Source organism: Streptomyces sp. NPDC091281, assembly GCF_044757425.1.
GTDB lineage: Bacteria > Actinomycetota > Actinomycetes > Streptomycetales > Streptomycetaceae > Streptomyces.
The window spans coordinates 170,146-226,643 of sequence record NZ_JBIVUY010000008.1 but is presented as its reverse complement, the minus strand read 5'-3'; the positions used below and the strand labels follow the sequence as shown (position 1 = coordinate 226,643).

The 56,498-nt window shown below is 70.8% G+C and carries 51 protein-coding genes and 1 riboswitch (2 of these 52 only partly in view); of the genes, 24 read left to right on the top strand and 27 right to left on the bottom strand.

All coding sequences use genetic code 11. The features are described 5' to 3' along the window. The 5 genes from ACIQPQ_RS22220 to ACIQPQ_RS22200 form a co-directional block, all read left to right on the top strand. Positions 1 to 373, top strand: partial view of a protein jag gene (locus ACIQPQ_RS22220; RefSeq protein ID WP_383770099.1) — the 3' portion only. 140 nt of this gene lie to the left of the window's left edge; only the last 373 of its 513 coding nucleotides appear in the window; the start codon falls outside the window, past its left edge; the stop codon is at positions 371 to 373. 117 nt (positions 374 to 490) lie between these two features. Further along, a complete protein-coding gene (gene rsmG, locus ACIQPQ_RS22215) occupies positions 491 to 1,207 on the top strand; it encodes a 16S rRNA (guanine(527)-N(7))-methyltransferase RsmG (protein WP_401306176.1) in 717 nt (238 codons plus the stop codon). 317 nt (positions 1,208 to 1,524) lie between these two features. Beyond that, entirely contained in the window at positions 1,525 to 2,595 is a 1,071-nt protein-coding gene (locus ACIQPQ_RS22210) for an AAA family ATPase (protein ID WP_383770166.1), read from the top strand. After that, positions 2,592 to 3,683, top strand: coding sequence for a ParB/RepB/Spo0J family partition protein (locus ACIQPQ_RS22205; RefSeq protein WP_401306174.1), 1,092 nt, complete (start codon positions 2,592 to 2,594; stop codon positions 3,681 to 3,683). Before ACIQPQ_RS22210 ends, ACIQPQ_RS22205 begins: the two co-directional genes overlap by 4 nt. A 324-nt stretch (positions 3,684 to 4,007) precedes the next feature. Next, the gene (locus ACIQPQ_RS22200) at positions 4,008 to 4,625 is read left to right on the top strand and encodes a GNAT family N-acetyltransferase (protein WP_401306172.1); all 618 of its coding nucleotides are present in this window, start codon (positions 4,008 to 4,010) and stop codon (positions 4,623 to 4,625) included. 100 nt (positions 4,626 to 4,725) lie between these two features. On the opposite strand, the gene trxA is transcribed toward ACIQPQ_RS22200, so the two are convergent. The 7 genes from trxA to ACIQPQ_RS22165 form a co-directional block, all read right to left on the bottom strand. Next, the gene (gene trxA / locus ACIQPQ_RS22195) at positions 4,726 to 5,055 is read right to left on the bottom strand and encodes a thioredoxin (protein ID WP_401306170.1); all 330 of its coding nucleotides are present in this window, start codon (positions 5,053 to 5,055) and stop codon (positions 4,726 to 4,728) included. A 61-nt stretch (positions 5,056 to 5,116) separates the two neighbouring features. Then, positions 5,117 to 6,085: a thioredoxin-disulfide reductase gene (gene trxB, locus ACIQPQ_RS22190; RefSeq protein WP_401306168.1), complete on the bottom strand. Its 969-nt coding sequence runs from the start codon at positions 6,083 to 6,085 to the stop codon at positions 5,117 to 5,119. Between the two features lie 181 nt (positions 6,086 to 6,266). Beyond that, positions 6,267 to 7,232, bottom strand: a complete 966-nt coding sequence (locus ACIQPQ_RS22185) for an anti-sigma factor family protein (protein ID WP_401306166.1) — start codon at positions 7,230 to 7,232, stop codon at positions 6,267 to 6,269. Beyond that, entirely contained in the window at positions 7,229 to 8,011 is a 783-nt protein-coding gene (gene sigM / locus ACIQPQ_RS22180) for an RNA polymerase sigma factor SigM (RefSeq protein WP_401306164.1), read from the bottom strand. Before sigM ends, ACIQPQ_RS22185 begins: the two co-directional genes overlap by 4 nt. 24 nt (positions 8,012 to 8,035) lie before the next feature. Next, entirely contained in the window at positions 8,036 to 9,751 is a 1,716-nt protein-coding gene (locus ACIQPQ_RS22175) for a serine/threonine protein kinase (protein ID WP_401306162.1), read from the bottom strand. 140 nt (positions 9,752 to 9,891) lie between these two features. Further along, entirely contained in the window at positions 9,892 to 12,192 is a 2,301-nt protein-coding gene (murJ, locus tag ACIQPQ_RS22170) for a murein biosynthesis integral membrane protein MurJ (RefSeq protein ID WP_401306161.1), read from the bottom strand. Between the two features lie 44 nt (positions 12,193 to 12,236). After that, complete coding sequence (locus tag ACIQPQ_RS22165; RefSeq protein WP_401306160.1) at positions 12,237 to 14,627, bottom strand: DUF6049 family protein; 2,391 nt, start codon at positions 14,625 to 14,627, stop codon at positions 12,237 to 12,239. Between the two features lie 266 nt (positions 14,628 to 14,893). Here ACIQPQ_RS22165 and ACIQPQ_RS22160 point away from each other — a divergent pair, with 266 nt between their 5' ends. Next, positions 14,894 to 16,360 carry a CCA tRNA nucleotidyltransferase gene (locus tag ACIQPQ_RS22160; protein WP_401306158.1) on the top strand — a complete coding sequence of 489 codons (1,467 nt, stop codon included), beginning with the start codon at positions 14,894 to 14,896 and terminating at the stop codon, positions 16,358 to 16,360. 162 nt (positions 16,361 to 16,522) lie between these two features. On the opposite strand, the gene ACIQPQ_RS22155 is transcribed toward ACIQPQ_RS22160, so the two are convergent. From ACIQPQ_RS22155 to ACIQPQ_RS22140, 4 genes are all read right to left on the bottom strand, one after another. After that, positions 16,523 to 17,032 carry a hypothetical protein gene (locus tag ACIQPQ_RS22155; protein WP_383768149.1) on the bottom strand — a complete coding sequence of 170 codons (510 nt, stop codon included), beginning with the start codon at positions 17,030 to 17,032 and terminating at the stop codon, positions 16,523 to 16,525. A gap of 131 nt (positions 17,033 to 17,163) precedes the next feature. Continuing rightward, complete coding sequence (locus ACIQPQ_RS22150; RefSeq protein WP_401306157.1) at positions 17,164 to 18,426, bottom strand: MFS transporter; 1,263 nt, start codon at positions 18,424 to 18,426, stop codon at positions 17,164 to 17,166. 98 nt (positions 18,427 to 18,524) lie between these two features. Beyond that, the gene (locus ACIQPQ_RS22145; protein ID WP_401306155.1) at positions 18,525 to 19,607 is read right to left on the bottom strand and encodes an inositol-3-phosphate synthase; all 1,083 of its coding nucleotides are present in this window, start codon (positions 19,605 to 19,607) and stop codon (positions 18,525 to 18,527) included. A 44-nt stretch (positions 19,608 to 19,651) separates the two neighbouring features. Then, complete coding sequence (locus ACIQPQ_RS22140; protein ID WP_401306153.1) at positions 19,652 to 20,332, bottom strand: helix-turn-helix transcriptional regulator; 681 nt, start codon at positions 20,330 to 20,332, stop codon at positions 19,652 to 19,654. 384 nt (positions 20,333 to 20,716) lie between these two features. Between ACIQPQ_RS22140 and ACIQPQ_RS22135 the strand changes: the two genes are divergently transcribed. Continuing rightward, positions 20,717 to 23,398 (top strand): transglycosylase domain-containing protein, encoded by a 2,682-nt coding sequence (locus ACIQPQ_RS22135; RefSeq protein WP_401306152.1) that lies wholly within the window; start codon positions 20,717 to 20,719, stop codon positions 23,396 to 23,398. 138 nt (positions 23,399 to 23,536) lie between these two features. Next, positions 23,537 to 25,045: a glycosyltransferase family 87 protein gene (locus tag ACIQPQ_RS22130; protein WP_401306151.1), complete on the top strand. Its 1,509-nt coding sequence runs from the start codon at positions 23,537 to 23,539 to the stop codon at positions 25,043 to 25,045. A gap of 143 nt (positions 25,046 to 25,188) precedes the next feature. Here the strand turns inward: ACIQPQ_RS22130 and ACIQPQ_RS22125 are convergent, their stop codons facing one another. The 3 genes from ACIQPQ_RS22125 to ACIQPQ_RS22115 all read right to left on the bottom strand — a co-directional run bounded on the left by ACIQPQ_RS22125 (position 25,189) and on the right by ACIQPQ_RS22115 (position 28,033). After that, positions 25,189 to 26,220 carry an alanine racemase gene (locus ACIQPQ_RS22125; protein WP_383768165.1) on the bottom strand — a complete coding sequence of 344 codons (1,032 nt, stop codon included), beginning with the start codon at positions 26,218 to 26,220 and terminating at the stop codon, positions 25,189 to 25,191. 103 nt (positions 26,221 to 26,323) lie between these two features. After that, a complete protein-coding gene (locus ACIQPQ_RS22120) occupies positions 26,324 to 27,445 on the bottom strand; it encodes a lipid II:glycine glycyltransferase FemX (protein ID WP_401306149.1) in 1,122 nt (373 codons plus the stop codon). 276 nt (positions 27,446 to 27,721) lie between these two features. Further along, a complete protein-coding gene (locus ACIQPQ_RS22115; RefSeq protein ID WP_383768171.1) occupies positions 27,722 to 28,033 on the bottom strand; it encodes a hypothetical protein in 312 nt (103 codons plus the stop codon). A gap of 263 nt (positions 28,034 to 28,296) precedes the next feature. Between ACIQPQ_RS22115 and rpsF the strand changes: the two genes are divergently transcribed. The 4 genes from rpsF (at position 28,297) to rplI (ending at position 30,055) form a co-directional block, all read left to right on the top strand. Then, positions 28,297 to 28,587 (top strand): 30S ribosomal protein S6, encoded by a 291-nt coding sequence (rpsF, locus tag ACIQPQ_RS22110; protein WP_187621978.1) that lies wholly within the window; start codon positions 28,297 to 28,299, stop codon positions 28,585 to 28,587. Between the two features lie 79 nt (positions 28,588 to 28,666). Then, on the top strand, positions 28,667 to 29,275 hold the full coding sequence (locus ACIQPQ_RS22105; RefSeq protein WP_401306147.1) for a single-stranded DNA-binding protein: 609 nt from the start codon (positions 28,667 to 28,669) through the stop codon (positions 29,273 to 29,275). 79 nt (positions 29,276 to 29,354) lie between these two features. Further along, complete coding sequence (rpsR, locus tag ACIQPQ_RS22100) at positions 29,355 to 29,591, top strand: 30S ribosomal protein S18 (RefSeq protein ID WP_130439187.1); 237 nt, start codon at positions 29,355 to 29,357, stop codon at positions 29,589 to 29,591. Between the two features lie 17 nt (positions 29,592 to 29,608). After that, positions 29,609 to 30,055 (top strand): 50S ribosomal protein L9, encoded by a 447-nt coding sequence (gene rplI, locus ACIQPQ_RS22095; protein ID WP_383768177.1) that lies wholly within the window; start codon positions 29,609 to 29,611, stop codon positions 30,053 to 30,055. 240 nt (positions 30,056 to 30,295) lie between these two features. Here rplI and ACIQPQ_RS22090 read toward each other — a convergent pair whose 3' ends face one another. After that, a complete protein-coding gene (locus ACIQPQ_RS22090; protein WP_401306146.1) occupies positions 30,296 to 31,630 on the bottom strand; it encodes an MATE family efflux transporter in 1,335 nt (444 codons plus the stop codon). 483 nt (positions 31,631 to 32,113) lie between these two features. Between ACIQPQ_RS22090 and dnaB the strand changes: the two genes are divergently transcribed. Continuing rightward, positions 32,114 to 33,586: a replicative DNA helicase gene (dnaB, locus tag ACIQPQ_RS22085; RefSeq protein WP_383768182.1), complete on the top strand. Its 1,473-nt coding sequence runs from the start codon at positions 32,114 to 32,116 to the stop codon at positions 33,584 to 33,586. Positions 33,587 to 33,649: 63 nt separating this feature from the next. Here the strand turns inward: dnaB and ACIQPQ_RS22080 are convergent, their stop codons facing one another. Next, positions 33,650 to 34,216 (bottom strand): dihydrofolate reductase family protein, encoded by a 567-nt coding sequence (locus ACIQPQ_RS22080; RefSeq protein ID WP_401306144.1) that lies wholly within the window; start codon positions 34,214 to 34,216, stop codon positions 33,650 to 33,652. A 148-nt stretch (positions 34,217 to 34,364) separates the two neighbouring features. Here ACIQPQ_RS22080 and ACIQPQ_RS22075 point away from each other — a divergent pair, with 148 nt between their 5' ends. Next, positions 34,365 to 35,753 (top strand): serine hydrolase domain-containing protein, encoded by a 1,389-nt coding sequence (locus tag ACIQPQ_RS22075; RefSeq protein ID WP_401306143.1) that lies wholly within the window; start codon positions 34,365 to 34,367, stop codon positions 35,751 to 35,753. Positions 35,754 to 35,901: 148 nt separating this feature from the next. Here the strand turns inward: ACIQPQ_RS22075 and ACIQPQ_RS22070 are convergent, their stop codons facing one another. Both ACIQPQ_RS22070 and ACIQPQ_RS22065 read right to left on the bottom strand, forming a co-directional pair. Next, the gene (locus ACIQPQ_RS22070) at positions 35,902 to 36,354 is read right to left on the bottom strand and encodes a GNAT family N-acetyltransferase (RefSeq protein WP_401306142.1); all 453 of its coding nucleotides are present in this window, start codon (positions 36,352 to 36,354) and stop codon (positions 35,902 to 35,904) included. A 33-nt stretch (positions 36,355 to 36,387) separates the two neighbouring features. Then, positions 36,388 to 36,852, bottom strand: coding sequence for a MarR family winged helix-turn-helix transcriptional regulator (locus tag ACIQPQ_RS22065; RefSeq protein WP_401306140.1), 465 nt, complete (start codon positions 36,850 to 36,852; stop codon positions 36,388 to 36,390). A 144-nt stretch (positions 36,853 to 36,996) separates the two neighbouring features. Between ACIQPQ_RS22065 and ACIQPQ_RS22060 the strand changes: the two genes are divergently transcribed. After that, complete coding sequence (locus ACIQPQ_RS22060) at positions 36,997 to 38,205, top strand: MFS transporter (protein WP_401306139.1); 1,209 nt, start codon at positions 36,997 to 36,999, stop codon at positions 38,203 to 38,205. Positions 38,206 to 38,321: 116 nt separating this feature from the next. Beyond that, a complete protein-coding gene (locus tag ACIQPQ_RS22055; RefSeq protein ID WP_401306137.1) occupies positions 38,322 to 38,747 on the top strand; it encodes a heme-binding protein in 426 nt (141 codons plus the stop codon). A gap of 138 nt (positions 38,748 to 38,885) precedes the next feature. Here ACIQPQ_RS22055 and ACIQPQ_RS22050 read toward each other — a convergent pair whose 3' ends face one another. Beyond that, positions 38,886 to 39,752, bottom strand: coding sequence for a GNAT family N-acetyltransferase (locus tag ACIQPQ_RS22050; RefSeq protein ID WP_401306136.1), 867 nt, complete (start codon positions 39,750 to 39,752; stop codon positions 38,886 to 38,888). Positions 39,753 to 39,970: 218 nt separating this feature from the next. Between ACIQPQ_RS22050 and ACIQPQ_RS22045 the strand changes: the two genes are divergently transcribed. Both ACIQPQ_RS22045 and ACIQPQ_RS22040 read left to right on the top strand, forming a co-directional pair. Then, positions 39,971 to 40,603 (top strand): HAD family hydrolase, encoded by a 633-nt coding sequence (locus ACIQPQ_RS22045; protein WP_401306135.1) that lies wholly within the window; start codon positions 39,971 to 39,973, stop codon positions 40,601 to 40,603. A gap of 409 nt (positions 40,604 to 41,012) precedes the next feature. After that, complete coding sequence (locus tag ACIQPQ_RS22040; protein ID WP_401306133.1) at positions 41,013 to 42,743, top strand: globin domain-containing protein; 1,731 nt, start codon at positions 41,013 to 41,015, stop codon at positions 42,741 to 42,743. Between the two features lie 35 nt (positions 42,744 to 42,778). Here the strand turns inward: ACIQPQ_RS22040 and ACIQPQ_RS22035 are convergent, their stop codons facing one another. The 5 genes from ACIQPQ_RS22035 to ACIQPQ_RS22015 form a co-directional block, all read right to left on the bottom strand. Then, positions 42,779 to 43,261, bottom strand: a complete 483-nt coding sequence (locus ACIQPQ_RS22035) for an NUDIX domain-containing protein (protein WP_401306132.1) — start codon at positions 43,259 to 43,261, stop codon at positions 42,779 to 42,781. A gap of 103 nt (positions 43,262 to 43,364) precedes the next feature. Then, positions 43,365 to 44,270 (bottom strand): LysR family transcriptional regulator, encoded by a 906-nt coding sequence (locus tag ACIQPQ_RS22030; protein WP_401306131.1) that lies wholly within the window; start codon positions 44,268 to 44,270, stop codon positions 43,365 to 43,367. Between the two features lie 324 nt (positions 44,271 to 44,594). Further along, positions 44,595 to 45,749 (bottom strand): cystathionine gamma-lyase, encoded by a 1,155-nt coding sequence (locus tag ACIQPQ_RS22025; RefSeq protein ID WP_401306129.1) that lies wholly within the window; start codon positions 45,747 to 45,749, stop codon positions 44,595 to 44,597. Then, on the bottom strand, positions 45,746 to 46,282 hold the full coding sequence (locus ACIQPQ_RS22020; RefSeq protein WP_401306128.1) for a low molecular weight protein-tyrosine-phosphatase: 537 nt from the start codon (positions 46,280 to 46,282) through the stop codon (positions 45,746 to 45,748). The genes ACIQPQ_RS22025 and ACIQPQ_RS22020 overlap by 4 nt, the downstream gene beginning before the upstream one ends. Positions 46,283 to 46,289: 7 nt before the next feature. Beyond that, positions 46,290 to 46,667: a phage holin family protein gene (locus tag ACIQPQ_RS22015; RefSeq protein WP_401306126.1), complete on the bottom strand. Its 378-nt coding sequence runs from the start codon at positions 46,665 to 46,667 to the stop codon at positions 46,290 to 46,292. A gap of 48 nt (positions 46,668 to 46,715) precedes the next feature. Between ACIQPQ_RS22015 and ACIQPQ_RS22010 the strand changes: the two genes are divergently transcribed. The 4 genes from ACIQPQ_RS22010 (at position 46,716) to ACIQPQ_RS21995 (ending at position 49,115) form a co-directional block, all read left to right on the top strand. After that, complete coding sequence (locus ACIQPQ_RS22010; protein WP_383768225.1) at positions 46,716 to 47,033, top strand: cupin domain-containing protein; 318 nt, start codon at positions 46,716 to 46,718, stop codon at positions 47,031 to 47,033. A gap of 271 nt (positions 47,034 to 47,304) precedes the next feature. Beyond that, positions 47,305 to 47,517, top strand: a complete 213-nt coding sequence (locus tag ACIQPQ_RS22005; RefSeq protein WP_383768228.1) for a DUF5326 family protein — start codon at positions 47,305 to 47,307, stop codon at positions 47,515 to 47,517. Between the two features lie 186 nt (positions 47,518 to 47,703). Beyond that, positions 47,704 to 48,570 carry an IclR family transcriptional regulator gene (locus ACIQPQ_RS22000; RefSeq protein ID WP_401306125.1) on the top strand — a complete coding sequence of 289 codons (867 nt, stop codon included), beginning with the start codon at positions 47,704 to 47,706 and terminating at the stop codon, positions 48,568 to 48,570. Positions 48,571 to 48,668: 98 nt separating this feature from the next. After that, entirely contained in the window at positions 48,669 to 49,115 is a 447-nt protein-coding gene (locus ACIQPQ_RS21995) for an SsgA family sporulation/cell division regulator (RefSeq protein ID WP_383768230.1), read from the top strand. A gap of 238 nt (positions 49,116 to 49,353) precedes the next feature. On the opposite strand, the gene ACIQPQ_RS21990 is transcribed toward ACIQPQ_RS21995, so the two are convergent. After that, entirely contained in the window at positions 49,354 to 51,168 is a 1,815-nt protein-coding gene (locus ACIQPQ_RS21990; RefSeq protein WP_401306123.1) for a YibE/F family protein, read from the bottom strand. A 71-nt stretch (positions 51,169 to 51,239) separates the two neighbouring features. Beyond that, positions 51,240 to 51,429, top strand: a riboswitch (TPP riboswitch). Between ACIQPQ_RS21990 and thiC the strand changes: the two genes are divergently transcribed. After that, complete coding sequence (thiC, locus tag ACIQPQ_RS21985; RefSeq protein ID WP_401306122.1) at positions 51,422 to 53,224, top strand: phosphomethylpyrimidine synthase ThiC; 1,803 nt, start codon at positions 51,422 to 51,424, stop codon at positions 53,222 to 53,224. (Overlaps the previous riboswitch by 8 nt.) Positions 53,225 to 53,426: 202 nt before the next feature. Further along, positions 53,427 to 54,938: a VWA domain-containing protein gene (locus ACIQPQ_RS21980; RefSeq protein WP_401306120.1), complete on the top strand. Its 1,512-nt coding sequence runs from the start codon at positions 53,427 to 53,429 to the stop codon at positions 54,936 to 54,938. Between the two features lie 275 nt (positions 54,939 to 55,213). Here the strand turns inward: ACIQPQ_RS21980 and ACIQPQ_RS21975 are convergent, their stop codons facing one another. Then, positions 55,214 to 56,098, bottom strand: a complete 885-nt coding sequence (locus tag ACIQPQ_RS21975) for a hypothetical protein (RefSeq protein WP_401306118.1) — start codon at positions 56,096 to 56,098, stop codon at positions 55,214 to 55,216. 204 nt (positions 56,099 to 56,302) lie between these two features. After that, positions 56,303 to 56,498 carry the 3' portion of a metallophosphoesterase gene (locus ACIQPQ_RS21970; RefSeq protein WP_383768242.1) on the bottom strand. The gene runs 884 nt beyond the window's last position, so 196 of the gene's 1,080 nt are visible here — the last part of the coding sequence; its start codon lies off the right edge, out of view — the gene reads right to left on this strand; it ends in the stop codon at positions 56,303 to 56,305.

Below are 56,498 nucleotides of genomic sequence, written 5' to 3'. Positions count from 1 at the left end.
CGAGGCCGACCGTGCCTCCGTGTCGATCATCAGTGACTCCGGCGGCCGCGACCTGAACAAGCTCGTCGGCCGGGACGGTGAGGTGCTGGAGGCGCTCCAGGAGCTGACGCGTCTGGCCGTGCACCGCGAGACCGGTGACCGCAGCCGTCTCATGCTGGACATCGCGGGCTACCGCGCCCAGAAGCGCACCGAGCTGTCCGAGCTGGGTGCCAAGGCCGCCGCCGACGCGAAGAACAGCGGCGAGCCCGTGAAGCTGCCGCCGATGACGCCCTTCGAGCGCAAGGTCGTCCACGACGCGGTCAAGACGGCCGGACTGCGCAGCGAGTCCGAGGGCGAGGAGCCGCAGCGCTTCGTCGTCGTGCTGCCCCACTGATCCGGTCCGCACGTCTCCCCGGCCCCGTCTGTAGCGCAGACGGGGCCGGTCTTTGTCAGCCTGTAGTTCTGGTGGTCGGCGCCTGACGCGTCGATGCGGTACGGAAGGACGGTCCCCGTGACGGAGTCAGCGGAACTCCCCCCTGCGCCCCAGCAAGCCCGCGAGGTGTTCGGCGATCGCTTCGGCGACGCGGTGCGGTACGCCGAGCTTCTGGCGGACGCCGGAGTCAACCGCGGGCTCATCGGTCCGCGGGAGGTCCCCCGGCTCTGGGAGCGGCATCTGCTGAACTGCGCGGTGCTCTCCGAGGCCGTGCCCGCCGACGTGACGGTGTGCGACGTCGGCTCCGGCGCCGGCCTGCCCGGTATCCCCCTGGCCCTGGTCCGCCCCGACCTCAAGATCACCCTGCTGGAACCGCTGCTGCGGCGCACCAACTTCCTCACCGAGGTCGTCGAGCTGCTGGGCCTGGACCATGTCACGGTCGTCCGCGGACGCGCCGAGGAGGTCATGGGCAAGATGCCGCCCGTCCATGTAGTGACCGCCCGCGCGGTCGCGCCGCTGGACCGGCTGGCCACCTGGGGCATCCCCCTGCTGCGGCCCTACGGCGAGATGCTCGCGCTCAAGGGCGACACCGCCGAGGAGGAGCTGAAGAGCTCCGCCACCGCGCTGAGCAAGCTCGGCGCGGTCGAGACGTCGATCCTGCACGTCGGTGAGGGATTCGTCGATCCGCTCTCCACGGTGGTCCGGGTCGAGGTCGGGGAGAGCCCCGGCGGTGTCCGGTTCGCCGCCAAGCGGGCGAAGGCGGCCCGCACGGGACGGACGCGCCGCCGACGCTGAACGGGCGACAGCCCGGCGGCGGTCGGGCGACGGGAGTGCGCCAGTCGGCCGGTGGATTCCACCCGGCAGGCGTACTCCACACCAGCTTCCCGTCCCCCGCGTGACGGAGTGTCGCGACGGATCGACCGCGGGTGCTGTGCATCGTGTTTCACGTGAAACGTCGCTCACTTCTGCACGGCATCATCAGTCGCGGCCGCGCAGCGGCCCAACCCCGGGAACGAAAGCCCCTCGGCTCACTCGGCAAGGTCACGGAGTTGTCCACAGTGGTGGATTTCTCCACAGAAGACCAGGCCTCACTGGTTCGCGACCCCGAAGGCATGGGAGGCTCTGTTCATAGCGAGCCTGAAGTCGAGGAGAGTGAATCCTTGCGGTCCGACGCCAACATCGCGGGACCGATGACCGATCCGGTCCCCGGTCCCCGTACCGAGTCGTTGGGGGACGATGTTTCACGTGAAACACCGCCCCCGATGGACGACACTCCGATCGGTCGTGCTGCCCAACTGGCGGTGGAGGCACTCGGTCGTGCGGGTGAGGGCCTGCCCCGGCCCGAGCAGACCCGGGTGATCGTGGTGGCCAACCAGAAGGGCGGAGTGGGCAAGACGACGACCACCGTCAACCTTGCCGCGTCCCTCGCCCTGCACGGTGGCCGGGTCCTCGTGATCGACCTCGACCCCCAGGGCAACGCGTCCACGGCGCTCGGGATCGACCATCACGCCGAAGTGCCGTCGATCTACGACGTGTTGGTGGAGAGCCGCCCGCTGTCCGAGGTGGTCCAGCCGGTCCCCGACGTCGAGGGCCTTTTCTGCGCCCCCGCCACGATCGATCTCGCCGGAGCGGAGATCGAGCTGGTGTCGCTGGTGGCCCGGGAGAGCCGTCTCGAACGGGCGATCCGCGCCTACGAGCAGCCGCTGGACTACGTTCTCATCGACTGCCCGCCCTCCCTCGGCCTGCTGACGGTCAACGCGCTCGTCGCGGGCCAAGAGGTGCTCATCCCGATCCAGTGCGAGTACTACGCGCTGGAGGGGCTCGGGCAGTTGCTGCGCAACGTCGACCTGGTGCGGGGGCACCTCAACCCCGCCCTCCATGTGTCGACGATCCTGCTCACCATGTACGACGGCCGGACGCGTCTCGCCTCCCAGGTCGCCGAAGAGGTGCGCACCCACTTCGGTGAGGAGGTGCTGCGGACGAGCATTCCCCGCTCGGTCCGCATCTCCGAAGCACCGAGCTACGGGCAGACGGTGCTGACCTACGATCCCGGATCGAGCGGTGCCCTCTCCTACCTTGAGGCAGCCCGAGAGATCGCACTGAGAGGCGTCGGAGTCAGCTACGACCCGACCCACGCCCACATCGGTGCCCAGAACAACCCGACCATGGAGGGGATTCAGTGAGTGAGCGACGGAGGGGGCTCGGCCGAGGACTCGGTGCACTGATCCCCGCTGCCCCGACCGAGAAGACCCCGGCGCAGACCGCCGTGGGAGGCGGGTCCGCCCCGGCTTCCGGTGTCCTGACGACGGACCGTGGAGTCGCCGCGGCCAAGGTGGCCACGCTGCCCCCTGTTTCACGTGAAACAGAGGAGGTGTCGCTGTTCGGCGTCGTCGAGGCGCCCGCTTCGCCGATGGGCGCCCACTTCGCCGAGCTGCCCCTCGACTCCATCACCCCCAACCCCCGCCAGCCGCGCGAGGTGTTCGACGACGACGCGCTCCAGGAACTGATCACCTCCATCAAGGAGGTCGGCCTCCTCCAGCCGGTCGTCGTACGCCAGACGGGACCCGCCCGCTACGAGCTGATCATGGGCGAGCGGCGCTGGCGGGCCTGCCGCCAGGCGGGCCTGGAGGCGATCCCCGCGATCGTCCGGGCGACGGACGACGAGAAGCTCCTCCTGGACGCGCTGCTGGAGAACCTGCACCGCGCCCAGCTCAACCCGCTGGAAGAGGCCGCCGCCTACGACCAGTTGCTCAAGGACTTCAACTGCACGCACGACCAGCTGGCGGACCGCATCGGCCGGTCCCGCCCGCAGGTCTCCAACACGCTGCGGCTGCTGAAGCTCTCACCGGCCGTCCAGCGCCGGGTCGCGGCCGGGGTCCTCTCTGCCGGACACGCGCGGGCGCTGCTCTCCGTGGACGACTCCGAGGAGCAGGACCGCCTCGCCCACCGGATCGTGGCCGAGGGCCTCTCCGTGCGTGCCGTCGAGGAGATCGTGACCCTCATGGGGTCCCGCCCGCAGACCGCGCAGCGGGCCAAGGGCCCCCGTGCCGGTGGCCGGGTCTCGCCCGCCCTCACCGACCTCGCCACCCGGCTCTCGGACCGCTTCGAGACGCGGGTCAAGGTCGACCTGGGGCAGAAGAAGGGCAAGATCACCGTCGAGTTCGCCTCGATGGAAGACCTGGAGCGCATCCTCGACTCCCTGGCACCCGGCGAGGGGCCCGTTCTCCAGAAGGGTCTGGTCGAGGGCGACACCGAGCCGACGGACGGCTGAGCCGTCCGTCGGCGGGGCGGCACGACGCCTGTCGAGCACCTGAGCGAGCTGTGTCCGGTCTGTACCGGAACACGGCTCGCTCTTTGCTTTCAGTCGGTATCGAGGCAATCGCATCATCGATACGATGCGAGGGGATTTGGCGCATTCACCTGGCAGCACCTCCGAGGGGGAGACCGCCATGCGAGCGATGAGCCGGACCGGACTGGTGAGCGCCGCACTGAGCCTGGGCGTGGTCGGCGGCTTCGTCGGCAGTCTGCTCAGGGAACGCAGCGCTCTGACAGCCGCTCGCGTCGCTGCGGGCGAGGGAAGCGAGGAACAGCCTTCATGGGGCGCCGGCTCGTACCGCTCACCCTGGACAACCTCCAGGACCTCCCCCAGCGCTGCCGCTCCTGTGTCTTCTGGGAACTGGACCCCGTCAGCGGCGAAGCCTCGGTGAGCAAGGGCACGGCCGCCACCGAGAAGGAGGCCTGGATCTCCGGAGTCCTCCTCGACTGGGGTTCCTGCGGCCGTGTCGTCTACGTCGACGACGTCCCCGTGGGGTTCGTCCTCTACGCCCCTCCCGCCTACGTTCCCCGGTCGACCGCGTTCCCCACCAGCCCCGTGTCACCCGACGCCGTGCAGCTGATGACCGCGTACGTCGTGCCGGAGTACCAGGGACAGGGGATCGGCCGGGTCATGGTCCAGACGGTCGCCAAAGATCTGCTGCGCCGTGGGTTCCGGGCGATCGAGGCCATCGGTGACGCCCGCTGGAAGGAGCCCGCGTGCCTGCTGCCCGCCGACCACCTCCTGGCGGTGGGCTTCAAGACGGTCCGGCCGCATCCTTGCCACCCTCGGCTGCGGCTGGAGCTGCGCACGACGCTCTCCTGGAGGGAGGACGTCGAGATGGCCCTCGACCGGCTGCTCGGCGCCGTACAGAAGGAACCAGCCCTCCGGCCACTGTGACAGGGGACTGCGGGGCCCGCACGGGGACAACATGAAGGGGGCCGCCCCAGGGACGGCCCCCTTCATGTTTCACGTGAAACATCGTCGCCTGCGCGGCGGCTCAGCCGCTGATGAAGTCCTCCAGGTCGCGGACGATCGCGGCCTTGGGCTTGGCGCCGACGATGGTCTTGGCGACCTCGCCGTTCTGGTAGACGTTCAGCGTCGGGATGGACATGACGCCGTACTTGGCGGCCGTGCCCGGGTTTTCGTCGATGTTGAGCTTGACGATCTCGATCTTGTCGCCGTACTCGCTCGCGATCGCTTCGAGGGACGGAGCGATCTGGCGGCACGGGCCGCACCAGGAAGCCCAGAAGTCCACCAGGACGGGCTTGTCGCTCTTGAGGACGTCCTCTTCGAAGGAGTCGTCGGTCACGTGCTTGAGGTCGGCCACGGCGGGCTCCTTTTTTGACGGGTGTGCGGTGGGGCGGGAGGGAGTCGGACGGCGACGAGGCTCAGACAGCGGTCTTCTCGGGCTCCGCCTGCTCCTCGTCGGCGAGGGCGGCGAGGAAGCGCTCGGCGTCGAGCGCGGCGGCACAACCGGTACCGGCCGCCGTGATCGCCTGGCGGTAGGTGTGGTCGACCACGTCACCGGCGGCGAAGACACCGGTCACGTTCGTCCGCGTGGAGGGCGCGGCCACCTTCAGGTAGCCCTCGCCGTCCAGGTCGAGCTGGCCCTTGAAGAGTTCGGTGCGCGGGTCGTGGCCGATCGCGATGAAGAGGCCCGTCACCGGCAGGTCGGAGATCTCACCGGTCTTGAGGTTGCGCAGCTTCAGCCCGGCGAGCTTCGGGTCGCCCTGGATCTCCGCGACCTCGCTGTCCCAGACGAACTTGATCTTCGGGTCGGCGAAGGCGCGCTCCTGCATCGCCTTGGAGGCGCGCAGGGTGTCCCGGCGGTGGACGATCGTCACAGACTTGGCGAAGCGCGACAGGAAGGTGGCCTCCTCCATCGCCGTGTCACCGCCACCGATCACCGCGATGTCGTGGTCCTTGAAGAAGAAGCCGTCACAGGTGGCGCACCAGGACACACCGCGGCCGGACAACGCGTCCTCATTGGGCAGGCCGAGCTTGCGGTGCTGGGAACCGGTGGTGACGATGACCGCCTTGGCCCGGTGCACGGTGCCCGCGGTGTCGGTGACGGTCTTGATCTCACCGGTGAGGTCGACGGAGACGACGTCGTCCGGCACCAGCTCGGCGCCGAAGCGCTCGGCCTGGGCGCGCATGTTGTCCATGAGCTCGGGGCCCATGATGCCGTCCTGGAAGCCGGGGAAGTTCTCCACCTCGGTGGTGTTCATCAGCGCACCGCCCGCGGTGACGGCTCCCTCGAACACCAGCGGCTTGAGCGACGCTCGCGCGGTGTACAGCGCCGCCGTGTAGCCGGCGGGCCCGGAGCCGATGATGATCACGTTTCGGACGTCGCTCACGGCTTGATTCCTCGTCTCTGGTCTGCATCGTTCGACCGGTGGGAGCCACTGGGAACTCTCACCCCACCCAACGGATACTAAGGGGCGTGCATTCCCGCTGTGTCCGGGCACACGGGGGTCCTGTGACGGTGAGCCGACGGCAGACATGCCCCACCGTCGTCGAGCGACGGACCGCTGTCGTTCAGGAGCGGGGGTAGGAGTCCTTGAGCAGGACCTTCGCCGGGCCGGTGGACGGGCGGTCGACGCAGGTCGCGTCCATGAGGTACGCGGTGACCCGGGTGCTGTCGGAGGTGTCGGGCAGGACGACGAGCAGAGCGGGCCCGCCCCGGAAGGTCCCCGGTTCGACGCCGAGCGCCGCGTCGTTCCTGTCGAGCCCCTGCTGGACGCAGGACGGCACGGTCGGCTGCCGCTCGGTCTTCGGGCTCGCCAGCCCGGCATCGCCCTCCTCCCCCTCCACTCCGAGGGTATGGAGGGTCCGAGGCTGTGGCGCCTGCGCGAGGAGCGCGGAGACCTTCTGCTCCAGCCCGTTCGCGGAGAAGGTGTCCGCGACGGTGGATTGAGGACGCGCCGTTTCGCCGGGGGAGTCGTCGTCCGTGAGTGTCGAGACCAGCACCGAGCCCAGGCCGAGAGCGGCCACGGCGAACACCGCGCCGAGCGCCGCCACCCGGCGGCGCCCCGGTCGCCTGCGCTCCTTGCGGCCCGGACCGGTCGCGGCCGTACCGCGGCGGGGGCCCGTGGACCGCGCGGCAGAGGCCGATGTTTCACGTGAAACATGGTCGACGGCTCGGCCCGTCGGCATGGGGTTCTCCGTAGGGGGCGCGGCCGGGTCTTCGTCCGCTGCCACCGCGGTGTCGTCCGTCGTGGCCTGTCGGGCGTGCTGCTCCGGAGCCGTGGCGGCGATCAGGGACTCCGCGGCGAGCGCGGCGTCGATCCGCCGGGCGACGTCGTCCGGCATCCGGGCCGGGCCGGGCAGTGTGCCCAGCAGGCCGCGGATCTCCTCCAGCGACGTGTGGACATCCGCGCAGAGCGGGCAGTCGTCGAGATGCCGCCGTACCTCCGCGCTCCGGGAGGAAGGCAGCAGGCCCTCGGTGAGATCGGAGATCTCCGTGACGTCCGGGTGCCCGTCCGCCTCTGTCATCGGTGTCACCCTCGTCCACCTCCGCCCTTCACAGCCGCTGAATCACCGGTGCCGGCACCGTCCGGACCCGTGTCACGCGGTGCCGCCGAGGGTGGGACGGATGTCCCCTCCGCCCGGTTCCGTCGGAGTCCCCGGTTCTGTTCCGGCGGCCCGTCGCCCGGCTGTTCACCCGGCCTTTGCTCCGCTCCGCTCCCCTTCGCTCCGGTGTGGCCCTCCGGCCGCAGATGCGTGAGCAGGGGCAGGAGTCTGGCTCTGCCCCGTGCACAGCGGCTCTTCACCGTCCCGGTGGGCACGTCGAGCACCCGGGCCGCCTCGGCGACCGGGTAGCCCTGCATGTCGACCAGGACGAGCGCGGCACGCTGGTCGGGCGGCAGGGTGCCGAGCGCTTCGACGAGCTGCCGGTGCACGTCGTGGCGCTCGGCGGGTGCCGAGGCGGACTCGTGCGGCTCCAGCAGCTGCTCCAGGCGCTCGGTGTCGTCGACCGGGGACGTCTTGCGGGAGGCGGCCTTGCGGGCCCGGTCCAGACAGGCGTTGACCGTGATCCGGTGCAGCCAGGTCGTCACCGCGGACTGGCCCCGGAAGGTGTGCGCGGCCCGGTAGGCGGAGACCAGGGCGTCCTGGACGGCGTCGGCGGCCTCCTCGCGGTCCCGCAGGGTCCGCAGGGCCACGGCCCACAGCCGGTCCCGGTGGCGCCGTACCAGCTCACCGAAGGCCTCGGGATCACCCTCGACGTGGCGGGCGAGGAGATCCTGATCGCTCGTCCCGTCGTATCCGGCGCCGTCGGCCATCGGACCCCCTTCCGCCGCGAGCCGTCAGCCCGTGAACCCGAGGTCGGTGATGGCCTGCTTGTAACCGGCGTCGCTGTACTGGTCGCCGGAAGCGTACGGCAGCGCCGTCAGCCAGACCAGGACGTACCGCGTCTTGACCGGCTTGGTCACCTTCACCGTGGCCGAGGCGGACGTCGTGGTGGCCCCGCCGATCTTCTTCATCGCGTCGAGCGACGCCGGGGTCAGCGAGTCGGCCGCGTACAGGTCGACGGTGGTGTGCTCACCGCTGTAGTGCAGCCCTATGGTCGCGGCCGAGACGTCCCGTTCGGAGCCCAGGTCGTACACGATCCCCACGCCCGGCTTGTAAGGCGCCAGGCTGGGCCCGGCGTGGAAGCTCGCCGTGCGCCAGTACGTCGAGCTCTTGCCGTCGTAGGTCAGACCGACGTCGTTGGGGTGCTGGGCGCTGCCCGACGCCACGAACTCCCGGGCGTCCTCGATCTTGATGGGCTGGACGGGCTTCGGCGCGGTGCTGGCCTTGTCGCCGTCGTCCGTGGTCTGCGTCTGGTTCGTCCCGTCGGAACTGTCGCCCTGCTCCATGAGGGCGTCCGCGAGCTGCCAGCTGCCGAGTCCGAGCGCCGCGATGAGGAGGGCCGACACCGCCCACTTCAGGGCCTTGCCGGTCCGGCTCTGGAGCGGCGGCGGCGGAGTCGGCACCACCTGGGTGTCGCGCGGCCGCGCCGAGGAGCGGCCGTAGCTGCCCTGCTGATAGGTCGTGCGCTGGTACTCGGGGGGCGCGGTGAACGCGGGCTCCGGGGGCCGGATGCGGGGCAGGTCCCCGATCGCCTTGACCAGTTCCTCCGGAGTGGTGCACGCGGCCTCGTGCCGGGACGCGGTCGCGCCGTCGTTGACGAGCGCCCGCATGGTCAGCTCGGACAGGCCCCGGTGGATACCGGCGCGCACCTGGTCCGGTGCGATCAGGCCGATGTCCTTGGGCAGCCCGGAGAGACCGTAGGCGTCGTTCTCGTACGGCCAGCGCTGGGTGAGCGACGCGTACAGCAGGGCGCCGATCGCCTCGGTGTCGGTGCGCTGGGGGGTCGAGGACACCACGCCGCGCAGGGCGGCGTTCACGGCGAGGCCGCGGATGCGCCACTGGCCCGAGGAGGTGCGCAGCACCGCGTTCGGATTGAGCCGGAGGTGCGCGAGGCCCTCGCGGTGTGCGGCCGCCATCGCGGAGGCGACCTGGCTGACCATCTGGTAGGCGTCGTGCGGCTCCAGCGGCCCGGAAGCGAGAAGCGTGGTCAACTCGGTGGCGTCGGGCAGCCATTCGTGGACGACGTAGACGACGTCGTTCTCCTCGACGGCGTCCAGCACCTGGACGAAGCGGGGGTCGCCGAGCAGCGCCGAGGAGCGGGCGGCGGCGAGAACGGAACGGGCCCGTGCGTGGTCCGCGGGCAGGACGTGGACGCCGACGGCGCGCCGGAGCTTCTCGTCGACGGCGCGCCAACTGCTGAAACCGTCCAGGCGGGTGACGCAGTCCTCGAGCCGGTAGCGTCTGGCGAGTTTGTGCCCGCTGTGCAGTTCCGGCGCCGAGGACTTGCCGGGACGCCCGGTCCCGCCACTCCCCTGTGCCTCGTCGCTGTCCGTGTCCCGCTCCCGGTTCTTGGCCACACCGTCGGCCGTGGACTGGTCCGCCTGTGCGGTCAGCGGTTCGTCACCGCTGTTGTCTGCCACGTCGACGGCAGCCGTACTCGGTTCCGCCACCGTCGTTCCTGCCTCCCCACTCCATGCGCGCGCCGCCGGACCTCGTGCGTGCCGTCCGACGCCGAAACCAATTGTGCCCACAGTCCGGCGCTATGCACGACACACGGCGGCGGACGATGGTTGTGCGCCTACCCTCCGCGTCAACGACCCAGACGCCCGCGGACCATGCCGACGAGCGAGTTGAGCTCCTCGATGCGCATGCGGCGGGCGGCCACGAAGAAGACTCCGAGCAGGACAGCCCCGCCGACCACGAGGGCGACGAGCGAGCCGAACACGCCCTGCCCGAGGTACTTGCTGACGCCGTAGCAGACCGCTCCGCTCAGCAGCGCGGCCGGGACGGAGGCGATGCTCAGCCGGGTGTAGGTGCGCAGCACCCGGTTGCCGTCCAGGTCGCCGCCGAGCCGCTTGCGCAGGCGCCGCCAGGCGATGCCGACGCCGATGACGTACGCGAGGCCGTAGGAGGCGGCCATGCCGACGACGGCCCAGCGGGCGGGCAGCAGCAGGAAGCAGACCGCCGAGGCGCTCGCGTTGACCGCGGCGACGATGACGGTGTTGTAGAAGGGGGTGCGGGTGTCCTCGTAGGCGTAGAAGGCGCGCAGGACGACGTACTGCACGGAGTAGGGGATCAGGCCGATGCCGAAGGCCATCAGCATGTAGCCCATGTTGGTGGCCGCGCTGGTCCCGGAGGAGCCGAAGATCAGGGTGCACATCGGGACGCCGAGGGCGACGAAGCCGAAGGCGATCGGCACGATGGCGACGGCGGTGGTGCGCAGGCCCTGGGAGATGTCGTCCCGGACGGCCCCGGCGTCGTCCTCGGCGGCCGAGCGGGAGATACGGGGTAGCAGGGCCGCCATCAGGGAGACGGTGATGATGGCCTGCGGCAGGCCCCAGATCAGCTGGGCGTTGGCGTAGGCGCTGAAACCGGTGCCCTCGATGCCGGTGTCGCTGACGGATGCGGTGGCGAGCTGGGTGACGACGAGCGCGCCCGCCTGGTTGGCGAGGACGAAGAGGATCGTCCACTTGGCGAGCATCGCGGCCTTGCCGAGGCCGTGGCCCTTCCAGTCGAACCGCAGGCGGAGCCGGAAACCGGTCTCGCGCAGGTACGGGATCATCGCGAGCGCCTGGACGACCAGTCCCAGCAGGACACCGACGCCGAGCAGGCGTACGCCCTCGGCGGGGATGGTGTCGACGGTCAGCTTCGAGTCGGCCGCGGTGCCGTAGACCCAGAGGAACGAGCCGAGCGTCACGATGATGACGATGTTGTTCAGGACCGGCGTCCACATCATGGCGCCGAACCGGCCGCGCGCGTTGAGGACCTGGCCCATCACCACGTGGACGCCCATGAAGAAGATGGACGGCAGGAAGTAGCGGGTGAAGGTGACCGCGGTCTCGTTGGCCTCGGGGTTCGAGGACAGCGAGTTCGACATCGCGCCGACCAGGAGCGGAGCCCCGAGCATGGCGAGCGCCGTGAGGGCGGCGAGCGCCACCATCACCAGCGTCAGCAGACGGTTGGCGTACGCCTCGCCGCCGTCCTCGTCGTCCTTCATGGCGCGGACGAGCTGCGGCACGAAGACCGAGTTGAGGCCGCCGCCGACGGTCAGGATGTAGATCATCGTCGGCAGCTGGTAGGCCACCTGGAAGGACTCGCCCAGCAGGCCGAGACCGAGCGCGGAGACGATCATCGCGGACCGGACGAAGCCGGTGAGGCGGGACACCATCGTGCCCGCCGCCATGAGTGCGCTGGACTTCAGCAGGCCGGAGGCCCGGCCGCCCTTCTTCGCGGCGGGGGCGGGCGCCGGAGCCGCCGCCGGTGCGTCTCCTTCGGCGGGGCCGCCGAAGAGGTTCATGGTCTGGTCGGCGCCGGGTCCGCCCGGAGCGGGCGGCGCCGCGGGGGCGGTGGGCGACTGGTACTGGGGGGCGTGGGCCGGGCCGGGCACGGCGACCGGGTCGGCCGGTGCGCGGGTGCCGGTCCCGCCCTGCTGCTGGTCGCGGAAGAGGTGGGCGAACGCGTCGGGCTCGTGCCGCTCACCGGAGGAGTGCGACACGAGGTCGTCCACCCCCACGAACTGCGTCGTCCGCGGGTCGTCGCCGTACGGCAGGTACTGCGTGGGCCCCTCCGGCTCCGGCGCCGGGGTCTGCGCCCACACTCGCGGGTCGGGCGCGTACGGGGACTGCTGCGGGCGGCCGTACAGCGGCTGCTGGGGTTGCTGGACGGCCGGCGGGGGCGGCGGGTGCGCGGCACGGTCGTACAGCGCCTCCGCGACCGGGTCCTGCGCGGTGAGGTCCTGGGCCCGGTACGGGTCCTGGTCGTAGGCGTCCTGGAGGTACATGTCCGCGGGGTGCTGCGGCGGCACCTGGCCCTGCTCGGGCGGCGGACCCTCGGGGGATGATCCCGAACCGCCCGCGCCCTGGCCGCGATCACCGTCGTACGGCGCGTTCATGGCTACCCCACCTCATCGTCCCGGGCCGACCGGCCACGACATCCTCAACGGTCCACTCTCTCACCCGTCGCGGACGGGTCGCCGCTTTCCACCGCGGTGTCCGGCGCCCCGTCACTCGGCTGCACGGGGGCGTCCGGCTCCGGCCGGGCGGCCGCTTCCCCGCCGGGGCGGTCCTGCGCGGCCGGGGCGGCGGGGGACGCGTCGGTGGTGTCCGACGGGCCGGGGCCGTCGTCGTCGGACGGGTCGGAGGCCCGCGCCGCCGCCCGCTTGCGCTGCGTGTACATCCGGAACCCGGCCAGCACCAGCAGTAGGACGCCGCCGCCGATGACGAGCATCACGGTCGCCGTGATCTCGGTGACCCGCACGTCGAAGGTGACCGGCGCGCCGTAGGGGCGGCCGTCGGCGGTGTACAGCTGGGCGACGACCGCGGTCTGGCCGTTGGCGTTGGCGGACGTGTCGAACTTCACCGACGTGCTGTGGCCGCCGGAGACGGAGATGCGCTGCTCGGCGTAGGCCTTCCCGCCGATCTCCAGCCGGGTCGGGTTGGTGGAGGTGAGCCGCAGGACGAGCCCCTTGACGCCCTGCACCAGGTCGTTCTGCGCGGTGACCGGGATGGTGGCGCTGCGGCCGGAGAGCTTGGTCTCCGACTTCTCGATCAGCTTGACCTGGTCGGTGAGGGTCGTCAGGTACGTCTGGACGCCCTGGCGGAAGCTGCTCGCCTCGGCGCCGCGGCCCCGCCAGGAGGTGGACATCTCCCGGTTGATCGCCCGGCCGAAGGGGGTCACCACGCGGGACTGGTCGGTGAGGATCAGCTTGAAGTTGTCCAGCCGTTCCTGCGTGGTCGCGATCTCCACGAACGCGGACCGGGACAGCTCCCGCTTGGCGAGCGCGGACGGGTAGGACGACCGGGAGGGCACCTTCGTGGTGGCATCCGGGTCCGGCTTGGCCGCCGCGGCGGCGGTGAGCTGCTGGGGCTCCGACCAGGTGCCGCCCTGGAGCGCGGTGACCGCCGCCGCCAGCGCCTGTGCCTGGGCCGCGCTCGGCATCCGCTGCGGGGCGACGACGACGCTGCGCTGCTTGTCCGTCTGGAGGTTCAGCGCCAGGCTCTGCGCCAGGAACTCCTGAACGGCCAGCGTCGACGTGGAGGCCTTCGTGAGGTCGCCCTCAAAGGCCCGCGACAGCCGGGAGTCCGCGACCACCGCCGTGGTGCCGCCACCGATGGGCCGGGCCGCGGACGGGGTGTACGACAGGCCGCCGCTCTCACTGAGGCTGTCGCTGCGGGCGATCACCTTGTCGGCGCCCGCCGAGGTGGCCACCTTGACGATCGACCGGTCGACGGCGCCGTCCACCGGCCAGGCGAACTCGGTGCTCGGCGTCACGTGGAGCACTCCCTCCACCGTGGTCGCGGCCACGTCGGTGGCGGTCCTGAGCTGGCTCAGCGTGCCCGTGACCGTCGTGCCGTTGTGGGCGACCGACGCCAGGTCGGGGTCACCGAAGGGCAGCGCGACGACCTCCTTGCCCTGCACCGCCTTCTGCAGATCCGCCAGCCACCGCTCGGCGACCTCCCGGTGCCCGCCCGGCCTTCTGCCGTCACCGTCCTGCACGTCGTAGGCGTTGGCCATGGCGGCGACGGACGCCAGCAGGTCCGGATCGATCACCCACGTGACGTCGAGGTTCCTGCCGAGACTGAGCAGCTGCTCGAGGCGGCCGCCCGGCGCGATCTCCGCGGCCAGTTCGTCGTCGAGGAAGACCGGTGTCTGCTGTTCGTTGGACGCCGTCTCGGCCGTCATGTGGGCGGTGGAGATCAGCGGCCACAGCACGGTCGTCCGGGTCCGGGTGTCCGCCGCGTCGGGCTGCCAGGGCAGGAACGTGCGCTGGACCCCCAGGACCTGCTCCCAGGGCTTGGCCGCCGTCTCCCCGGAGAGCGCGACGCCCAGCGGGTAGACGCCGTCGTCCCCGAGATCCAGGTCATCGACGGGTACGGAGAAACTGAACGGAACGGCGACGCCGGGGGTGAGCTTGGCGAACTCGGCGCCGTACTTGTCGTCCAGCGGCGTGCCGGAGGGGGCCGTGGTGTCGTCGGACTCCCGGACGGCGGCGTCGATCGCCGACCGGGTCGTGAGCGCGGAGCCGATCCGCAGCTCCACCCGGGCGTCGGTGACGTTCCGCTTGCCCTTGTTGGTCACCGTGCCGGAGACGGTCAGCGTGTCGCCCTCGCGCGGCGCGGAGGGGGTCAGCGTGTCCACGGCGACGGCCACACCGCCCTTGTCGGCCGCCGCGGAGGGCGCCGCGGGGGTCGCGGCGTGCGCCGGGGACGCGGGCAGCTGGAGCAGACCGGCCAGCAGGGGCGCACTCGCGAGCAGTGCTCCGGTGCGCCGCAGCCACTGGCGGGCAGGTGAGGGAGTCATCCCCGGGAAGTCTGCCGCCTCGGCCACGCGCTCGTCCGTCCCTCGTCGTCGTCAGTGGTCGTCGGAATGTGCGTCCACGCATGGTAACGATGCCCGCTGAGGGGAAGTGCCGCGGTCCGCTCCACAAGATCCAGTGACGCAGACCGCCTGTCCCCTATATACGCCTATGCGGAGGAGACACGGCATACGTTGCCCAGATCACGAAAGATGCGCTTGTGCGGTGGTTGCGGGAGGCGCCGCCCCACCGTAATCGGGGCGCCCCGGGAGTGCGGGGCCACGTACCCTCTTCTGTTGTGCCGAACGCCAACGAAGACAGTCCCAGTGTCCTGAACCAGGTGCAGCACCGCGCGGTGAGCGAGCTGCTGCGGGTCGCGCCGGTCGCCGACGACCTCGCCCGCCGCTTCCGGGAGGCCGGGTTCTCCCTCGCCCTGGTCGGCGGGTCGGTGCGGGACGCGCTGCTCGGCCGGCTCGGCAACGACCTCGACTTCACCACGGACGCCCGGCCCGAGGACGTCCTGCGGATCGTCCGGCCCTGGGCGGACTCCGTGTGGGAGGTCGGCATCGCGTTCGGCACCGTCGGCGTGCAGAAGAAGGCCCGCACCGGGGACGTCGACCGCGTCTTCCAGATCGAGGTGACCACCTACCGCTCCGAGGCCTACGACCGCACCTCGCGCAAGCCCGAGGTGTCCTACGGCGACTCGATCGAACAGGACCTCGTCCGTCGGGACTTCACGGTGAACGCCATGGCCGTGGCGCTGCCGGAGAAGGAGTTCATCGATCCGCACGGCGGTCTGGGGGACCTCGCGGCCAAGGTGCTGCGGACGCCGGGAACGCCCGAGGAGTCCTTCTCCGACGATCCGCTGCGGATGATGCGGGCCGCCCGGTTCGCCGCCCAGCTCGACTTCGATGTCGCCCCCGAGGTCGTCGCGGCGATGACCGGGATGGCCGGGCGGCTGGAGATCGTCTCCGCCGAGCGGGTCCGGGACGAGCTGAACAAGCTGATCCTCTCCGCCCACCCACGGAAGGGCCTTGCCCTGCTGGTCGACACCGGGCTCGCCGCGCACGTGCTGCCCGAGCTGCCCGCCCTCCAGTTGGAGAGCGACGAGCACCACCGGCACAAGGACGTCTACGACCACACGCTGATCGTGCTGGAGCAGGCGATCGCGCTGGAGGAGGAAGGCCCCGACCTGATCCTCCGGCTGGCCGCGCTGCTGCACGACATCGGCAAGCCGCGCACCCGCCGGTTCGAGCAGGACGGACGGGTCTCCTTCCACCACCACGAGGTGGTCGGCGCGAAGATGACCAAGAAGCGCATGACCGCGTTGAAGTACTCCAACGAGCTGGTGAAGGACGTCTCCCGGCTGGTCGAACTGCATCTGCGCTTCCACGGCTACGGCACCGGCGAGTGGACCGACTCCGCCGTCCGCCGGTACGTCCGAGACGCGGGGCCTCTCCTCGACCGGCTGCACAAGCTGACCCGCTCGGACTGCACGACGCGCAACAAGCGCAAGGCGGCTTCGCTCTCGCGCGCCTACGACGGGCTGGAGGCGCGTATCGCCGAGCTCCAGGAGCAGGAGGAGCTGGACGCGATCCGTCCGGACCTCGACGGCAACCAGATCATGGAGATCCTGGGCGTCGGTCCGGGCCCGGCCGTGGGGCAGGCCTACAAGCACCTGCTGGAGCTGCGGCTGGAACACGGGCCGATGGGTCATGACGCGGCGGTGACGGCGCTCAAGGAGTGGTGGTCCGAGCAGGCCTGAGGACTGGATGCGGGAGGGGGGGCATGTTTCACGTGAAACATGCCCCCCCTCCCGCATCCAGTCGGCAGTTACGGAGAGGGGCGGTGTTTCACGTGAAACACCGCCCCTCTCCGTAACTGCCTCGTGCGTTCCGCAGAGTGCTTTCTGCGTTCCGCGCGGTGCCTACTTCTTGTAGTCCTTGAGGCAGAGCAGGAAGTTACTGCCGTCGCCCGTCTCGGTGTACGAGTACTGGAAGTCCTTGGCCTCGCTGGAGCACTTGCTGTCTGCGGTCACCTGGGTGTAGGTGCCCTTGACCTTCGCCAGCACGATGTACTGGGCCTTGGAGTCCTTGCAGTCGACGACCTCGAGGTCGGGATTGGTGTCGCTGCTGCTGCCGCGGTGCATGCAGTCGCCCACGGCCGCGGTGTTGGCGTCGTCGCGGCTCGATATGTACGCGCCGATGCCCACGCCGACCACCGCGAGGACGATGACGACGTTCTTGATCAGCTTGAAGCTGACCTTGCGCCGGGGCGGGGCGGGCGGGACCGCGCCGTAGGGAGCCGCGGGCTGCTGCGGGAAGCCGGGCTGACCGGGCTGGGGCGGGTACGGGGCCTGGCCCTGGGGCGGGCCGTAGGGCTGCTGCTGGCCCGGCTGGGCGAACGGATTCTGGCCCTGAGGCGGCGGAGTCGTCACGAGAGGGTCCCCCCTGGAGAACGCGAAGGTGCGCGCGCACGAACAATGGCGCGATGTAAGACGCACGTAAGCTACCGGGCTCCACTGACAATGGTGCAGCCCAGAGGGGCTCTGTGGCATTGATGTGACACTTACTGGCGTTCAAACCGGACCATAGCGCTGGAAATGGCTCCGTAGATCACGGCGACCGTGACGACCAGCCCGACCGAGCGCCCGTCCGGGGGCAGCATCAGGGCCGCCACCCCCGCGGCGGCGACGAAGGCGACGTTGAAGAGCACGTCGTACAGGGAGAAGATCCGGCCGCGGAAGCCGTCCGCCACGGACGACTGGACGACCGTGTCGGTGGCGATCTTCGCCCCCTGGGTGACCAGCCCGAGCACGAAGGCCGCGACCAGCGCGGTGACCTCCTGGAACGGCAGCATCAGGGCGGGTTCCACCACGGCCGCCGTGCCCGAGCACACGACGATCCATCGCATCGGCCCGAGCCGGCCCGCCGCGGCGGGCGTGACCACGGCGGCGACGAAGAAGCCGAGGCCCGAGATGCCCACCGCGAGCCCGAGCAGGGCCAGCCCGTCGTCGGGGTCGTCGGACCAGGCGTACCGGCAGAGCATCAGCACCAGGACGGTGAGGGCGCCGTAGCAGAAACGCATCAGGGTGATCGCGCCGAGCGCCCGCGCGGCCCGCCGGCGTTCGGGCGCGGTGAGGTGGCGCACCCCGGCCGTGAGGCCCCGCGCGGTGCCCCGCAGGGCGGCGGACAGCCGCGGTGGCACGAGATCCCGCTCGGGTCCGAGGAGGTCCACCGCCAGTCGCAGCGAGGCGAGCGCGGCGCAGAGGTAGAGCGCGGCGCCCAGCAGGACGACGGCGGCGTCGGAGTCCGCCACCAGCAGGCGGACTCCGAAGGCGAGTCCGCCGCCCGCGGTGGCGGCGAGGGTGCCCGCGGTCGGGGAGAGCGCGTTCGCGATCACCAGGCGTTCGCCGTCGACGACCCGGGGCAGAGCCGCGGACAGGCCCGCGAGGACGAAGCGGTTGACCGCGGTGACGCAGAGCGCGGAGGCGTAGAACAGCCAGTCCGGCACCCCGCCGACCATCAGCACCGCGGTGGCGCAGGCCAGGAGGGCGCGCAGGACGTTGCCGTAGAGGAAGACCTGGCGGCGGCGCCAGCGGTCGAGGAGGACGCCGGCGAACGGGCCGACGAGGGAGTACGGCAGCAGCAGGACCGCCATCGCGGAGGCGATCGCGGTGGCGGAGGTCTGTTTCTCCGGGGAGAAGACGACATAGGTGGCGAGGGCCACCTGGTAGACGCCGTCGGCGCACTGGGACAGCAGCCGGACGGCGAGCAGGCGCCGGAAGTCGCGGAAGCGCAGCAGAACGCGGAGATCGCGGACGACGGCCATGGGGGACAGCCTCACACACGGCGAGACCCCCGGGTCACACGACCCGGGGGCCTTCGTCAGCCCTGGCAGGAGTGACTGGCGTGCGGCGCGCGTGCTGTCTAGCGCTCGACGTCGCCGCGGATGAACTTCTCGACGTTCTCGCGGGCCACGTCGTCGAAGTACTGGACCGGCGGGGACTTCATGAAGTAGCTCGACGCCGACAGGATCGGGCCGCCGATGCCGCGGTCCTTGGCGATCTTCGCGGCGCGCAGCGCGTCGATGATGACGCCCGCGGAGTTCGGGGAGTCCCAGACCTCGAGCTTGTACTCCAGGTTCAGCGGGACGTCACCGAAGGCGCGGCCCTCGAGGCGGACGTACGCCCACTTGCGGTCGTCGAGCCACGCGACGTAGTCGGACGGGCCGATGTGGACGTTCTTCTCGCCGAGGTCCCGGTCGGGGATCTGGGAGGTGACGGCCTGCGTCTTGGAGATCTTCTTGGACTCCAGGCGCTCGCGCTCGAGCATGTTCTTGAAGTCCATGTTGCCGCCGACGTTCAGCTGCATCGTGCGGTCGAGGATGACGCCGCGGTCCTCGAACAGCTTCGCCATGACGCGGTGCGTGATGGTGGCGCCGACCTGGGACTTGATGTCGTCACCGACGATCGGGACGCCCGCCTCGGTGAACTTGTCCGCCCACTCCTTGGTGCCGGCGATGAAGACCGGGAGGGCGTTGACGAAGGCGACCTTGGCGTCGATGGCGGCCTGGGCGTAGAACTTCGCCGCGCTCTCGGAACCGACGGGCAGGTAGCAGACGAGGACGTCGACCTGCTTGTCCTTGAGGACCTGGACGACGTCGACCGGGGCCTCGGCGGACTCCTCGATCGTCTCGCGGTAGTACTTGCCGAGACCGTCGAGGGTGTGGCCGCGCTGGACGGTGACACCGGTGCTGGGCACGTCGCAGATCTTGATGGTGTTGTTCTCGGACGCGCCGATGGCGTCCGCGAGGTCGAGACCGACCTTCTTGGCGTCCACGTCGAACGCGGCGACGAACTCGACGTCACGGACGTGGTAGTCGCCGAACTGGACGTGCATCAGGCCCGGGACCCGGGACGCCGGGTCGGCGTCCTTGTAGTACTCCACGCCCTGCACCAGCGATGCGGCGCAGTTGCCCACGCCGACGACGGCTACGCGAACCGAACCCATTCCGGTTGCTCCCTGTGTGTACGAGTGAGGCCCTGAGTGGGCGCTCACGTGGCGGTGTCGCCGGGCGAATCCGTCCCGGGGGTGTCCCCGGGGCGGGGCAGGCCGCCCGTCGTTCCAGATGTGATGTTCCGCTGAGCGGACTCGCCGGTGGGACCCCTCAGGTCCCGTCCGGCCCGCTCGCTCTCGATGAGCTCGTTCAGCCAGCGCACTTCGCGCTCCACGGACTCCATTCCGTGGCGCTGGAGCTCGAGCGTGTAGTCGTCGAGTCGTTCCCTGGTGCGCGTCAGCGAGGCGCGCATCTTCTCCAGGCGCTCCTCCAGACGGCTGCGGCGGCCCTCCAGCACGCGCATGCGCACGTCGCGGGAGGTCTGGCCGAAGAAGGCGAACCGCGCGGCGAACGTCTCGTCCTCGTACGCGTCCGGTCCGGTCTGCGAGAGCAGTTCCTCGAAGTGTTCCTTGCCGTCCGCGGTGAGCCGGTAGACGATCTTGGCGCGTCGGCCGGTGAGCGGAGCGGCCAGAGCGTCCTCGGGTCCGTTCGCCGCTTCCTCGATCAACCAGCCGTTGGCGACCAGCGTCTTGAGGCAGGGATAGAGCGTCCCGTAGCTGAACGCGCGGAACACGCCCAGTGAGGTGTTGAGCCGTTTGCGCAGCTCATAGCCGTGCATCGGTGACTCGCGGAGCAGGCCGAGGACGGCGAACTCAAGAATCCCGGAACGCCGGCTCAAGGTCGCCTCCTCTCTGCCGCGCCCCGTGTGACGAGGTCTCCCGACGGCCTTATGTCGCTCTGATGTATCGACTCGATACATCAAGACGATAGAACGGCCTTCCGCATGCGACAAGAGGGAAGAGGGTGAACGGGATCACATCACCGATTCGTTGCAGGCAAGTTGCCTGATTTGGGGTGAACTTCGGGCCTCGGCAGGTTTAGACGGTGCGTAGTCTGTGCGCCATGCAGACCACCGGGACCCGCGAGACGCCGGGGGGCGTCGAGGCCTCCGGTGCCGTACGGATGAATGCGCCAGCTACCGCATCCGTACTTCGGGGGGACAGGAAACCAGCCGCCGTTTCCAGGCGCGTACGGATGCGCCTGCCCGAGGAGTAGTCGTTCGATGAGCGAGCACCGTCGCAAACCGCCACAGCCGCAGGATGGCGGACGTGCCGCGGCCCGACGCGGCCAGTCCGGCTCGTCCTCCGGCCGCCGCGCGGCTCCGCGAGGCGCCACCGAGTCGTCCTCCGGCTCGTACGGGTCGGGTTCCTACGGAGCGGGAGACGCCCCCCTGCCCACGGGGGGCCGCGCCGAGGCCCGGCGCGCGGCACAGAGAGGCGCGGGGGGCCGTCGCAGAGGCGCCGAGCCCGGCCGGGGCCGCGCCACGCCCGAGAAGAAGCGCCTGATCGACTATCCGCGCGCCGCGAAGGACGGCTGGAAGCGCTGGGTGCCGTCCTGGCGGCTGGTGACCGGTCTCTTCGTCGGCTTCGTGGGCAGCCTGGTCGCCGTGGCGGGTGTCGGGTACGCGATGGTCACCGTCCCCAAGGTGGACGAGACGGCGACCGCGCAGAACAACGTCTACTACTGGAAGGACGGCAGCCAGATGGTTGCCACCGGTGGTGAGCGCAACCGTCAGCGGATCGGTCTCGACCAGATCCCCGAGGCGATGCGCTGGGCGGTGATCTCGCAGGAGAACAAGACCTTCTACGACGACAGCGGCATCGACCCCAAGGGCATCGCACGCGCCGTCCTCAACATGGCCAAGGGCGGACAGACGCAGGGTGGCTCCACCATCACCCAGCAGTACGTGAAGAACGCCATGCTCAACGACCAGTCGCAGACCCTCTCCCGGAAGTTCAAGGAGATCTTCGTCTCGATCAAGGTCGGCGCGGAGCAGGACAAAAGCCAGATCATCGAGGGCTACCTCAACTCCGCCTACTACGGCCGCAACGCCTACGGCCTCCAGGCGGCAGCCCGCGCGTACTTCAACAAGGACGCCATCAAACTCGACCCCGGTGAGTGCGCGCTCCTCGCCGCCACCCTGAAGGGCGCCACGCTCTACGACCCGGCCGGCGCCGAGTCGGTGAACTCCGCCGCCACCCCGCAGGCCAACACCCAGCGGGCGCTGAACCAGATGCAGGACACGCTCGACAAGATGGTCGAGTACAAGCACCTCGACGCCGCCGAGCGGGCCAAGTACACCAAGCTGCCCAAGCTGGAGAACCCGCGCTCCAACACCCAGCTGAGCGGCCAGATCGGCTACCTGGTCGACCTCGCCAACAGCTACGTGATCACCCACACCAAAGAGACGGGGATCACGCAGGACAAGCTCCAGCAGGGCGGCTACTCCATCTACACGACCTTCGACAGGAAGAAGGTCGCCGAGTTGGAGAAGGCGGTCACCAAGGTCTACAAGGCCAACATCAAGCCGGAGAAGCGCCCCGACAAGGACACTCACGTCCAGTTCGGCGGCGCGTCGGTGAGCCCGGAGACCGGTGCCATTGAGGCGATCTACGGCGGCCAGGACGCGACCAAGCACTTCACCAACAACTCCGACCAGACCGGTGCCCAGGTCGGGTCGACGTTCAAGCCGTTCGTGCTGGCGGCGGCCATGACCTGGGGCGTGCGCGATCCGGAGCTGGGTACCTCGCAGGCCCAGGACGAACGCACCATCGTCTCCCCCAAGAGCCTCTTCAGCGGTAAGAACAAGCTCAAGATCAAGAACTACGACGGCACGGTCTGGAAGAACGAGAAGGGCCAGGAGTGGCTCCAGACCAATGACGGTCAGGCCTCCTACGGCACCGCGCCGAAGTACAACATCGACCTGCGCGAAGCGATGCGCGAGTCGGTGAACTCGGCCTTCGTGCAGCTCGGCATGGACGTCGGGCTGGACAAGGTGAAGGCGGCGGCCACGAGCGCCGGCGTCAAGGAGGGCAGCCTCACCGGCGCGGGCTTCCCCTCCTTCTCCATCGGTATCTCCGACCCGAGCGCGATCCGGATGGCGGGCTCCTACGCCACCTTCGCCGCCAGCGGCAAGCAGCGTGACCCGTACTCCGTGCAGAAGGTCACCAGCGAGGACGGCGTGATCTACACGCACAAGTCCGAGACGCAGCAGGGCTTCACCTCGGCGGTCGCGGACAACGTCACGGACATCCTCAAGACCGTGGTCGACAAGGGCACGGGCACCGCGGCCCAGCTGCCCGGCCGCGAGGTGGCCGGCAAGACGGGTACCACCGACGGCAACAAGTCGGCCTGGTTCGTCGGCTACACCCCGCAGCTGTCCACCGCGATCACGATGTTCCGGTACGACGACGACGAGTCCAACAAGAACCGCACGTTCCTGGAGATGTTCGGAACGGGTGGCCAGGAGAAGATCCACGGCGCCTCCTTCCCCGCGGAGATCTGGCACGACTACATGGCCGAGGCGATGAAGGGGCTGCCGAAGAAGGGCTTCCCGACGCCCGAGCCCATCGGTGAGGTCGTCAACGAGGAGCCGGAGCCCACGCCGACCCCGTCGGTCACGGAGTCCGAGGAACCCAGCCCGTCCCCGTCCCCGAGCACCAGCAAGCCCGAGCCGGAGACCTCGCCCTCCCCGAGCGAGACCTGCACCACCTTCTTCGGCTGCGAGAACCCCGCCGGCGGGCAGGACAACGGTGGCCAGAACAACGGCGGCCAGAACGGCGGGCCCGGAGGCGGCACCGATCCGTCTCCGTCGACCTCCGAGAGCGAGGAAGCCGTCAGGGGCGGCGAGAACGGGGGAGCCGACGGAGGCGGCGGTGGCTTCTTCGGAGGCGCCGACGGCTAGCCAGGTCATCGCCGCTTCGCCCGAGACGGGCGTTTCACGTGAAACATGCGGATGTTCACGTGAAACGAGGGCCGTCCCGCCGTACCAGGCGGGGCGGCCCTCGGTGTTTCCGCCGGGTCCCCCGGGCCGTACGGCAGGATGTGGCCCATGCCCAGTGCAGAATCGACGCCAGTGCGCGTGCCCGAACCGGATGCGGTCCGGCCGACCAGGGACGACGAGGTGGCCGCCGCCGGAAGCGAGCTGATCGGTGGCCCGCTCGGACGGCGAGCCCTCACCGGGACCTCGTGGCTCTCCCCCGTCCGGGTCGTCGTGCTCGTGGCGATCGGGATGTTCGCCCTCGGCCTGGTCCAGAAAGCGCCCTGCTACAACGGCGGCTGGTTCTTCGGCGCCGTCTCCCAGTACACGCACGCGTGCTACTCGGACATCCCGCACCTGTACCAGGGACGCGGGTTCGCCGACGGCCTCGTGCCGTACTTCGACCGGCTCCCCGGTGACATGCAGTACCTCGAGTACCCGGTGCTCACCGGTGTGTTCATGGAGGTGGCCAGCTGGCTGACGCCGGGCGGCGGCAGCGTCCAGCACCAGGGCCAGTGGTACTGGATGGTCAACGCGGGGATGCTGATGGCCTGCGCGGCCGTCATCGCCGTCTGCGTGACCCGGACCCACGCCCGGCGGCCCTGGGACGGACTGCTGGTCGCCCTGGCGCCTGCCTTCGCGTTGACCGCCACCATCAACTGGGACCTCCTGGCGGTCGCCCTGACGGCCGCGGCGATGCTCATGTGGTCCCGGAGCCGCCCGCTCGCCTTCGGCGTCCTCCTGGGGCTGGCCACGGCCGCCAAGCTCTATCCCGTCTTCCTGCTCGGCCCGCTGTTCGTGCTGTGCTGGCGGGCGGGCAAGTGGCGGGACTTCGGGGCGGCCCTGGGCGGGGCGGTCTTCGCCTGGCTCCTGGTGAACCTGCCGGTGATGCTCTTCGCCTTCGAGGGCTGGTCGAAGTTCTACACGTTCAGCCAGGAGCGTGGCGTGGACTTCGGCTCCTTCTGGCTGATCCTGGCGCAGAACTCCAGCGACCCCCTGACCACCGACAGCGTCAACACCCTCGCCACGCTGCTCGTGCTGGCCTGTGCCCTCGGCATCGCGGTGCTGGCGCTGACGGCTCCGCGCCGACCGCGCTTCGCCCAGCTGGCCTTCCTGATCGTGGCGGCCTTCATCCTCACCAACAAGGTCTACTCGCCGCAGTACGTCCTGTGGCTGGTGCCGCTGGCGGTGCTGGCCCGGCCCAAGTGGCGGGACTTCCTGATCTGGCAGGCCTGCGAGGTGGCCTACTTCCTCGGCATCTGGCTGTACCTGGCGTACACGACCAGCGGAGACGCCCACAAGGGACTGCCGACCGACGGCTACCACTGGGCGATCGGCGTCCACCTGCTGGGCACGCTCTACCTCTGCGTCGTGGTGGTGCGGGACATCCTGTTCCCGGAGCGGGACGTCGTCCGGCGGGCCGGTGACGACGATCCCTCGGGCGGTGTGCTCGACCGGGCGGAGGACGTCTTCGTCCTCGGAGCCGCCGCCCGCGGCAGGCGGCACACGGCGACCGCCGACGGTCTGCCGGTCGCGTGGGGCAAGGAGGACGCGACGCCCGGTTCACCCTGAGCGAACAGCGTCCCCCAACGGCGGGCAGCACACCGCCCGGTTCGTACGAAAGGCCCGTCCACGGAACTCCCGTGGACGGGCCTTTCGCCGGTTTGTCGAAGCGCTGGTGTGGCCGGTGCGTCGGAAACCTCCTCGACGGGGTCTCAGCGGTCCATCAGCCGGTCGAACTGCGTCGTGGTGTGCCGCAGGTGCGCCACCAGCTCGTCGCCCACCGTCGGCTCCGGCGCGTCGGACGGCACGAAGAGGATCGACACCTGCATGTGCGGCGGCTCCGCGAACCAGCGCTGCTTGCCGCCCCACACGAACGGCGACAGATTGCGGTTCACGGTCGCCAGGCCGGCCCGTGCGACGCCCTTGGCGCGCGGCATGACGCCGTGCAGCGCCTTGGGAGCCTCCAGGCCCACTCCGTGCGACGTGCCGCCCGCCACGACCACCAGGAAGCCGTCCGAGGCCGCCTTCTGCTGCCGGTAGCCGAAGCGCTCGCCCTTGGCGACCCGCGTGACGTCCAGGACGGCGCCCCGGTACTCCGTGGCGTCGTGGTCGCCGAGCCACAGCCGCGTGCCGATGCGGGCGCGGAAGCGGGTCTGCGGGAACTGCTGCTGGAGCCGGGTGAGTTCGTCGGCCTTGAGGTGGCTCACGAACATGGTGTGCAGCGGCAGCCGGGCCGCGCGCAGGCGGTCCATCCAGCCGATGACCTCCTCGACGGCGTCCGAGCCGTCGGTGCGGTCCAGCGGCAGGTGGATGGCGAAGCCCTCCAGGCGGACGTTCTCTATGGCGGCGTGCAACTGCGGCAGGTCCTGCTCGCTGATGCCGTGCCGCTTCATCGAGGACATCACCTCGATGACCACACGGGCGCCCACGAGGCCGTACACGCCGTCGATCGACGAGACCGACCGCACGACCCGGTCGGGCAGCGGCACGGGCTCCTCGCCGCGCCGGTACGGCGTCAGGACGAGCAGGTCGCCGCTGAAGAAGTCCTTGATGCGCGCGGCCTCGTACGTGGTGCCCACGGCGAGGATGTCCGAGCCGAGCCGGGTGGCCTCCTCGGCCAGCCGCTCGTGGCCGAAGCCGTAGCCGTTGCCCTTGCAGACCGGGACCAGTCCCGGGAACTGCTCCTGCACGTGCTTGTGATGCGCCCGCCAGCGCGCGGTGTCGACGTAGAGCGTGAGCGCCATGGCCGGACCTGGAACCTTTCTCGTGGCTGGGGTGGTGCGGAGGTGGGGCGTGCGGGTGCCGCGGTGCCGGTACCGCAGCAGCGTGCCGGACGTGGTGCTGCGGTCAGCGCCGCGACATGTAGATGTCGAGCGCCTTGTGGAGCAGCTTGTTGAGCGGGAAGTCCCACTCCCCGAGGTACTCGGCCGCCTGGCCGCCGGTGCCGACCTTGAACTGGATCAGGCCGAACAGGTGGTCCGACTCGTCCAGCGAGTCCGAGATGCCTCGCAGGTCGTAGACGCTCGCGCCGAGCGCGTAGGCGTCGCGCAGCATCCGCCACTGCATGGCGTTCGAGGGGCGGAACTCACGGCCGATGTTGTCGGAGGCGCCGTAGGAGTACCAGACGTGGCCGCCCACGATCAGCATCGTCGCCGCCGACAGGTTGACGCCGTTGTGCCGGGCGAAGTACAGCCGCATGCGGTTGGGGTCCTCGGTGTTGAGGGCCGTCCACATCCGCTGGAAGTACGAGAGGGGGCGCGGCCGGAAGTGGTCGCGGACCGCCGTGATCTCGTAGAGGCGCTGCCACTCCTCCAGGTCGTGGTAGCCGCCCTGGACCACCTCGACGCCCGCCTTCTCCGCCTTCTTGATGTTGCGGCGCCACAACTGGTTGAAGTTCCTGTGGACCTCTTCCAGCGAGCGGTTCGCCAGCGGCACCTGGTAGACGTAGCGCGGCTGGACGTCACCGAAACCGGCGCCGCCGTCCTCGCCCTGCTGCCAGCCCATCCGGCGCAGCTTGTCGGCCACCTCGAAGGCGCGCGGCTCGATGAAGTCCGCCTCGATGTCCCGCAGCCGCTTCACGTCCGGGTTCTGGATGCCCGCCTTGATGGAGCCCGCCTCCCAGCGCCGGATGATCACCGGCGGGCCCATCTTGACCGAGAACGCGCCCTGCTGCCGGAGGTGGGCGAGCATCGGCTCCAGCCACTCCGTCAGGTTCGGCGCGTACCAGTTGATGACCGGGCCCTCGGGCAGGTAGGCCAGGTAGCGCTTGATCTTGGGGAGCTGCCGGTAGAGGACGAGACCGACGCCGACGAGTTCCCCGGTCCTGCCGTCGAACCAGCCGAGGCTCTCCGACCGCCACTCGGCCTTCACATCCGACCAGGCCGGAACCTGCATGTGGCTCGCCGACGGCAGGCTCTGGATGTACGCCAGATGCTGCTCGCGGCTGATCGTCCTCAGGGTCAGGCTCATTCGGGGCGCTCCTCGGGCTGGGGTGTCCCCATGGGTTCAGGGGCTCCGGCTCTCGCGCCGAAGCCTACTGCGCCCTGCGCGCGGCCCGACTGGGGCGTGCGGCACCTTCGCCCCGGCCCGGGGAGCGGCGGGGGCGGTCCGCGGACGCGCGGGGTTCCCGCCCGCGCGTCCGGTGGTCCGGCGCCGCGCCCGCGCGCGAACGGTGCACGGCCTGTGAAGGCGGGCCGTACCGACGTGCGCGGAGCGGGCGCGGGGGCCGGTCAGATCATCGGAGGGTCACCAGAGGCCGCCGAAGAGGCCGCCGTGGGCCATGCCGAGGAAGAAGCCGACGGCGGAGGCGCCGAGGCCCAGGATCAGCCCGAAGCGCTCACGTGTGGTCTCGGAGATCCACTGCCCGTAGGCGCCGGTGCCGATCCCCACCAGACCGGCCCACGAGCTGAGCAGGTGGAGGCTGTGGAACATCGCCGTGACGAAGGCCACCACCCCGAGGACCAGGGTCACGGCCATCAGCGTGTCCTGGACCGGATGGGGCTTGCCGTCGGTGGCGAACAGGGAGCCGGCGGTGTTGGGTCGCAATGCCTGTGCCATAGGGCACCTCCTGCGGAAAACGGCGCATCGTAGCGCCATACACACCCGATGTGTACAGATTGACGGTCCCCCCGGCCGGATTTCAACCGGAAGCGCTGTGCGGGTACTCTGTACCGTCTGCACCGGTGTCTGCCCAGCCCGACCCAGGACGGCCGTTCTCCGGCCCCTGACTGTCAGTGGCGGCCGATACCGTTGCGTACGCATCACAACCCTCCTGCCACGGAACGACCGTGGCCGCTGAGTCCAAAGGAGGTGGGTTCCACATGCGTCACTACGAACTGATGGTCATCCTCGACCCCGATCTCGAGGAGCGCGCTGTCTCCCCGCTGATCGAGAACTTCCTCTCCGTCGTCCGCGAGGGCAACGGAAAGGTCGAGAAGGTCGACACCTGGGGCCGTCGTCGTCTCGCGTACGAGATCAAGAAGAAGCCCGAGGGCATCTACTCGGTCATCGACCTGCAGGCCGAGCCTGCGGTCGTCAAGGAGCTCGACCGCCAGCTCAACCTGAACGAGTCGGTCCTCCGGACCAAGGTCCTCCGCCCCGAGACCCACTGAGCTTCCCCGCTCAGCTGAACTCGGGACTCGAGTAGCAGCAGCACCAGCCAGCAGCAGCAAACCCGCCGAGAGGTTCCCCATGGCAGGCGAGACCGTCATCACGGTCATCGGCAATCTTGTCGACGACCCCGAGCTGCGCTTCACCCCCTCCGGTGCGGCGGTCGCGAAGTTCCGCGTCGCGTCCACCCCCCGCACCTTCGACCGTCAGACCAACGAGTGGAAGGACGGCGAGAGCCTGTTCCTGACCTGCTCGGTCTGGCGGCAGGCGGCGGAGAACGTCGCCGAGTCGCTCCAGCGAGGCATGCGCGTCGTCGTGCAGGGCCGGTTGAAGCAGCGGTCCTACGAGGACCGCGAGGGCGTCAAGCGCACGGTCTACGAGCTGGACGTCGAGGAAGTCGGTCCCAGCCTGCGCAACGCCACGGCCAAGGTCACCAAGACCGCCGGTCGCGGTGGCCAGGGCGGGGGCGGCGGCTTCGGCGGCGGTGGCGGCGGCGGCCAGCAGGGCGGCGGCTGGGGCGGCGGCCCCGGCGGTGGCCAGCAGGGCGGCGGCGCTCCCGCGGACGATCCCTGGGCGACCGGCGCTCCCGCCGGTGGCAACCAGGGCGGCGGCGGTGGCGGCTGGGGTGGCAACTCCGGCGGCAACGGCGGCGGCGGTGGCGGCGGCTACTCGGACGAGCCCCCCTTCTAGGCCCCGGGCCCGGTTCACCGGGCCTGTCGGGTCGGAGGCGGGACCGTATCCCACTTCTTGATCACACAGGAGAAACACCATGGCGAAGCCGCCTGTGCGCAAGCCTAAGAAGAAGGTCTGCGCGTTCTGCAAGGACAAGGTCACGTACGTGGACTACAAGGACACGAACATGCTGCGGAAGTTCATTTCCGACCGCGGCAAGATCCGTGCCCGTCGCGTGACCGGCAACTGCACGCAGCACCAGCGTGACGTCGCCACGGCCGTCAAGAACAGCCGTGAGATGGCGCTGCTGCCCTACACCGCCACCGCGCGCTAAGGGAGGGTGACCGACACATGAAGATCATCCTCACTCACGAGGTCTCCGGCCTCGGTGCCGCGGGCGACGTCGTGGACGTCAAGGACGGTTACGCTCGCAACTACCTCATCCCGCGGAACTTCGCGATCCGCTGGACCAAGGGTGGCGAGAAGGACGTCGAGCAGATCCGTCGTGCTCGCAAGATCCACGAGATCCAGACCATCGAGCAGGCCAACAGCGTCAAGGCCCAGCTCGAAGGCGTGAAGGTCCGTCTGGCCGTCCGCTCCGGCGACGCCGGTCGTCTCTTCGGTTCCGTCACCCCGGCCGACATCGCCTCCGCGATCAAGGCCGCCGGCGGTCCTGACGTCGACAAGCGTCGTATCGAGCTGGGTACGCCCATCAAGACCCTGGGCGGCCACGAGACGTCGGTGCGTCTGCACCCCGAGGTGGCCGCCAAGGTCACCATCGAGGTCGTCGCGGCCTGACGTCGAGTTCGGCCCGTCGAGTCGTCTCAGCTCATAGAGCTGTATCGGCTCACGGAGTTGCAGAAAGGGGCCGCATCCTCAGGGATGCGGCCCCTTTCGCATGCGGTGCCTCGCCGAGGAGGCCCTGCGGCTCGTCGGGGGTTCGGGGCGTGGGAACTCGTGTCTCACTGGTCGCGCGCTGCCCGTCGCGTTCGTGGTTTCACGTGAAACACCCGCTTTCGCCGGTTTCACGTGAAACATTCAGCGGACCGCCCCGGTGACCACCCAGCGGCCGGACCGGGTACGGAGCCAGAGCGTCAGCATCCGGACCGCCATCATCATGGTCATCGCTCCCCACAGTGCCGTGAGACCACCCAGGGCAAGGACGAGCAGCGCCACGGGGGCGAACGCCGCCAGGGTGAGCACCATGGCCCAGGCCAGGTAGGGCCCGTCCCCCGCGCCCATCAGGACGCCGTCCAGGACGAAGACGATGCCGCAGACCGGCTGGGAGAGGGCCACCACCAGCAGGGCGGGCAGCGCGGCGTCCCGGACCGCCTGGTCGCCGGTGAACAGGGGGAGGAACAGCGGCCGGGCCAGTACCACGAACACACCGAGCGCGACGCCCACCGCGATCCCCCACTCCACCATGCGTCGGCACACGGCGCGGGCCCCCTCGGCGTCACCGGCGCCCAGGTAGCGGCCGATGATCGCCTGTCCGGCGATGGCGATGGCGTCGAGGGCGAAGGCCAGCAGGCTCCACAGCGACAGGACGATCTGATGGGCGGCGATGTCCGCGTCCCCCAGCCGCGCGGCCACGGCGGTGGCGATCATCAGGACCGCGCGCAGCGACAGCGTGCGCACCAGCAGGGGTACGCCGGCCTGGGCGGAGGCGCGGATGCCGACGGCATCGGGGCGCAACGAGGCTCCGTGGCGGCGAGCCCCTCGCACGACCACGACGAGGTAGGCGGCGGCCATGCCGCACTGGGCGATCACCGTGCCCCAGGCGGACCCGGCGATGCCCAGGTCCGCTCCGTAGACGAGGCCGACGTTCAGGACAGCGTTGGCGACGAAGCCCGCGAGGGCGACGTAGAGGGGAGTCCTGGTGTTCTGGAGGCCGCGCAGGACGCCGGTCGCCGCCAGGACGACGAGCATGGCCGGGATGCCGAGCGCCGAGATGCGCAGATAGGTGGTGGCGTACGGGGCGGCCGTGTCGGAGGCGCCGAACAGCTCGACGAGTGCGGGTGCGGTGGGCACGACGACGGCGACGACCGCGACGCCCAGGAGCAGCGCCAGCCAGATGCCGTCCATGCCCTGGCGGATGGCGGCGGGGAGGTCGCCGGAGCCGACACGGCGGGCCACGGCGCCGGTCGTGGTGTAGGCGAGGAAGACGAAGACGCTGACCGCGGTCATCAGCAGGGCGGAGGCGATGCCCAGCCCGGCGAGCTGGGCGGTGCCGAGGTGGCCCACGATCGCGCTGTCGGCGATGACGAAGAGCGGTTCGGCGACGAGTGCGCCGAAGGCGGGCACGGCGAGCGTGACGATCTCCCGATCGTGTCGGCGCCGGTCCGCCCGGGGGATCGTGGGGGCCTGGGTCATGGGCCCCAATGTAATCGTCCACAGGTAAGCGATGCAATCCACCTGGGACCCTTACTTGGTGACTCCCTGTGTGTGCCTCCGCGCAGGCTTGGTGAGGATCTTGACCGGATGGGGGAAGTTTTTCTTCTGCACAGCCGGTGGACGGGAAAGAGGCAGGTCAGAGGTGTCCTCCTGGGAAGAGGGAGGGCTTGTTCACAGGACTGTCCACCGGGTCGTGCACAGGTTTTGCCGAGTTCTCCACAGCATCCGGGCCGTCGTCCACATGGCCTGTGGATAACCAGATTGGCTGACGGTGCCCGCGGGCCTACCGTGGTCCGGCGCCCGCTCCGTCCACCGGTGAGGAACACCGTGCGGAGTCGGCCGGGAAACCCTTACAAATCCGACGCGCCGCAGGCGGAGTTGGGCCCCTTAGTTGTCAGTGTCGTGCCGTAGAAATGAGGGGCACGGCGAGGTCCGCTGCGCGGACGGGAGGAGGTGGCTCGGTTGAGCATTTCCGAGCCCTTGGACGATCCGTGGGCCGACAGCGGTCCCAGCGATCGTCTGCCCGCCTCCCGGCGACGCGACGGCGGACGGGGCCGGGACGACCAGCACGACCGCGACCGTGACAGCGGGGGCTGGGACGGCGGAAGCCCCTTCGAGCGGGTGCCGCCGCAGGACCTCGACGCCGAGCAGTCCGTCCTCGGCGGCATGCTGCTGTCCAAGGACGCCATCGCCGACGTCGTCGAGATCCTCAAGGGCCACGACTTCTACAAGCCCGCGCACGAGACGATCTACCAGGCCGTCCTCGACATCTACGCCAAGGGCGAGCCCGCCGACCCCATCACCATCGCCGCCGAGCTGACCAAACGCGGCGAGATCAACAAGGTCGGCGGGGCGTCGTATCTGCACACCCTCGTCCAGACGGTGCCGACGGCCGCCAACGCCGAGTACTACGCGGAGATCGTCCACGAGCGGGCGGTCCTGCGCCGCCTGGTCGAGGCCGGCACCCGCATCACCCAGATGGGATACGCGGGCGACGACGACGTCGACGAGATCGTCAACCGCGCCCAGGCCGAGATCTACGCGGTCACCGAGCAGCGCACCAGCGAGGACTACCTCCCGCTCGGCGACATCATGGAGGGCGCCCTCGACGAGATCGAGGCGATCGGGTCGCGCAGCGGTGAGATGACCGGTGTGCCCACCGGCTTCACCGATCTCGACTCGCTCACCAACGGGCTGCACCCCGGCCAGATGATCGTCATCGCCGCCCGTCCCGCGATGGGCAAGTCGACGCTCGCCCTGGACTTCGCTCGGGCGGCGTCCATCAAGAACAACCTCCCCAGCGTCATCTTCTCCCTCGAGATGGGGCGCAACGAGATCGCGATGCGCCTGCTGTCCGCCGAGGCCCGCGTCGCGCTGCACCACATGCGGTCCGGCACGATGACGGACGAGGACTGGACGCGCTTGGCGCGCCGGATGCCGGAGGTGTCGTCCGCGCCGCTCTACATCGACGACTCGCCGAACCTGTCGATGATGGAGATCCGCGCGAAGTGCCGCCGCCTGAAGCAGCGCAACGACATCAAGCTCGTCATCATCGACTACCTCCAGCTGATGCAGGCCGGCGGCGCCAAGCGCTCCGAGAGCCGCCAGCAGGAGGTCTCCGACATGTCCCGGAACCTCAAGCTTCTGGCCAAGGAGCTGGAGGTTCCCGTGATCGCGCTCTCGCAGCTGAACCGTGGCCCCGAGCAGCGCACCGACAAGAAGCCGATGGTGTCCGACCTGCGCGAGTCCGGGTCCATCGAGCAGGACGCCGACATGGTCATCCTGCTGCACCGCGAGGACGCCTACGAGAAGGAGTCCCCCCGCGCGGGCGAGGCCGACATCATCGTCGGCAAGCACCGAAACGGCCCCACGGCGACGATCACGGTGGCCTTTCAGGGCCACTACTCCCGCTTCGTGGACATGGCACAGACCTGACGGGATCTCTCCCAGGAGAGATCGGCAGGTCACCGAGGCGGACCGGTGCGCGGACGCTGCTGTTCAGCGTCTCGTCTCGTACCTGGTCATGACGACGCCACTGGGAAACGTCCGCGTCTCGAGCAGGTTCAGGTTCACCCAGGTGTCCAGCGCGGTGAAGAACGGCGTGCCGCTGCCCACCAGGACCGGATGCGTGACGATGACGTACTCGTCGACCAATCCCGCGCGCACCGCGGCTGCGGCGAGCGTCGCGCCGCCGATGGTCATCGGGCCGCCGTCCTCGGCCCTGAGCCGGGTGATCTCGGCGATCGCGTCGCCGGTGATCAGGCGGGTGTTCCAGTCGACCCTGTCGATCGTCGAGGAGAACACCACCTTCGGCGTGTCCCGCCAGTTCCGCGCGAACGCGATCTGCGCCGGGGTGGCGTCGGGTCGCTGGTCGCCGGTCGGCCAGTAGGAACTCATCGCCTCCCACAGCTTGCGCCCGTACAGCGCCAGGCTGCTCGCCTGGTCATGGCCGAGCCACCACTCGAACAGCTCGTCGCTCGGCGGACCGGACCAATTGATGTCGTCTCCGGGTGCGGCGATGTAGCCGTCCAGGGTCAGGTTCATGCCGTAGATCAGTTTGCTCATGGTCCGGCCTTCCGTCCGTGGGTGTCCGGCGTACAGACCAGCGTGGCCCGGGAAAGTCATCGCCGCGCGGGTCCGGAGGTGCGCGCGGTGGGTGCCGATCGGCCGACTGGACTCGACGTCGGGTACCCGCGCCGGGTGAACTGGGGCAATGACGACTGCTCCCGAAGAACTGCTCGCCGGTACGCGGCGGGCGCTGCTGCACCGGATCGCGCTCGCCCAGGCCGAGGGGCGGGCGCCCTCGCTCGTGGCCGCGGTGGTGCGGGGCGGGCGGGCGGTGTGGCACGGGGCCCGGACCTCGGTGGACGGGCACGCTCCGGACGAGGACGTGCAGTACCGGATCGGCTCCCTCACCAAGACGTTCACCGCCGTCCTGGTCATGCGGCTGCGGGACGAAGGAGCCCTCGACCTCCAGGACCCGCTGGTGAAGCACGTCCCGGACGCGGGGACCGGCGAGGTGACGATCGCTCAGCTGCTGGCGCACACCGGAGGGTTGGCGGCCGAGCCGCCCGGTCCGTGGTGGGAGCGGACCCCGGGGTCCCTGCGTCCCGGTCTCGCTGACATCGTCGGCGAGCCGCAGCTCGCCCTGCATCCGCCGGGCCGCCGCTTCCACTACTCCAACCCCGGCTACGGCCTTCTCGGCGCGCTCGTCGAGGAACTGCGCGGAGCCGCGTGGGAGGACGTACTACGGCGTGAAGTGCTCGAACCCCTGGACCTGAACCGTACGAGTGCTCAGCCCCGGGCCCCGCACGCCGGAGGATGGGCCGTGCATCCCTGGGCGGACGTGCTGCTGCCCGAACCCGCCGAGGAGTACGGGCCGATGGCGGCGGCCGGGCAGCTCTGGTCGACCACCGGGGACCTGGCGCGTTTCGCGGCCTTCCTGGTCCGGGGGGACGCGCGCGTGCTGGACGCCGAGACGCTACGGGAGATGCGGACCCCTGCCGCTCCCGCCGAGACCATCGACCTCGCCGACGGCGGCACCTACGGGCTCGGCCTGCGCATCGACACCCAGGGCGGCCGGACCCTCGTGGGCCACTCGGGCTCCGTGCCGGGATTCCTGGCCAGCCTCACCATCGACGTGGCCGACGACGTCGCCGCGGTGGTCCTCGCCAACTGCACCTCCGGACCGGCCGTGACCCAGCTCGGCGCCGACCTCGTACGCATCGTGGCCGAGGCCGAGCCGCGCATCCCGGAGCCGTGGCGGCCACTGCGGGACGTCGACCACGCGGTACTGGAGCTGGCGGGCCCGTGGTACTGGGGGACCAGCCCGTTCGCGCTGCGCGTCACGGCCGACGGAGGGCTCAGCCTGGGGCCGCTCTCCGGCGGCGGACGACGGTCGCGGTTCCGGGACGCGGGCGACGGCACGTGGACGGGGCTGGAGGGATACTTCGCGGGAGAGGCCCTGCGGGCCGTACGGCGGCCCGACGGCACCGTGGACCACCTGGACCTCGGCTCGTTCGTGTTCACCCGGCAGCCGTACGAGGAGGGCGCGTCCGTACCCGGTGGTGTCGATGCGGCGGGGTGGCGCGGGATCGGGTAGAGCCGGTCGGCCGACGGGTGCGCGGCGGCCGAGAGCGCCGGTGCCTCAGATGACGCGTCGGCTCGTGGCGGACGATGCGTCATGTTTCACGTGAAACATGACGCATCCCGCGTGAAACATGACGCATCCGCCGTCGGGGCAGGGGCGTTCAGAGCGCGAGCTTGAAGCCGACGTGCGAGGCCTCGAAGCCGAGGCGCTCGTAGAAACGGTGTGCGTCGGTGCGGCTGCTGTCGGAGGTCAGCTGCACCAGGCTGCACCCTTCGCGCCGGGACTCCTCGATCGCCCACTCGATGAAGTGCGTGCCGAGGCCGCTGCCGCGCTCGTCCGCGTGCACCCGGACGCCTTCGATGATCGACCGGGTCGCCCCGCGCCGGGAGAGCCCCGGAACGATCGTCAGCTGGAGGGTGCCCACGACCCGGCCCTCGCGGACGGCGACGACCAGCCGCTGGTTCGGGTCCGCGCCGATCCGCTCCAGGGCGGTCAGATACGGGGTGAGGTCGTCCGGCGACTCGCGCGTCGCGCCCAGCGGGTCGTCCGCGAGCATGCCGACGATCGCGGGGACGTCGTCGGCGACCGCGGCGCGTACTTCGAGATCTCCCATGGCCGCACCCTATCCAGGGTCTGTCGGCAGGCCCTACGCGGCGATGGGCGTCTTCAGGGACTTCACGACCTGCACGAGCGGCTGCAGCTCGGGGCTCTTCGCCGCCTCGTCGAGCGCCTCGCGCAGGGCGGTGTCGTTGGTGGGGCGGGCTTCTTCGAGCAGCGCCAGACCGGCCGCGGTGACGTTGGTGTAGATGCCGCGCCGGTCGGTGGGGCACAGATAGCGCTCCAGCAGCCCGCGGTCCTCCAGCCGGGTCACCAGGCGCGTGGTCGCGCTCTGGCTCAGCAGGACGGCGTCGGCGACCTGCTTCATCTGCAGGTGCCCCCCCTCGCCGTCGTGCTGGCGGCTCAGCACGTCGAGCAGGGAGTACTCACGCACGCTGAGGCTGTGCCGGGCCTGCAACGCGCGCTCGATGTGGGACTCGATCCTCCCGTGGAGCAGGGAGAGCGCGCACCAGCCCTGAGCGAGCGAGGTGAGTGCGGGGTCCGTGGCAGTCATGGGCGTCTTCCTCCGTCCCGGAGCGGCTGATCCCAGGATAGGGCACGAGCGCAATATGCCGCGCTTGCAATTAACCCGCGTCTGCAACTATTGTGAACGCACGCAAAGCGCTCCTGCAATCTTCTGGGAAGGGTGTACCACACCATGCCTCTCGCGCTCCTGGCCCTCGCGATCGGGGCCTTCGGCATCGGGACGACCGAGTTCGTGATCATGGGCTTGTTGCCCGAGGTCGCCGGTGACTTCGGGGTCTCCATCCCCACGGCCGGGTTCCTCGTGACCGGCTACGCCCTCGGCGTCATGTTCGGTGCCCCGCTGATGACCGTCCTCGGCACCAAGGTCTCCCGCAAGCGGATGCTGATGCTGCTGATGGGCCTGTTCATCGTGGGCAACCTGCTCTCCGCGGTCGCCCCGACCTTCGGTCTGATGCTGGTCGGCCGTGTGGTCGCCTCGCTCGCGCACGGCGCCTTCTTCGGCATCGGCTCCGTCGTCGCGGCCGACCTGGTCGCGCCGGACAAGAAGGCCGGCGCCATCGCGATGATGTTCACCGGTCTCACCGTCGCCAACGTCGTCGGTGTCCCGCTCGGCACGCTCGTCGGACAGACCGTCGGCTGGCGCGTCACCTTCGGCATCGTCGCCCTGCTCGGCGTCCTCGGCCTCTTCGGCATCGCCAAGCTGGTGCCCGACATGCCGCGGGTCGAAGGAGTGCGCCTGCGTCACGAACTGGCCGCCTTCAAGAACGCCCAGGTGCTGCTCGCCATGGCGATGACCGTCCTCGGTTTCGGCGGGGTCTTCGCCGCCATCACCTACATCGCGCCGATGATGACCCACGTGACTGGCTACGCCGACGGGTCCGTCACCTGGCTGCTGGTCCTCTTCGGGCTCGGCATGGTGGGCGGCAACCTCGTGGGCGGCAAGTACGCCGACCGCGCCCTGATGCCGATGCTGTACCTCTCCCTCGGCGCCCTGGCGGTCGTCCTCGCGCTCTTCACCCTCACCGCGCACCACAAGTTCCTCGCGGCCGTCACGATCGCCCTCATCGGCGCCCTCGGCTTCGCCACCGTCCCGCCGCTCCAGAAGCGCGTCCTCGACCACGCCCACGGCGCCCCGACGCTCGCCTCGGCCGTGAACATCGGCGCCTTCAACCTCGGCAACGCCCTGTCGGCCTGGCTCGGCGGCCTCGTGATCTCCGCGGGCCTCGGCTACACGGCACCGAACTGGGTCGGCGCCGCCCTGGCCGCGGCCGCCCTCGTGCTGGCCTTCGTGTCGGCCGCCCTGGAGCGCCGCGAGGCCGCGCACACCGCCGCGACCCCCGACCACATCCCCGCCGGGCAGCCCGTAGCCGCTCACCGGTGACCGCGATCCCGGTGTCCGGGGCCAGGGCCGTCCCCAGACACCGGGTCACCCCGGACCGCCCCACCACGTACCGCACACGTCACGTACCGCACGCACCACCCCGCAAGGAGATCTCCATGACCACCGCCACTACCGCTGTCGCGCCCCTGACCAGCCACGACGCCGATACGCTCGTCACGGCTGCCCGCCGGGCCGCCGAGGCCGCCGGGGTCACGGTGAGCGTCACCGTCCTGGACGCGGGCGGCCACCCGCTGGCCTTCCGCCGTGACGACCGCGCCGTCCTCATCTCCGGCGAGACCAGCCACCGCAAGGCGTTCACGGCGCTCCAGCTGAACGCCCCGACCGCCGACCTGGTGGACGCCGTGCAGCCGGGCGGGCTGTTCCACACCCTGCCCACCGCGCTCGACCGACCGCTGCTCTTCATCGCGGGCGGTGTGCCGATCCACCGCGACGGCCGCCTCGTCGGTGCCATAGGCGTCGGCGGCGGCGCCCCGGACCAGGACCACTCCTTCGCCGTCACGGCCCTGGAGACCCTCGTCTGAGAGCCCCCCCAGCGCCGACGGGCCCCACGGCATCCTCGCTGCGTACAAGGACGCCGGTTCCCGACACTTCTCGGGAACCGGCGTCTTCTGTGTCCGGGCTACGCCGCCCGAAGCAGCCCTGAGACCCGACCGGACGTCTCAGCCCGCGGCCACCGTCAGGGGAGCGAACCTGCGGCTCGCGTCGCCGGGCAGCGCGCCGATGCCGTATGCCATGACGGCGTTGAAGGCGACCGAGTCCAGGCCGTTCGCCTTGAGCCAGGTCAGCAGTTCCTCGTGCCGGACGTCGATGTCGGTGCGCAGCGGCCGGTCGGTCAGCTCCGCCAGCGAGGCCACCAGCGCCTTGGCGGTCGCGGTGTCAGGGGCGACGAGCGGGCCGACGACGTGGGTGAGCATGTTGGGCCACAGTGCCGCGTAGCCGACGATCCGGCCGTCCCGCTCCGCCACCCGCACCTGGTCGGCGAAGGCGGGCAGCCGGGCCAGGACGTGGGTACGGTCGCTGCCGAAGACCTCCGCGTCCAGCCGGAGGATCGCGGTGAGGTCCTCGGCCGTGGCCGGGCGCGTCCCCTCGGTCCGCTCCGCCCCGCCGGGGATGAAACGGCCCACCACCATCTCGGCCCGGCCGGTCTGCTTGAACCCGAGTTCCTCGTAGAGAGGGAGGCCGTACGGCGTCGCGTGCAGGGTGAGCGGTGTGGCGCCCGCGAGGGAGAGGACGTGCCGCATCAGGCGTCGCCCCACACCCTGCCGCGCATGCCGTTCGGCCACCAGCACCATGCCGATGGCCGCCAGGTCCGGGCGGCCGGGCGGGCCGTACTCGGTGACCACGCAGGCGCCGACGAGTCCGCCGTCCGGGTCGTCGATGCCGTAGCCCTGCCCCGCGCTGAGGAGGAGGCCCCACTTGTGTTCCTCGCGCGGCCACCCCCGGTTCTCGGACAGGTCGGCGCAGGCGGTGAGGTCGCGGAGCGTCAGTCGACGGACGGGCAGAGCGGCGAGGGAAGGAGTCGGCACGCGGGCCAGGCTGTCCGACCGGGACCCCTGGCGTCCACCTGATTCACCGCAGACGTACGCGCTTTTGGCCAAGCCGTGGGTCGTAACCCCCGGTCGGGCGGCGGACGTTTCACGTGAAACAACGACGGCGCACAGGCCGAGCGGACCCCCGATCTCTGCCCGAAGGGCCTTCCGAGACGCCGCCGTCAGGCCGTGTCCCTCCCGCTAGCCTCGGGCGCATGACGCGACTCCATCTCTTCGACCTCGACGGCACGTTGCTCTACGGCACCTCGGCTCCGGTGGAGATCTCCCGTCAGCTCGGCCTCGAAGCGGAGACGGTCGCGCTGGACCGTGCCGTCGCGACAGGTCTGATCGATCCGCCGGAGTACGCGCGGCGCGCCCACGCCCTCTGGAGCGGACTCACCGACGCCCATGTGACGGCGGCGTTCGAGGGGGCTCCCTGGCTGGCGCGCGTGCGCGAGGTCTGGTCGGAGATCCGTGACCGGGGGGAGTACTGCGCCGTCGTGTCGCTGTCGCCGTCCTTCTTCGTGGAGCGCCTGACCGCGTGGGGCGCGCACGCTGCCCACGGCTCCCGGTTCCCCGCCGTCCCCTTCACCGAGCCCGTGGACCCCGCCGGTGTGCTCAGCGCCGCGGCCAAGGTGCTGATCGCCGACCGGTTGTGCGCGGAGTTCGGGGTGAGCCGCGCCGACTGCGTGGCCTACGGCGACTCCCTCTCCGACCGGGACCTGTTCGGCGTGGTCCCGTGCTCCGTGGCGGTCAACGCGGACCGTCATCTGTCCGGTCTGGCCACCCACGCCTACACGGGGAGAGATCTGTGGGAAGCCTATGAATTGGTGCGCCCCGTCCGGTAGTTGAGGGAACCGGCCATTCGCCCCTGGCACTTTCCGCCGAGAGAGAAGGAGGGGCTTGTGTGCCGCCCGCCGCCCGGTATGGTCGACTCCGGTTCGTGTCCGGAAGCGTGCTGTGCGCAGTGGCGCAAGAGGGTTCCGGCCGGGCCGCGAAACGGGGCAACGCAGCCTAACGGGACGGAGAGATCGAAGACCCACGAAGTCGGATTCGCGACCGGCGCGTCCCCGTCGACGGGATGCTGCGCCGAGGGGACCCACGGACGTGCCGTTCCCTCGTACCGCCCGGCCGGACGCGACCGTACGCGCGGGGGTCGACCCGGTCGCACCGGCCGGGGAACGGAACGGAGAGGCAAGCCGTCTGCGGGGGAAGCAGGCACCTTCCGAGCACGGAAGGGCGCAGACCGACCGAAAGATGTTCGAGGCGAGGCACACCATGGACGCTCCGACCCCCAGGTCGGCCGACAACGGCACGCCCGGCGGGGAGGGATGGTTCACTCCGCGCAAGCAGCCCGATCCCACCGCCGACGGCACACCGCCCGGCCCGTTCGGCGCCGAGGGCCGACGCCTGGCGGCACTTCGCCCGGTGGGACGGTCCACGGCCCCCGGCCCCGCCGGCGCGCCGCCTCGGGCCGCCCCGCAGGAACGCATACCCGCCCGCCCCGGACAGGCCCCGGTGGCAGCAGCACCCACGGCCCCTGCCCCGCCCGCCGCCGGATCTCCTGGCGCGAACCCCGCTCCGACCCCTGCCGCGGCTCCCCCGGCGGGTGTACCCGCCGCGGCGGGTACCCGCTGCCCGGACGCCCGGACCGAGCCGGGCCGGACCCTGGTGACGGAGACGCAGGCGGCCCCCGAACCGCGCACCGTCCCCGCCGCACCCACCCCGCCCGGCGAGCCCGCCCGGCCCGCTCCCTCCGCGCAGCCCGCCCCGCCAAGGCGTACCGCCCCACCCAAGGTCCACGTCCCCGCCCAGCGGGCCGCCTCTCCCGGTGACCAGTCCCCGGGGGAGTCCTCGACCGCCTTCCGGAGCGCCTCGCCGGACGCCGTCCTCATCCGCCGGACCATGGCCGAGGTGGGAGCCGTCGCCGACAAGGTCACCTCGTACTTCTACGCCCTTCTCTTCGTCCGCCACCCCGACCTGCGCTCGCTCTTCCCGCCCGCCATGGACGCCCAGCGGGACCGGCTGCTGAAGGCGCTGCTCACCGCCGCCGAGCACATCGACAACACGCCCGTCCTCGTCGACTACTTGCAGAACCTCGGCCGGGGGCACCGCAAGTACGGCACCCGCGCCGAGCACTACCCGGCGGTCGGGGAGTGCCTCATCGGCGCCCTGAGCAAGTACGCGGACGCCGTCTGGGACGCGGAGACGGAGGCGGCCTGGATACGGGCGTACACCACGATCTCCCAGGTCATGATCGACGCGGCGGCGGCCGACGAACTGCGCGCGCCCGCCTGGTGGTACGCGGAGGTCGTCGCGCACGAGGCCCGTACGGCGGACATCGCGGTGCTCACCCTGCGACCGGACCAGCCCTACCCCTTCCTCGCCGGGCAGTACGCGGGCCTGGAGACGCCCTGGTGGCCCCGCATCTGGCGGCACTACTCCTTCGCCTCGGCGCCCCGCTCCGACGGCCTGCTGACGCTCCACGTGAAGGCCGTCCCGGCCGGCTGGGTCTCCAACGCCCTCGTGCACCGCGCCCAGCTCGGCGACATCGTCCGCCTTGGCCCACCGGCCGGTTCGATGACCGTCGACCACACCCGGGACAGCGGACTGCTCTGCCTCGGCGGCGGCACCGGCATCGCGCCTCTCAAGGCTCTCGTCGAGGACGTCGCCGAGCACGGCTCCCGCCGCCCCGTCGAGGTGTTCTACGGCGCCCGCAGCGACCACGACCTCTACGACATCGACACCCTGCTGCGGCTCAAGCAGGCCCACCCCTGGCTGGAGGTCCGCCCCGTCATCGACCGCCACGACCAGCGCCAGCTCCCCGACGCCATCCGGACCTTCGGCCCCTGGACCGGGTACGACGCCTACGTCTCCGGGCCGCCCGGCATGATCCGCAGCGGGGTGGACGCCCTGCGCGGCGCGGGCATCCCGCTCGAACACATCCGGCACGACTCGGTGGAGGAACTGGTCGCCAGCGGCAGCTGAGCCACGTCCCCTCCTCGTCCGGTCCCGGGGCGGGGTCAGCCCAGGTCGGGTGCCTGCATCGCGCGCACTCCCTCGATGTTGCCGTCGAGGTAGTGCCGCAGGGACAGCGGGACGAGATGGACGGAGGCGATCCCGACCCGGGTGAACGGCACGCGGACGATCTCGTACTCCCCGGTCGGCTCGTCGATCTCGGGGCCGTGCCGCAGGGCAGGGTCCATGGACTCCAGGTTGCACACGAAGAAGTGCTGCACCTTCACACCGGTCGTGGCGGCGTCCTCGCCGATGTGCTCGACGGTGTCGACGAAGCAGGGGACCACATCGGTGATCTTGGCCCCCAGTTCCTCGTACACCTCGCGGTGCAGGGCGTCGACGACGGTGGGGTCCTTGGGCTCGACACCGCCGCCGGGGGTGACCCAGTACGGGTCGACGCCGGGCTTGGTGCGCTTGATCAGGATCAGGTTGTCGCCGTCCAGCAGGACGGCACGTGCGGTGCGCTTGACCACGGGTCGGACGGTCATGGGAGAAATGTGGCCCGGCTGGTTCCACGTGAAACATGCGGCCTGTTTCACGTGAAACCTCGCCCGACGCCAACGGCCTCCGGGACGGAGGATCAGGACCGGTTCAGCACCACGCGGAGGCCGAGGTCAGCAGCCATTCGTGGGCGCGTGCGATGTGCGGCATCGCCAGGGTGCCGGTACGCACCACCAGGACATACGTCCGCAGCGGCGGCACCGCGGGCTCGTACAGCTCCACGAGGGTGCCGTGGGCGAGGGCGGCCTCGCAGAGGTAGCGGGGCAGCACCGCGAGGCCCGCGCCCGCCACCGCGCAGGCCAGCACCGCCCGCAGGTCGGGGACGATGACTGTGCCCGAGGCGGCGGGGAGCGAGTCGAAGACGGACGCCCAGTAGCGGGCGACGAAGGGCAGCGACTCGTGCACCTCGACGACTGGCAGGTTCTCCAGGGCGCGGGCCCCCTCACGGCGGGACCGCTCGGTGCCGATCAGCCCCGCTCGGCGCGGGGCGGCGACCAGGACGTGCTCCTCGTCGCACAACGGTGTGGCCGTGAGCAGGGCGCCGCGCGGCCGGGCCGTACTGATGGCGAGGTCGTGGTGGCCCGCGGCGAGGCCCTCCAGGACTTCCTCTGCGGTCCCGAAGGACGCTCGCAGGGCGAGCCCCTGCGGGTCGTCCCCGGCCAGCCGGGTGAGGGCGGGGAGGGCCCGTTCCGCGGTGAACTCGGGCGGTCCGGCGAGGTGCAGCGACCGTATCGACGAGTCCTCGTCCAGGCCGGTCTCGGTGATCTCCACCAGGGCGTCGAGATGCGGGGCCGCCTTGTGGGCGAGTTCGTCGCCGATGGTCGTCGGCGTCACACCGCGGGCCTGCCGCAGGAACAGGGGGCGTCCCAGCTGGCGTTCGAGCGTGCGTATCTGTGAGGTGACGGCGGGCTGGGAGAGGCCGAGCAGCGCGGCGGCCCGGGTGAAGGAACCGGCCCGGTGCACGGTCACGAAGGTCCGCAGCAAGGCCAGATCCACGGAGCGCCCTCCCCTTCCGCGTCGTTTCCCGCCTTTCGCCTGCCTGGGCCGGGTCCACCTATAAATAAGTCGATAGGCCTCTGCGGCTACTGTGATTGGACACTGACACAGAGTCAACTAGCCTTGACCGCGCGGTTCTTCGTACGCGGAGCCGCGGACGGTCCGAGCCACGAGGGGGGAGGCTCGGACCGTCCGGCGTACGAGGCCCGCCCCGCTCACCGGCCACCCGGAACGCGACGCCCTTGGCCGGACGACCCGGAACCGACGGCCACGGACGGGCCAGCACAGGCAGAGAGTCGGTCTACGGCGCTCAAGGAGAGGCGTTCAGGACGCGGACGCGTCCAGCGCGCGCAGGAGGTCCGGCACCAGGTCCGCGGGGTCCTCGGCACCCACCGAGAGCCGTACGAAGCCCTCCGGCACCGCGTCCCCGCCCCAGCGCCCGCGCCGCTCCGCCGTCGACCGCACCCCGCCGAAGCTCGTCGCGTCGTCCACGAACCGCAGCTCCTCCAGGAAGCGTTCGGCCCGCGCGCGCGTGGGCAGCGTGAAGGAGACCACGCAGCCGTAGCGCCGCATCTGCGCCGAGGCCACCTTGTGCGACGGGTCGTCGGGCAGCCCCGGATAGCGCAGCCCGGTCACCTCGGGCCGTCCCCGCAGCGCCTCCGCGACCGCCAGCGCGGTCGCGCTCTGCCGGTCCACGCGCAGGGCGAGCGTGGCGAGCGAACGGTGCGCGAGCCACGCCTCCATGGGCCCCGGAATCGCGCCGACGATCTTGCGCCAGCCCCGTACGGCCGTCATCGGCGCACCCGCGGGCGCGGTGACGTAGCCGAGCAGCACGTCCCCGTGCCCGGTGAGCTGCTTGGTGCCACTGGCCACCGAGAAGTCCGCGCCCAGCTCCAGCGGACGCTGGCCGAGCGGTGTCGCGAGCGTGTTGTCGACGGCCACCAGGGCGCCGCGCGCGTGGGCCTCCGCCACCAGCCGCCGGATGTCGCAGACGTCGAGACCAGGGTTGGACGGCGACTCGATCCACAGCAGCCGCGCCCCGTCCAGCGCGTCGAGCTGGCCGTCGCCGCCGGTGGGCGCGGTGCGCACCTCGATGCCGTACGCCTCCAGTTGCGCGCGGACCAGGGGGAGGACCTGGTAGCCGTCCGAGGGCAGGACGACCGTGTCCCCGGCGCGCAGCTGCGAGAAGAGGACGGCGGAGATCGCGGCCATGCCGGAGGCGAAGACCAGCGTCTCGACGTCGTCCCGTCCCGGCGCCTCCAGTTCGCCCAGGGCGTGCTCCAGGTGCGTCCAGGTCGGGTTCTGGTCGCGGCCGTAGGTGTACGGGCCGGTGGGGTCGCCCGGCAGGTGGAAGTGCGCGGCGAACACGGGGCCCGGCAGTGTGGGCTCGTACTTCACGGGTTCCGGGAGTCCGGCCCGCACCGCGCGCGTGCCCTCGCCGGGCCCTCCTGCCGCCGAGGGCTCTGCGGAATCGTTCATGCCGTATGTCCTTCTGCTGCTGCTCGTCCGGCGGGGCCGGGGCGCCGGTCCGGCCCCTGCACATGGTCGCGCACGGCGGCCAGCAGTCCGGCGCTCGCCTCCTCGACCCTCTGGAGGCATTCCTCGAAGCCCTCACGGCCGCCGTAGTACGGGTCGGGCACATCGCGGCCGTCCGCGCCCGCGGGCCCGTAGGAGCCCAGCAGGCGGACCTTGCGCGCGTCCTCGTCGGTCGGCGCGAGGCGGCGCAGGTCCCGGAGGTGACCGCCGTCCAGGGCGAGCACGAGGTCGAGGCGCGCGAACCAGGACCGCTCGAACACGCGGGCGGTGTGGGTGAGCGTGTACCCGTTCTCCGCCAGGACCGAGAGGGTGCGCGGGTCGGCGTCCTCGCCGACGTGCCACGCCCCCGTCCCGGCGCTGTCGACCTCGACCAGGCCGTCGAGACCGGCGTCCGACACGCGCGCGCGGAACACCGCCTCGGCCATCGGAGAACGGCAGATGTTGCCGGTGCAGACGAAGCAGACGCGATAGACCATCGCCCGGTCAGTCCTCGTCGGGCAGGACGACGTTGAGCGCCCAGGAGACGACGGAGATGATCAGACCGCCGAGCACCGCCGTCCAGAAGCCGTCGACGTGGAAGGCGAGGTCCAGCTTGTCGGCCAGCCACGACGTCAGCAGCAGCATCAGCGCGTTCACCACCAGGGTGATCAGGCCGAGGGTGAGGATGAACAACGGGAAGGTCAGGACCTGCACGACCGGCTTGACGAGGAAGTTGACCAGGCCGAAGAGCAGCGCCACCACGAGCAGGGTGCCGATCTTCCCACCGGTGCTGTCGCCGGTCAGCGTGATCTTGTCGAGCAGCCACACGGCGACCAGCAGGGCGCCCGCGTTGGCGATCGTCTTGACTACGAAATTCTTCATGTGTCTGATCGTGGCAGAACAGATCGGCTACGAGGGCGGACGAGAGCGATGAAGGCATTCCGGCTGGACGAACTGGAGGCCGAACGGGCCGCCAACGACGGCGCCTACCTGCAGTTTCTCCGCGAACGGAACATGTCGGTCGGCCTGTACGCCCTCGATGCCGGGCAGCACGATCCGCAGAACCCGCACAGCCAGGACGAGGTCTACTTCGTCGTCAGCGGGCGCGCGGCCATCACCGTCGGCCTGGAGACCACCCAGGTGGCGCGGGGCAGCGTGATCTACGTCCCGGCCGGGGTGGCGCACAAGTTCCACCACATCAGCGAGGACCTGCGGGTCCTGGTCGTGTTCTCGCCGCCGGAGAGCTGACCGCCCGACGACCGCTCCATGCCGCCCGCCGGCCCTCCGCGCGACGTGTGACCTGCGCTCCGCCCCTCCCGGTTTCACCTCGGACCCTGCCTTCCGGTGGAGGGCGCGTCTCGGGGTTCCCTCAGGGACGGGTCAGGGGAGGACAAGGGATGCGATGCGTCCGCGGACACCCCTCTCCGCTCTAGCATCGACGGCAGGACATCGAGATGATCCGGCCCCGCCCGAGGAGCCGGACACCGGACGGACGAGGACAAGGACGAGGGCGAGAACGATGCAGGAGATCTTCGCGGGACTGCCGTGGTGGGTGAAGTGGGTGGCGGTGCCCGTCATCGCGCTCGTCGTGTTCGGCGGCCTGATAGCCAGCGTCGTCGGCTTCCTCATCGGACTGCTCTTCAAGCTGCTGGTCTTCGTCGCCCTGGTCGGCGGACTGGTCTACGTGGTGCGGAAGTTCACCGCGAGATCCTCCTCGCGCGGCGACTGGTGAGCGTCCGGGGCGCCCGCGGCCGGTGACGGTCGGCGGGGGTCCCTCGGCCGGGGGAAGTTTCCCGCGGGGCAGGACCGACGGCGGCGGCGCGCCGTTAACGTCCGGAACCCGTCGTGGAGACGCGAGCGGCGTTCCCCCTCCCGTGTTCCCCGCACGGACCGCCCTCTCGCGCTTCGGGAGTGACCCTTGGCCACGGTTGACGCCGCCGTACCCGCGGAGCAGTACCCGCCCCTCGCCCTCGCCCGCTCCGTCACGCCCCCGCTCCAGCGCCCGGCGAGCAGAGGCGTCCCCGAACAGCCGCACCCCGCGGCGACCCTCATCGGCTCGGTCCAGCGCGCCATGCGCCTCCTGGAGACCGTCGCCGGGCACACCGGCGGCGCCCCCGCGAAGCAACTGGCGCGGGAGACCGGACTGGCGCTCCCCACCGCCTACCACCTGCTGCGCACCCTGGTCCACGAGGGCTATCTGCGCCGGGACAAGGGGATGTTCTTCCTCGGGGAGGCGGCCGAACGCCTCGGCAGCAGCGGAGCGGCGCAGAAACGTCGCAGCACCGTCGTGGACACCCTCGCGCAGTGGCGGGATTCGATCGGTGTGCCGGTCTACTACGCGCGGTACAGCGAGGGCGAGATCGAGGTCATGTGCGTGTCCGACACCCCGGGCACCCCGGCGGTCGAGGAGTGGGCCGACTTCCGTGAGACGGGGCACGCGCACGCCATCGGCCAGTGCCTGCTGTCCCAGCTGGACGAGGAGGCCCGCCGCGACCACCTCGACCGCTATCCCGCCCGGTCGATCACCCCGTACACCGTCCGTGACGAACACACCCTGCTGCGACGGCTGTCCCGGACCCGGCGGCTGGAGACGGTGATCGAACGTCAGGAGTACGCGCTGGGCACGGTGTGTGCCGCGATCCCCCTCACCGTCGGGACGACGGCGGCCACGATGGCCATCTCCCTCCCCGCCCACCAGGCCGACCGGCTGCTGTCCGCGGCGCAGCAGCTCCAGGACCAGGTGGCGCGCGTGCTGGGGGCGCTGGCGCTCTCTATCAGTATCTGAAAACTCACTCCTTGTGATCTCGCGTGTACGTTCAGCAAGATGCCTCAAGGTGTCAAAGGGTGATTACCGGCCATTCGACGGCATGACGGGGTTAGGCGATGCGCGAGTCCGTACAGGCAGTACAGGCAGAGGTCATGATGAACTTCCTCGTCTCCGAGGAGCTGTCGTTCCGCATCCCGGTGGAACTCGGCTACGAGACCTGCGATCCGTACGCCGTGCGGCTCACCTTCCACCTCCCCGGGGATGCCCCGGTGACCTGGGCGTTCGGTCGTGAGCTGCTCATCGACGGGGTGGGCCGGGCGTGCGGCGAGGGCGACGTACGGGTCGAGCCCGCCGACCGGGACGTGCTGGGCGAGGTGCTCATCCGGCTCCAGGTGGGCGCCGACCAGGCGGTGTTCCGCTCCTCGGCGGCTCCGCTGGTGGCGTTCCTGGACCGCACCGACAAGCTGGTCCCGCTGGGCCAGGAGGGCGCGTTCGCCGACTTCGGCGCCCACCTCGACGAGACCCTGGACCGGATTCTCGCCGAGGAACAGAGCGCGGGCTGAGCGGACCGCCCTCGGCGGGGTCCGGTACGGCTGTGCAGGAACGCTTCTGCTGGGCTGGATCACGGGTCCGGGCGCCGAGGTGCCCGGCGACGGCGCCGATCAGACGATCAGGCGATCAGCGGAGCAGGCGGGGTCGCCGGGCACGGGCAGGCTTCGCGCCGGGCACCGGCACCCCCGCCGGTCCCAGGAGGACCGGTAAGGCTCCCGGTCCCGGAGGCCCCGGAAGGCCCAGCAGGGGTCAGCGCTTGCGGCGTCGGCCCCGGCCGGTCCTCGGGGGCTGCGGCGCCGCCGGAGCGGGCGACGCGCCGGCGCCCACGGCCGCGCCCGGCGGTGACGCCTGTGCGGGGGCCCCGGCCGTCTTCCCGCCGTTCGGCCGGTCCGCCGAGACCACGAGGGCGGCGAGCGCGGTGGTCACCGGCACCGACGCGACCAGACCGATCGAACCGACTAGCGTCCGCACGATCTCCTCGGCCACCAGCTCACTGTTGGCCACCGTGCCCATGCTGCTCTGCGCGATGGAGAACAGCAGCAGCAGGGGCAGCGCGGCGCCCGCGTAGGCGAGGACGAGCGTGTTGACCACCGACGCGATGTGGTCGCGGCCGATGCGGATGCCCGCCCGGTACAGCCCGCGCCACCCCATCGAGGGGTTGGCCTCGTGCAGCTCCCAGATCGCCGAGGTCTGGGTGACCGTCACGTCGTCCAGGACACCGAGCGAACCGATGATGATGCCCGCGAGCAGCAGACCGCTCATGTCGATCGTCGGATACAGACCGTGGATCAGACCGGTGTTGTCGTCCGTGTTCCCGGTCAGCGCGGCCCAGTCGATGAACCAGGAACCGAGGACGCCGATCAGCAGCAGCGAGATCAGCGTCCCGAGCACGGCCACCGAGGTGCGCGCCGAGAGACCGTGACACAGATAGAGGGCGATCAGCATGATCGCGCTGGCCCCGACGACCGCCACCGCCAGGGGGTTCGAGCCCTGGAGGATCGCGGGCAGGATGAAGAAGTTGAGGATGAGGAAGCTCATCGCGAGCGCGACCAGCGCCATCACCCCGCGCAGTCGCCCGACGACCACGACGGCGACCGCGAAGATGAGGGCGAGCAGGGTCATCGGCACCCGGCGGTTGATGTCGGTGACCGAGTACTGGAGGTCCTTCGGCGCGGAGGGCTCGTAGGCGACCACGACCTTCTGGCCCTCGTGCAACTGCCGTGACTGGTCCGGCTGGACGATCTCGGTGAAGGTGCGGCCCTTGTCCTTGCCCGTGTCCACCCGGATCGTGGCCCGCTTGCAGGTGCCGTTCGCCTGTTGTGCGGCGGAGGATCCCTCGGCGGTCGACGTGTCCCCGGTGGGCGTCCCGCCCGAGGCGTTCACCGACGAACAGCTCAGCTTCTCCACGGTGGTGACCGTCGCCTGCTGTGTCTGCCGGTCGAAGCCCACTCCGGTCCGCTCGTGCGCCGGGGCGCCACCCGGCCACAGCACGACCAGGCCCGCCAGCACCGCCACGGCGAACGGGATCAGCACCGCCGCGATGATCTTGCGCAGGTGCTGGGAGACGGGCGCCGCCGGGCCGTGACTGTGGCTGTGCCCGTGCCCGTGACCGCCTCCGGACGATCCGCCACGGTCCCCGGGCCCACCGTGGCCGTGGCCGTGCCCGCCCGAGCCGTCGCCGGGTCCGTCGTGGCCGCCCTGCCCCCCGTGGCCGCCGGCGCCGCTGGTCCCACCGGGACGGCCGCCCTCGCGGTGGCCGCCCGCGCCGGGGACGTTGCCGCCCACACGTGCGCCGTCGCCGTAACCCTCGTCCGGGCGGCGGCCGCTGTCGTGGCCGTGAGGGTGGCCGTGGCCAGGACCCTGGCCCTGGACACGGCCCTGGCCCCGGCCCTGGCCTCTGTCGTGCTCGTGGCGGCCGCCGAAAGTGGGGTCGCCGCCGTCGCTTCCGCCGAAGGCGCGGTCGTCGCCGAACCAGGACGACCCGCCCTGGGGGGCACCGGTTCCGCCGCCCGGTCCGAGGCGCGGTTCCGGCGGGGGAGAGGGGGGATGGGGAGTCGTGGTCACCGCCCGATCATCGCAAGAACGACAGAGGCCCACTGTTCACCGCGCCACAAAGGACGCTAGCGTGGTGACACCTTTGCACACGCGGGAGCTCGGAGCACCGGGCTGAGAGGGCGCTGACCTCCGTCTTCGCGATGTTTCACGTGGAACGCCATCACCACCGAGTGATGTTTCACATGAAACATCGGCAGGCGGTAGCCGCTGCGTCGACCGCTGAACCTGTTACCGGGTAATGCCGGCGTAGGGAGTAGGTCTCATGACCATCAAGGACGCACGCACGCCTGCCTCCGCGCAGACCTCGACCGAGGTCTCCGCACCCGACTCCGGGGAGGCCGGGAAGTCCATCGGCTGGCACAAGGCGTACGTCGAGGGCACCCGCCCCGACCTGCGGGTGCCGGTCCGTCAGGTGCATCTCACCAACGGCAAGTCCGTCACGCTGTACGACACCTCGGGCCCGTACACCGACCCCCATCAGGAGACCGACGTCCGCCGCGGGCTGCTGCCGCTGCGGGAGAACTGGATCATCTCGCGCGGGGACACCGAGGAGTACGCGGGGCGGCCCGTCCGCCCGGAGGACGACGGCATCAAGCACACCTCGCCGCGCGGCGGACTGCGCAACCTCGACGCGGTCTTTCCCGGGCGTCCGCGCCTGCCGCGCCGCGGCCGGGACGGGCGGGCGGTGACCCAACTCGCCTACGCGCGGCGGGGCGAGATCACCCCCGAGATGGAGTACGTGGCCCTCCGGGAGAACGTGGCACCCGAGGTGGTGCGGGAGGAGATCGCGGCCGGGCGGGCGGTCCTGCCCGCCAACGTCAACCACCCCGAGATCGAGCCGATGATCATCGGCAAGCGGTTCCTGGTGAAGGTCAACGCCAACATCGGCAACTCGGCGGTCACGTCCTCCATCGAGGAGGAGGTCGAGAAGATGACGTGGGCGACCCGCTGGGGCGCCGACACGGTCATGGACCTGTCCACCGGCCGGAACATCCACACCACGCGCGAGTGGGTGCTGCGCAACTCCCCCGTCCCCATCGGCACGGTGCCGCTGTACCAGGCGCTGGAGAAGGTCGACGGCAAGGCCGAGGAACTCACCTGGGAGATCTACAAGGACACCGTGATCGAGCAGGCCGAGCAGGGCGTGGACTACATGACGGTCCACGCGGGCGTGCGCCTGCCGTACGTGCCGCTGACGGCCAACCGCAAGACCGGCATCGTCTCGCGCGGCGGCTCGATCATGGCCGCGTGGTGCCTGGCCCACCACAAGGAATCGTTTCTCTACGAGCACTTCGAGGAACTCTGCGAGATCCTCGCGGCCTACGACGTCACGTACTCGCTCGGCGACGGTCTGCGGCCCGGCTCCATCGCGGACGCCAACGACGAGGCGCAGTTCGCGGAGTTGCGCACGCTCGGGGAACTCAACCGGATCGCGAAGCGTTTTCACGTACAGACCATGATCGAGGGCCCGGGACACGTCCCGATGCACAAGATCAAGGAGAACATCGACCTTCAGCAGGAGATCTGCGATGAAGCTCCGTTCTATACGCTCGGCCCGCTGACCACCGACGTCGCGCCGGCCTACGACCACATCACGTCCGGCATCGGTGCCGCGATGATCGCCTGGTGGGGCACGGCGATGCTCTGCTACGTCACGCCGAAGGAGCACCTCGGCCTGCCCAACCGGGACGACGTCAAGACCGGGGTCATCACCTACAAGATCGCCGCTCATGCCGCGGACCTCGCCAAGGGGCACCCCGGGGCGCAGGAATGGGACGACGCGCTGTCCGACGCCCGGTTCGAGTTCCGCTGGGAGGACCAGTTCAACCTGGCCCTCGACCCGGACACGGCACGGGAGTTCCACGACGAGACCCTGCCCGCGGAACCGGCCAAGACAGCCCACTTCTGCTCGATGTGCGGGCCGAAGTTCTGCTCGATGAAGATCTCGCAGGACATCCGGCGGCAGCACGGGGGCAGCCGGGCCGAGGTCGAGGAGGGCATGGCACAGAAGTCCAAGGAGTTCGCCGCCAACGGCAACAGGGTGTACCTGCCGCTGGCCACCTGACGCACGGGGACGGCGCTGCCCCCGTGCGCGACGGAGCACGGGGGCAGCGCCGTACGCGTCGGTCGAACGGTGGGGGTGAGGTGGATGGCGGGGTGCGCGGGGGACCGGAGTCGCGCCGTCGGAGGCTGTACTGCGGCTGGGGAGGGGCATCCGGCCCGTACCGGACGGTTGCTCTTCCGTGAGCGCTCGCCAGACTGGGCCCATGACAGTGCCATCCATGAGCAAGGGCGCCAACCTTCCGGTCGACGCGCCCGTCGTCCGCGCGGAGATCAGCTGGTCCACGGCGGGCGGGGGGCCGGACATCGACGTGTCGGCCCTGCTGCTCACCTCGGCCGGAAAGGTGCGGGACGACGCGGACTTCGTCTTCTACAACCAGCCGCGCCACGCCTCCGGGGCGGTCCTGCACCGGGGCAAGCGCGGCGACGCCGGCACCACGACCGACTCCGTGGAGGTGGACCTGCGGTCGCTGGAGGGCGCGGTCGACCGGGTGGAGATCTGCGCCTCGGCCGACGGGGGCACCTTCGGGCAGGTGACGGGGCTGACCCTGCGGTTGCTCGACGCGGCGGGCGGGACGGAGCTGGCGCGGTTCGAGATGCGGGGCGAGACGGAGACGGCCTTCATCGGCGGCGAGCTGTACCGGCGCGAGGGGCGGTGGAAGTTCCGCGCGGTCGGGCAGGGGTACGCCTCCGGACTCGCGGGCCTGGCCACGGACTTCGGGATCAGCGTGGACGAGGAGCCGGCGGCCCCGGCGCCTCCGGTCGTAGCGGGGCCGCCGTCCGCCCCGGCCCCGACGCCCACGGTCGTGTCGGCGCCCCTGGCCCCGCCGGCGTCCTCACCCGCGTCACCGCTCCCGCCCGTGCCCCAGTCCTCCCCCTCCCTCCCGCCCCAGGCCCCGCCCGTCCCGCCCGTCCCGGCCGTGCCGCCGACGGCTCCCTCTCCGGCTCCCCGCCTGACCAAGGGCGAGGAGCATCTCCCCGTCGACATGCGCAAGCGGCTGTCCCTGCGGAAGGAGCAGGTCGCGGTCAGTCTGAGCAAGCGCGGGGCTACGGGCGTGCGGGCCCGTATCGTGCTCGTGCTCGACGCCTCCGGCTCGATGTCGTTCCTCTACTCGCGGGGCGTGGTGGCGGACGTCGTGGAGCGGATGGCCGCGGTGGCGGCCCAGTTGGACGACGACGGCTCCCTTCAGGCCTGGACGTTCGCCTCCGAGGCGGCCCGGCTGCCCGACCTGAGCGTGGGCGAACTCCCGGAATGGCTGCGGCTGCACGTGCGGGTGGGGGAGATGAGCCTCTTCCGCCGGAACAAGAAGCCCCGCAAGGGGATGGAACCCGGCCAGGTCGACATGCGGACGATCGGCATCCAGAACGAGGAGCAGAAGGCGATCGCCCAGGTCAGGGACTTCGTACGGGCGAACCCGGCGAGCGATCCGACCCTGGTGCTGTTCTTCTCCGACGGCGGCGTCTACCGCGACGCCGTCATCGAGAAGGAGCTGCGCGCGGCGGTCGAGGAGCCGATCTTCTGGCAGTTCGTGGGCCTCGGCCGCTCGAACTACGGCGTCCTGGAACGGTTCGACACCCTGCCCGGCCGCCGCGTGGACAACGTGGGCTTCTTCGCCGTCGACGACATCAGCACCGTCCCGGACCAGGAGCTGTACGACCGGCTGCTGTCGGAGTTCCCGAGCTGGATCACCGCCGCCCGGCAGGCGGGCATTCTCTGACCCACGGCACCGCGCGAAGCCGGAACCGGAATGGGATCTGGACCCGGTGGCGGCGCGGCGCGCCGCCGCACAGGACAGCACCCCGCACGTCAGCGCCGCATACGTCAGCACCGCCCGGCGCGGCACCGCGCCCGGCGGCACGCTCCAGGGCGGCACGGTTCAGCGACGCGGTGTCCGTCCGGGCCGCCCGACCGTCCCTCCGGGCCGCCCGACCGTCCCTCCGGGCCGCCCGGCCGACGGCCTGCGCTCCCCCGGTGGGGACGCATGCCGCGGGCCTACTCCGGCCGGTGTTCCGGGCCGCCGAAGTCCGGGCTGGTGTAGTCCGGGCTGCTGAAGCTCGGGCGGGGGCCCGCCGCGGGTCCCCCGTCGGGGCTGGAGAAGCCGGGACGGTCGTAGCCGATCTTCGGCAGTCGGCCGGTGGGGGCCGGTGGGGTCGGTTCGGGGCGGAGCGTGGTGCTCGGACCGGCGGTCTCCAGGGCCTCGCGCAGGAACGGCAGGATGCCCCGGTCGAGCAGGGCGTCCCGCCAGGCCTCCCGGGCGAGGGTGACCTCCTCGCTGCGTTCGCCGTAGGTGCCCGCCTCCAGGGAGGGCCGGTTGCGCAGCGCGGTGAGCAGGAGGCCGACGGTGGCCACCAGGATGGCGGCCGCGGTCACCACTCCGAACGTCCATCCCGCGGCCAGCATGGTCCCGGCGAACGCGGGTTCGGGGTCGAGCATCCGCAGGACGTAGCCGACGAGCAGGAAGATCACCGCGGCGATGCCGGCGAGGACGGGCGTGAGGACGGCGGCCACGGCGACGACGCCCGCGCCCGCGGCCTCGGCGGCCTGCGCCGCCTCCCCCATGGTGGCCGCGAGCCCCATGCCGCCGCCGCCCGGCTCGGCGGAGCCCGACTCCTGGCTGGACGAGGACGACGTGGACGGCGCCGGGTGGCGCAGTTCCTCACGGACCTTCACGTAGTGCTGGTACTCGGTCGCCGCGGCGGCCGTGATGAGAGCGGTGGCGTTCAGCGCCATCGTGCGCAGTTGTTCGGAGTTCAGCCGTTGACCGACAGCGGCGAGTTCCGGGTGGTGTGGGGCGGAGCGCAGCGCCTCGTCGAGGAGCCGCTCGTACTCCTGGCGGTCCTCGCTGTACAGGTGCTGCGGAACGCTGTTCATGTGCATCCCCCGATGCTCCGTAGGGCTTGGGGCTCGCATGCCAACGAGCCGTCGGGCAGAAACGGAGGGGAGCCTGCTACGGATAAACCGATGGTAGAGCGGCGACGGCCCGGGGTGACAGGGGGTTTGCCGAAATTGGCGGTCGTCCCCCACACCCGGGAGGCCGTGCGGCGGGGGAGGAACGGGACGTCGGCCGCGTGCCGTGAACGCTCAGACGGACAGCGGAAGTTGCTGGACCAGCAGCTTCCCCGCCATCGTCACGCCGCCGTCCATGGCGATGGCCAGGCCGTCGGCGTAGACATGCGGTCCCTCGACGAGCGGGTCGGGCGATTCCTCGCCGTCCTCGGAGCCGACCTCACCCAGCAGATACGGGATCGGGCTGTGGCCGTGGACGATGCGGGTGCCG

Excerpts from the sequence above, each read along its gene's own strand:
- ACIQPQ_RS22210 (WP_383770166.1), top strand. The coding sequence starts at position 1,525 with ATGGGAGGCTCTGTTCATAGCGAGCCTGAAGTCGAGGAGAGTGAATCC.
- ACIQPQ_RS22200 (WP_401306172.1), top strand. The coding sequence starts at position 4,008 with ATGGGGCGCCGGCTCGTACCGCTCACCCTGGACAACCTCCAGGACCTC.
- sigM (WP_401306164.1), bottom strand. The coding sequence starts at position 8,011 with ATGGCCGACGGCGCCGGATACGACGGGACGAGCGATCAGGATCTCCTC.
- murJ (WP_401306161.1), bottom strand. The coding sequence starts at position 12,192 with ATGAACGCGCCGTACGACGGTGATCGCGGCCAGGGCGCGGGCGGTTCG.
- ACIQPQ_RS22150 (WP_401306157.1), bottom strand. The coding sequence starts at position 18,426 with ATGGCCGTCGTCCGCGATCTCCGCGTTCTGCTGCGCTTCCGCGACTTC.
- ACIQPQ_RS22145 (WP_401306155.1), bottom strand. The coding sequence starts at position 19,607 with ATGGGTTCGGTTCGCGTAGCCGTCGTCGGCGTGGGCAACTGCGCCGCA.
- ACIQPQ_RS22135 (WP_401306152.1), top strand. The coding sequence starts at position 20,717 with ATGAGCGAGCACCGTCGCAAACCGCCACAGCCGCAGGATGGCGGACGT.
- ACIQPQ_RS22130 (WP_401306151.1), top strand. The coding sequence starts at position 23,537 with ATGTGGCCCATGCCCAGTGCAGAATCGACGCCAGTGCGCGTGCCCGAA.
- ACIQPQ_RS22125 (WP_383768165.1), bottom strand. The coding sequence starts at position 26,220 with ATGGCGCTCACGCTCTACGTCGACACCGCGCGCTGGCGGGCGCATCAC.
- ACIQPQ_RS22120 (WP_401306149.1), bottom strand. The coding sequence starts at position 27,445 with ATGAGCCTGACCCTGAGGACGATCAGCCGCGAGCAGCATCTGGCGTAC.
- ACIQPQ_RS22115 (WP_383768171.1), bottom strand. The coding sequence starts at position 28,033 with ATGGCACAGGCATTGCGACCCAACACCGCCGGCTCCCTGTTCGCCACC.
- rpsF (WP_187621978.1), top strand. The coding sequence starts at position 28,297 with ATGCGTCACTACGAACTGATGGTCATCCTCGACCCCGATCTCGAGGAG.
- ACIQPQ_RS22105 (WP_401306147.1), top strand. The coding sequence starts at position 28,667 with ATGGCAGGCGAGACCGTCATCACGGTCATCGGCAATCTTGTCGACGAC.
- rpsR (WP_130439187.1), top strand. The coding sequence starts at position 29,355 with ATGGCGAAGCCGCCTGTGCGCAAGCCTAAGAAGAAGGTCTGCGCGTTC.
- rplI (WP_383768177.1), top strand. The coding sequence starts at position 29,609 with ATGAAGATCATCCTCACTCACGAGGTCTCCGGCCTCGGTGCCGCGGGC.
- ACIQPQ_RS22090 (WP_401306146.1), bottom strand. The coding sequence starts at position 31,630 with ATGACCCAGGCCCCCACGATCCCCCGGGCGGACCGGCGCCGACACGAT.
- ACIQPQ_RS22080 (WP_401306144.1), bottom strand. The coding sequence starts at position 34,216 with ATGAGCAAACTGATCTACGGCATGAACCTGACCCTGGACGGCTACATC.
- ACIQPQ_RS22075 (WP_401306143.1), top strand. The coding sequence starts at position 34,365 with ATGACGACTGCTCCCGAAGAACTGCTCGCCGGTACGCGGCGGGCGCTG.
- ACIQPQ_RS22070 (WP_401306142.1), bottom strand. The coding sequence starts at position 36,354 with ATGGGAGATCTCGAAGTACGCGCCGCGGTCGCCGACGACGTCCCCGCG.
- ACIQPQ_RS22065 (WP_401306140.1), bottom strand. The coding sequence starts at position 36,852 with ATGACTGCCACGGACCCCGCACTCACCTCGCTCGCTCAGGGCTGGTGC.
- ACIQPQ_RS22060 (WP_401306139.1), top strand. The coding sequence starts at position 36,997 with ATGCCTCTCGCGCTCCTGGCCCTCGCGATCGGGGCCTTCGGCATCGGG.
- ACIQPQ_RS22055 (WP_401306137.1), top strand. The coding sequence starts at position 38,322 with ATGACCACCGCCACTACCGCTGTCGCGCCCCTGACCAGCCACGACGCC.
- ACIQPQ_RS22045 (WP_401306135.1), top strand. The coding sequence starts at position 39,971 with ATGACGCGACTCCATCTCTTCGACCTCGACGGCACGTTGCTCTACGGC.
- ACIQPQ_RS22040 (WP_401306133.1), top strand. The coding sequence starts at position 41,013 with ATGTTCGAGGCGAGGCACACCATGGACGCTCCGACCCCCAGGTCGGCC.
- ACIQPQ_RS22035 (WP_401306132.1), bottom strand. The coding sequence starts at position 43,261 with ATGACCGTCCGACCCGTGGTCAAGCGCACCGCACGTGCCGTCCTGCTG.
- ACIQPQ_RS22025 (WP_401306129.1), bottom strand. The coding sequence starts at position 45,749 with ATGAACGATTCCGCAGAGCCCTCGGCGGCAGGAGGGCCCGGCGAGGGC.
- ACIQPQ_RS22020 (WP_401306128.1), bottom strand. The coding sequence starts at position 46,282 with ATGGTCTATCGCGTCTGCTTCGTCTGCACCGGCAACATCTGCCGTTCT.
- ACIQPQ_RS22015 (WP_401306126.1), bottom strand. The coding sequence starts at position 46,667 with ATGAAGAATTTCGTAGTCAAGACGATCGCCAACGCGGGCGCCCTGCTG.
- ACIQPQ_RS22010 (WP_383768225.1), top strand. The coding sequence starts at position 46,716 with ATGAAGGCATTCCGGCTGGACGAACTGGAGGCCGAACGGGCCGCCAAC.
- ACIQPQ_RS22005 (WP_383768228.1), top strand. The coding sequence starts at position 47,305 with ATGCAGGAGATCTTCGCGGGACTGCCGTGGTGGGTGAAGTGGGTGGCG.
- ACIQPQ_RS21995 (WP_383768230.1), top strand. The coding sequence starts at position 48,669 with ATGCGCGAGTCCGTACAGGCAGTACAGGCAGAGGTCATGATGAACTTC.
- thiC (WP_401306122.1), top strand. The coding sequence starts at position 51,422 with ATGACCATCAAGGACGCACGCACGCCTGCCTCCGCGCAGACCTCGACC.
- ACIQPQ_RS21980 (WP_401306120.1), top strand. The coding sequence starts at position 53,427 with ATGACAGTGCCATCCATGAGCAAGGGCGCCAACCTTCCGGTCGACGCG.
- ACIQPQ_RS21975 (WP_401306118.1), bottom strand. The coding sequence starts at position 56,098 with ATGCACATGAACAGCGTTCCGCAGCACCTGTACAGCGAGGACCGCCAG.